This is a genomic window from Streptomyces albospinus (genome assembly GCF_014648695.1).
In the GTDB taxonomy this organism is placed as follows: domain Bacteria; phylum Actinomycetota; class Actinomycetes; order Streptomycetales; family Streptomycetaceae; genus Streptomyces; species Streptomyces albospinus.
In genome coordinates this window covers 61,605-117,995 of record NZ_BMRP01000008.1, presented here as the reverse complement: position 1 = coordinate 117,995, position 56,391 = coordinate 61,605, and the positions used below count along the sequence as shown (strand labels likewise).

Below are 56,391 nucleotides of genomic sequence, written 5' to 3'. Positions count from 1 at the left end.
CGGCGTTGCCGCCGCCCTGTCCGCCGCCACCGTTCTGCCCGGCACCGCCGCCGGTCTGTTCGCCGCCGGTCTGTCCGCCGTTGCCCTGACCGGCACCACCGTTCTGCCCTGCGCTGCCGCTCTGCCCGGCGCCGCCGTCGCTCTGCCCGGCGCCGCTGCCCGCCGAACCGCCCGCCGAAGCGCCTGCCGAACTCCCCGCCGATCCACCCGCGTCGGCGCCCCCGCCGCTGCCCGCGCTGCCGCCGGCCATGCCACCCGCGTAGCCGCCGTCGTACCGCTGGAACACGCCCTGGGACCGCTGGACGGTGACCATGCCCGCGCCCATCCCCGCGGTGGCCTTGGTGAGCCTGGCCATCTTTGCGCCGGTGACCGTTCTGTCGGCGGTCACCACGATCTTGTTGGTCTTCGGGTCGATCGACCACGCGGTGCCGGGCACCGAGGCGGTGTCGCGCAGGGTCTTCGTGCCGGCCTTCAGCGCGGTCAGGCTGTTGTGGACGACCTTGGCCACGGCGCCCTTGGCCGTGACGCTGTCCGCGGCGTCCTGCGACAGCACGTTCACGACGAGGTGGCCGTTCGCACCGTCCAGGTACCAGCCGGCGGTGCGGTCCCCGAGATCCGCCTTGAGCGCCGCCGCCAGCTGGGTGGCGGCGTGGCTGCTGAGCGTCCGCGGCGCCGCCGGCCGGTCCGTACTCGCATGGGCGTTGGGGAGCAGGACCGCCGCGCCCACGATGGCGGCCGTGGCCGCGCCGGCTATGACGCCGGTCCGCTTGTTCACATGTCGGTGGCTCAATTCACTGACCTCCAGGGACGCACAGGGTGGGGGCACACGGGCAGCTGCGGTGCGTCGCGTCGGCACCCGTGCGTTGCCATCCAGTCCTACGCAGCCCCGCCCGCCCCGGGCCCCGGGCACTCAAGCTGTGATGAATTCCGACGTTCACCGCTGCGAAGCCCTACACTCCCCGGCCCGCCCGCCCGGCCGGGCGTGAAGGGCAGCTGTGGCCGCGCTTAAGAAATCCTCGATGGACCGGGCGCCCGCCGTAGGGGAGATTTCTGGCCGGGGACCGGGGGGCCGGATCGCGCCCCCGTGACAGCACAGCACCTCTTCACGTACGGGAGCTCTAACGGTGAAGGCACTGGTCAAGCAGAAGGCGGAGCCGGGCCTCTGGCTCACGGACGTGCCGGAGCCCGCGGTCGGCGCGGGAGATGTGCTGATCAAGGTGCTGCGCACCGGCATCTGCGGCACGGACCTGCACATCCGGTCGTGGGACGGCTGGGCCCAGCAGTCCATCAGCGCCCCGCTGACAATCGGCCACGAATTCGTCGGCGAGGTCGTCGAAACCGGCCGGGACGTGGCCGATATCCGCGCCGGTGATCTGGTCAGCGGCGAGGGCCACCTGGTCTGCGGCAAGTGCCGCAACTGCCTGGCCGGCCGCCGCCACCTGTGCCGGGCCACGGTCGGCCTCGGCGTCGGCCGGGACGGCGCGTTCGCCGAGTACGTGGCGCTGCCGGCGGCCAATGTGTGGGTGCACCGGGTCCCGGTCGACCTCGACATCGCCGCGGTCTTCGACCCCTTCGGCAACGCCGTGCACACCGCACTGTCCTTCCCCCTGGTCGGCGAGGACGTGCTGATCACCGGTGCCGGGCCGATCGGGATCATGGCGGCGGCGGTCGCCCGGCACGCCGGGGCCCGCAAGGTGATGATCACGGACGTCAGCGAGCAGCGCCTCGAACTGGCCCGGAAGGTCGGCGTCAGCCTCGCCCTCGACGTCGGCCGGTCCTCGATCGCGGACGGCCAGCGCCAACTGGGCCTGCGCGAGGGCTTCGACGTCGGCCTGGAGATGTCCGGCCGCCCCGAGGCGCTGCGCGACATGATCGGCAACATGACGCACGGCGGCCGGATCGCCGTACTGGGCCTGCCGTCCCAGGAGTTCCCGGTCGACTGGTCCCGGATCGTCACCTCCATGATCACCATCAAGGGCATCTACGGCCGGGAGATGTTCGAGACCTGGTACGCGATGTCGGTCCTGCTCGAAGGCGGCCTCGACCTCGCGCCGGTGATCACCGGCCGCTATCCGTACCAGGAGTTCGACGCCGCCTTCGCCGACGCGGCCGGCGGCCAGGGCGGCAAGGTCATCCTCGACTGGGCAGCCTGATCCCGGCCCGGTCCCCTCAACGCACCCTTAAGGAAGGCCCCATGTTCGACTCCGTACGCGATGACCTGCGCACCACCCTCGACGAGATCCGCGCCGCCGGCCTGCACAAGCCCGAGCGGGTCATCGGCACCCCGCAGTCCGCCACCGTCGCGGTCACCGCCGGCGGCCGTCCCGGCGAGGTCCTCAACTTCTGCGCCAACAACTACCTGGGCCTGGCCGACCACCCCGAGGTCGTCGCCGCCGCCCACGAAGCGCTCGACCGCTGGGGCTACGGCCTGGCCTCGGTCCGGTTCATCTGCGGTACGCAGGAGGTCCACAAGGAGCTGGAGCAGCGGATCGCCGGATTCCTCGGCCAGGAGGACACCATCCTCTACTCCTCCTGCTTCGACGCCAACGGCGGTGTCTTCGAGACCCTGCTCGGCCCGGAGGACGCGGTCATCTCCGACGCCCTCAACCACGCCTCCATCATCGACGGCATCCGGCTCTCCAAGGCCCGCCGCTTCCGCTACGCCAACCGCGACATGGCCGACCTGGAGCGCCAGTTGAAGGAGGCCGAGGGCGCCCGCCGCACCCTCGTCGTCACCGACGGCGTCTTCTCCATGGACGGCTACCTGGCGCCGCTGCGCGAGATCTGCGACCTGGCCGAGCGCTACGGCGCGATGGTGATGGTCGACGACTCGCACGCGGTGGGCTTCGTGGGTCGCGGCGGGCGCGGCACCCCCGAGCTGCACGGCGTGATGGACCGCGTCGACATCATCACCGGCACCCTCGGCAAGGCGCTCGGCGGCGCCTCCGGCGGCTATGTCGCCGCCCGCGCCGAGATCGTCGCCCTGCTGCGCCAGCGCTCCCGCCCGTACCTCTTCTCCAACTCGCTGGCGCCGGTGATCGCGGCGGCCTCCCTCAAGGTGCTCGACCTGCTGGAATCCGCCGGTGACCTGCGCGAGCGCCTGCACGCCAACACCGCGCTGTTCCGCTCCCGGATGACCGAGGAGGGCTTCGAGATCCTTCCGGGCGAGCACGCCATCGCCCCGGTGATGATCGGCGACGCGGCGGAGGCGGGCCGGATGGCGGAGCTGCTGCTGGAGCGCGGGGTGTACGTCATCGGGTTCTCGTACCCGGTCGTCCCGCAGGGGCAGGCGCGGATCCGCGTCCAGCTGTCCGCCGCGCACTCCACGGACGACGTGCATCGCGCGGTGGACGCCTTCGTGGCCGCCCGCGCCGCGCTGGCGCACTGAAGCCATCCGTCCACGAGGGAGCAACCGGCCGCGTCCTGCGAGACTGGAAGCATGATCGAAGCACGCCGGCTGCACATCCTCCGTGCACTGGCCGACCACCGCACGGTCACCGCCGCGGCAGCCGCGCTCTATCTCACGCCCTCGGCGGTCTCCCAGCAGTTGGCGGCCCTGGAGCAGGAGACCGGCCACCGCCTTGTGGAGCGCGGCGCCCGCGGTGTCCGGCTCACCGCCGCGGGCGACATCCTGCTCGGCCACGCCAACGCCGTCCTGGCCCAGCTGGAGCGCGCCGAGTCGGAGCTCGCCGCCTACGAGGCGGGGGAGGCGGGCACGGTGACGGTGGCGGCGTTCGCGACCGGCATCGGCCTGGTGCTCGCCCCGGCGATCACCGAGCTGGCCCGGTCCGCGCCCGGCATCCGCGTCCGCGTCCAGGATGCCGAGGGCGACGCCAGCCTGCTGATGGTCCTGGACCGGCAGGTCGATGTCGCGGTCGCGGTGGAGTACCGCGGCGCGCCGGGCGAGGACGATCCGCGGCTGACCCGTGTCCCGCTGTACGCGGAGCCGTTCGACGCGGTGCTGTCGCCCGGCCACCCGCTGGCCGGTGCGGAGCGGGTGCCGCTGGCCGATCTGGCCAAGGACCCCTGGATCGGCCCGTACTCCGGCAACCCCTGCCACGACGTGGTCGTCCTGGCCTGCGAGTACGCCGGTTTCGAGCCGCGCCTGGAGCATTCCTCGGACGACTTCCGCGCAGTGGTGGCCCTCGCCTCCGCCGGCGCGGGCGTCGCGCTGGTACCGCGCTCGGCGCTGCGCGGGATGGATCTGACGGAGGCGGTGGTCCGCCCGGTCGACGGCGTCGCCCCCACCCGCCGGGTCTTCGCCGCGGTACGCCGCGGCGCCGAGGACCATCCGCTGCTCCGCCCGGTGCTCACGGCGCTGCGGACGGCGGCGGCAGCCCAGGGCTGACCGGGCGGGGCGGTCAGCCGGCGGCCCGGTGCGGTGTCCGGCCGGTGCGGGTCCAGGTCGCCAGTTGGCGGGCGGTCCAGGTGGTGATGACCCGCTCCGCCGGGACGCCGCACTCCTCGGCGCGGGCGCATCCGTATATCTGCCAGTCCAGCTGGCCGGGCGCGTGCGCGTCGCTGTCGATGGCGAAGAGGGTGCCGGCGTCGACGGCCTGCCGCAGCAGCCGGCGCGGCGGATCGAACCGGTCCGGGCGGCAGTTGATCTCCACGGCCGTGCGGTGCTCGGCGCACGCCGCGAAGACCTCCCCGGCGTCGAACTCCGATTCCGGGCGCGGCTTGCCGGTGATCTGCCGCCCGGTGCAGTGGCCCAGGACGTCCACGAGCGGGTTGCGTACCGCGGCCAGCATCCGGCGGGTCATCGGGCCCTTCGCCATCCGCAGCGTGGAGTGGATCGAGGCGACCACCACATCGAGTGCGTCCAGCAGCTCCGGCTCCTGGTCGAGCGAGCCGTCGTCGAGGATGTCGCATTCGATGCCGGTCAGCAGCCGGAACGGCGCCAGGTGCACGTTCACCGCCGCGACCAGCGCCAGCTGCTGCCGCAGCCGCTCGGCGGTCAGCCCGCGGGCGACGGTCAGCCGGGGGGAGTGGTCGGTCAGCACGCACCAGTCGTGCCCGAGGTCGCGGGCGGCCCCGGCCATCGCCTCCACGGGGCTGCCGCCGTCCGACCAGTCCGAGTGCAGATGGCAGTCCCCGCGCAGCGCCCGCAACAGCCTCTGCCCCCGCTCCCCTTCGACCAGCGGGCCGCCGGCCTCCTCTTCCATCCGCGCCAGGTAGGCGGGCTGCCGCCCGGCGAGGGCCTCTTCGACGGCCCGGGTGGTTTTCGGGCCGAGTCCTTTGAGGCGGCCCAGCGTTCCGTTCTCCGCCCGCTCGCGCAGTTCCTCATCCGCCAGTTCGCCGATGACCGACGCCGCCGTGCGGAACGCCTGCACCCGGTACGTGACCGCTCCCTGCCGCTCCAGCAGGAACGCGATCCGCTCCAGGGCCGCTACGGGATCCACCTCCCCACCGTGCCCCAGCAGGGGACCGGCTGCCACCGCGAGCGGTGCCGCGAACTTCCCCTATCGCAGTTATGCGAATATGTCCGTTCTCTGGATAGTCGATCCGTTTCCACGGTAATGGCGCATGGATAGGGGTGGTCATTCCGGTCATTACCACAGGGGAAGTCGCAGAGAATCATGTCCGGTTAAAGCCTCTGCAACATCCCGTGCGAGTGTTCGAAACACTCGCCGGACTTCCCGCCGGGGTGCCGTGCTGTGAAGTCGTAAAGATTGGTGGCCTTCGGCAAATCTGCACACCGAATGCGCAGTCAGCACACGCCCGATGGTTTTGCGCCCCGGTCCTGACCTGCGGTTCAGCGGGTTGGTGCGGGAATGTCCAGTTCGCTACGGAGCGCAACGACGGGTCGACGGAAAAGAAACCGCAGGGGATGTGAAGAAGCTGCCACCAACCCGTGGACGCATGTACACGTCCGGTAATTCGGTGGGGCGTTCGCGTCCAGATGGGCGGTTGTCCGATTAGCAGCGCAACGGGCCTACATGCTTTGATCCTTCGCACCGCGGGAGTCACGGGGTTTCCCGAATTCGGGACGCCGACTACCGTTGCCGCGGCCGGGTCAACCCCACCGGACGGCCCGTTCGCGTGCTTTTTCTTGATATTGATCCGAAGGGAAACATCATGAACAACGCCCAGGTTCAGACCCAGGAAATCTCCGACGCCGACCTGGACAACGTGTCCGGTGGCCTCGTCGGCGGCGTGCTGAGCACCGCCACCACCACCGTTGACTCCATTGCCCCGGTCTCGGGTCTCGTCGGCACCGCCTCCGGCCTGGTCCAGCAGACCACCGGCCTGGACCTCCAGGGCACCGTGGGTGGCCTGACCGCCGGTCTCTGAGCCTCTGTGCCGCTGAGCGGCACGGCCGGCATCGAACGGTGACAACGGCAGGTCGGCGTCCCCTCCTTGTCGACATGCCGGGCCGAGTGCCCCGGACAGCCCGGTTACGATCGGGTCCCGGGGCACCCGGCTGTTCGCCGCCCCGGACATTCCGCCGACTGCTCGCGCCGGGATGTCCCCTACCAGACCGTGCAGTTGAGGGAAGAGTGACGTGCAGTTCCGCCAGCAGGCCCTTTCCAAGCTGCAGTCGCCCGAGGAACTCGACCTGCCGGTGCGCTTCGCCCGGCCGCAGGGCTGGCTCGTCCTGATCGTCACGGTCCTCGTCATGGTCGCCGCCGCCGTCTGGGCGTTCACCGGCACCGTCTCCTCGACCCTCAGCGCCCCCGGCATCCTCACCCACGGCCAGGGCAGCTACGTGCTCCAGAGCCCCGTCGCCGGCCAGGTGACCGCGGTGCTGGCCGAGGAAGGCAAGCAGGTCGCCGCCAACGCGCCCATCGTGAAGGTCCGTACGGCACAGGGCACCACCACCGTCGTCCGCGCCATCGCCGCCGGACGGCTGACGACCATGGTCGCCACCATCGGCTCGGTCGTCACGACCGGCGCGGACGTCGCCTCCGTCGAGAAGATCGCCGGCGCCGGGGACCCGCTGACCGCGATCCTCTACGTTCCCGCCGAGAGCGCCGCCGCCCTCCCCCTCGGCGCCTCCGTCGACCTCACCGTCCAGTCCGCGCCGACCCAGCAGTACGGCGTGCTGCGCGGCCGGATCGCGGCCATCGGCCGCAACACCCAGACCCGCCAGCGGATTTCCGCCTTCCTCGGCAGCAACCAGCTCGGCGATCAGTTCTCCCAGCACGGCCAGCCGATCGGGGTCCTGGTGAAGCTCGACACCGCGCACACCGCCTCCGGCTACGCCTGGTCCACTTCGGACGGCCCGCCCTTCGCGCTGGACTCGATGACCCAGGCCACCGGCGCCGTCCACCTGGCGGCGCAGCATCCGATCGATTGGCTGCTCCCGTGACCGCCCCGAACGACTCCGCGGCGCCCCCGCAGCACCTGCCGCCGGCCGGCCGCGGCCGGCACCGCCCCGAGGCCGCGCCGGCCGCCCGCCGCCGCAAGGGGCCGGCGCCCGCCGCCAAGGCCAAGAAGTCCGTCCGTACGCCCACCGTGCTCCAGATGGAGGCCGTGGAGTGCGGCGCCGCCTCCCTGGCCATGGTGCTCGCCCACTTCGGGCGCCACGTCCCCCTTGAGGAGCTGCGGATCGCCTGCGGCGTCTCCCGCGACGGCTCGCGTGCCAGCAACCTGCTCAAGGCCGCCCGCAGTTACGGCCTCCAGGCCAAGGGCATGCAGATGGAACCGGCCGCGCTCGCCGAGGTCCAGGCACCGGCCATCCTCTTCTGGGAGTTCAACCACTACGTCGTCTACGACGGCATGGGCCGCCGCCTCGGCCGCCGCGGCGTGCACATCAACGACCCCGACAAGGGCCGCCGCTTCGTGGCCATGGAGGACTTCGACACCAGCTTCACCGGCGTCGCCCTGGTCTTCGAGCCCACCGAGGAGTTCCGCAAGGGGGGCCGCAAGCCCAGCGTGCTCAGCGCCCTGCCCGCCCGGCTGCGCGGCACCACCGGCACCCTGCTGGCCGCGCTGCTCGCCAGCCTGCTGCTGGTCGGCGTCGGCGCCGCGGTACCCGCGCTCAGCCGCACGTACATCGACATCTTCCTGATCGGCAACCAGACCTCGCTGCTGGGACCGCTGTTCGCCGCGATGACCGCGATGGTGGCGCTCACCGCCGTCCTGACCGGCCTGCAACAGGCCAACCTGCTGCGCGGCCGGATCATCTCCTCCACCCTCAGCAGCGCCCGCTTCCTGCGCCACCTCCTCCGCCTGCCGGTCACCTTCTTCGCCCAGCGCTCGCCCGCCGACCTCGTCCAACGGCTCCAGTCCAACGACGCGGTGGCCGAGACCCTCGCCCGGGACCTCGCCGCGGCAGCCGTGGACGGCGTCGTCGTCGTCCTCTACGCGCTGCTGCTGTGGTCGTACGACCCCCAACTCACCGTCATCGGCGTACTGATCGCGCTGCTCAACGTCGTGGCGATGCGGATCGTCGTGCGGCTGCGCGCCACCCACACCCAGAAGCTGCGCGCCGACACCGCCCGGCTGACCAACACCTCGTACACCGGCCTCCAGCTCATAGAGACCATGAAGGCCACCGGCGGCGAGAACGGCTACTTCCGGCGCTGGGCCGGGCAGCACGCCACCACCCTGGAGGAACAGCAGCGGCTCGGCGTCCCCAGCGCCTGGCTGGCCGTCGTCGCCCCCACCCTCGCCACCCTCAACAGCGCCCTGATCCTGTGGATCGGCGGGCTGCGCGCGGTCGAGGGACATATCTCCATCGGCCTGCTGGTCGCCTTCCAGGCCCTGGTGACACGCTTCACCGCGCCGGTCACCCGGCTCAACGGCGTCGCCGGCCGGATCCAGGACTTCGCCGCCGACGTCGCCCGCCTCAAGGACGTCGAGAGCTTCCCCGTCGACACCCTCTACTCCCGCCCGGAACCGGACGCCAGCACCCGCCGCCTCAAAGGCCATGTGACGCTGCAAGACATCACGTTCGGCTACAGCCCGCTCGACAAACCGCTGCTCACCGGCTTCTCCCTGGCCGTCGGCCCCGGCCGCCAGGTCGCCCTGGTCGGCGGCTCCGGCAGCGGCAAGTCCACCGTCTCCCGGCTGATATCCGGCCTCTACTCCCCCTGGGAAGGCACCATCCGCATCGACGGGCAGCGCCTGGAGGACATCTCCCGCAGCGCGCTGGCCGCCTCGGTCTCCTTCGTCGACCAGGACGTCTTCCTCTTCGAGGGCACCGTCCGGGACAACGTCGCCCTCTGGGACCCCTCGATACCGGACGACGCGGTCATCGCCGCCCTCCAGGACGCCGCCCTCTACGACGACGTCATCGCCCGCCGCCCCGACGGCATCCACAGCCGCGTCGAACAGGACGGCCGCAACTTCTCCGGCGGCCAGCGGCAGCGCCTGGAAATCGCCCGCGCACTGGTACGGCGCCCCAGCATCCTGGTCCTCGACGAGGTCACCAGCGCCCTGGACGCCGAGACCGAGGCCGTCATCATGGACAATCTGCGGCGGCGCGGCTGCGCCTGCGTCGTCATCGCCCACCGGCTGAGCACCGTCCGCGACAGCGACGAGATCGTGGTCCTCGACCACGGCGTGGTCGTCGAACGCGGCCGGCACCACGACCTGGTCGCCGCCGGAGGCGCCTACGCCGAGCTGGTCAAGGAGCACTGACGTGGCATCCGTACACCCGTCCCCGGGCGCGGGACCGGGCCAGAGCGACGCGGTGACGCACGCCCTGGGCGGCCTCGGCGCCCCCGTCGACTGCACCGGCCTGCGCAACGTCCCCCTGGAGGGGCCGCACGTCCTGTGGCTGGTCACCGGCGGCTTCCTGGACCTCTTCGCCGTCGACGCCGCCCAGGAGGGCCACTGGCACTTCCTCGGCCGCCTCGAAGCCGGCGCCCTGCTGCTCGGCCCCGTCGAAGGCCCCCAGCACACCCTCTTCGGCCGTCCGTCCCAGGACTGCGGGCTGCGCCGGATCGCGCTGCGCGAACTGCCCCGCCCCGACTACGCCGGCTACGGCGAGCAGGGCGCGTACGCGTACGGCTACGACGACACCTACGGCGGCCAGGCGCCCACCCCGCTGGAGCACGCCTTCGCGCTCGGCACCGCCCGCAGCCTGGGCGTGCTGTTCGAGGCCCCGCTGGACGGCCGGCCCACCGACGAGGCGGTGGCCGACGACGACATCCTCTGGATGCCGGTGCCGCCCGGCAGCGTCCAGTACGGCGCTTCCTACAGCGCGGAGGCCGCCGCCGACCTGCTCGTCGACCCCGCGCTGTGGCAGCGCATGGTCAACCAGCAGTACCGGCTGCTGTCCGCCGTCGACCGCTGGATCGAGCAGCTGGAGCGCGCCCACGAGGACCGCACCGCCGCCGGCATCAAGGCCGGCGAGGCCGTCCGCGAACGCGCCGACCAGGCGCTGCTCGCCTCCATCGGCAAGGACCGTTCGGGACGCTCCGCCGCGGGCCGCGACCGGGCGGGCGACGACGCCACCTTCGCCGTCTGCCGCCAGGTCGCCGCGGCAGCCGGGATCACCCTCACCGAGCCCCCCAAGGGCGCCGCGGTCAACGACCGGATCAGCCCCGTCGAACGCGTCGCGGTGAGCTCCCGGATCCGCACCCGCGGCGTACGCCTCGACGGCCGCTGGTGGCGCACCGACGTCGGCCCCCTGGTCGGCCACCGTGCCAAGTCCGGTGCCCCCGTGGCGCTGCTGTGGCGCCGCGGGCGCTACGAGGCGGTCAACCCCGCCTCCGGCCTGCGGATCCGCGTCGGCAAGGACAACGCCGACGAGTTCGAGCCGCGTGCGGTGATGTTCTACCGGCCGCTGCCGGACCGCCCGATGAGCATGTGGCGGCTGATGCGCTTCAGCCTGCGCGGCACCCGCATGGACATGCGCAACCTGGCGCTCAGCGGACTGGTGACGGTCGGCCTCGGCGCGCTCGTCCCGATCGCCACCGGCAAGGTCCTCGGCGTCTACGTACCGGCCGCCGAGCGCAGCCTGATCGTCCAGGTCGCCCTTGCCGTCATCATCTCCGGCGTCGTGTCCGCCGCCTTCATGCTGCTCCAGAACCTCACCGTGCTCCGCATGGAAGGCCGCATCGAGAGCGCCCTGCAACCCGCGGTCTGGGACCGGCTGCTGCGCCTCCCCACGAAGTTCTTCGCCGAACGCTCCACCGGCGAACTGGCCAGCGCCGCGATGGGCATCAGCGCCATCCGCCGGGTGCTGGCCGGCGTCGGCCCGGTCGCGGTGCAGGCCACCACGGTCGGCGCCATGAACCTCGTCCTGCTGCTCCTCTACAGCGTCCCGCTCGCCCTCGCCGCGATCGCCATGCTGCTGGTGATCGGCGTGGTGTTCCTGGTCATGGGGCTGTGGGAACTGCGGTGGCAGCGCCGGTTGGTGACACTCGGCAACAAGCTCAACAACCAGGCGTTCCAGACCCTGCGCGGCCTGCCCAAGCTGCGGGTCGCGGCGGCCGAGAGCTTCGCGTACGCGGCCTGGGCCCGCGAGTTCGCCCGCTCCCGCGAACTCCAGCAGAAGGCCGGCCGCATCAAGAACCTCACCACCGTCCTCAACGCGGTCTACCTCCCCGTCTGCTCCCTCTTCCTCTTCATGCTGCTCGCCGGCCCGGCCCGCGGCACCATGTCGGCCGGCTCGTTCCTGACGTTCAACACCTCGGTGACCATGCTGCTCACCTCGGTCACCCAGATCACCGGCGCGTTCGTCTCGGCCGCCGCCGCCCTCCCGATGTTCGAGCAGATCAAGCCGGTGCTGGACGAGGCCCCGGAGGTCCGCGGCGGCAGCGCCCAGCCCGGCCTCCTCTCCGGCGGCATCGCGGCGCGCAAGCTCTCCTTCCGCTACACCGAAGACGGTCCCCTGGTCCTCGACGATGTCTCGCTCCAGGTCGAGCCCGGCGAATTCGTCGCCATCGTCGGCCCCAGCGGCTGCGGCAAGTCGACCCTGCTCCGCCTCCTCATCGGCTTCGACAAGCCCTCCTCGGGCAGCGTCCTCTACGACGGCCAGGACCTCTCCGCCCTCGACCAGGCGGCCGTCCGCCGCCAGTGCGGTGTCGTGCTCCAGAACGCCCAGCCGCTCACCGGCTCCCTCCTCGACTGCATCAGCGGCGCCGAGGCGTTCACCCAGGAAGAGGTCTGGGCGGCGGCCGAAATGGCCGGCCTGGCCGAGGACATCAAGCGGATGCCGATGGGCCTGCACACCATGATCTCCGGCGGCGGCGCCATCTCCGGGGGCCAGCGCCAGCGTCTGATGATCGCCCAGGCGCTGGTCCGCCGCCCCCGCATCCTCTTCTTCGACGAGGCCACCAGCGCCCTCGACAACGAAACCCAGCGCATCGTCATCGACAGCACCCGCAAGCTCAGCGCCAGCCGCCTGGTCATCGCCCACCGCCTCTCCACGGTCATGGACGCCGACCGCGTCATCGTCATGGCCGACGGCCGGGTCGTCGAACAGGGCGCCCCGGCGGACCTGCTCGCGGACACGGGCGGACGGCTGCACGATCTGGTCCGGCGCCAGCTGGCATGAGGGGCGGGCCTTCCCGCAATCCCCTGGAATCGCCGCATAAGGTGCACGGCAGTGCCTGCCCGGGACTGCCGGCGGCGGATGGAGGACGAGATGCCCACGGTCAAGCACCTGTTCGATGCGATGCCTCCCGATCGGCGTCGGCGGCTGACCGAACTCGCCCACGAGGTGAGCTTGCCCCGCGCCACCCGCGTCTTCGAGGAGGGCCGCCGGGCCGACCGCTTCTGGATCATCCGCAGCGGCCGGGTCGCCCTGGACCAGCGCGTCCCCGGCCGGCAGGCCGCCGTCGTCGAAACCCTCGGCCGCGATGAACTCCTCGGCTGGTCCTGGCTGTTCCCGCCCTACCTCTGGCACCTCGGAGCGGAGACCGTGAGCGCCGTCGAAGCCGTCGAGTTCGACGCCACCGTCGTCCGCGCCCTGTGCGATTCCGACCCCGTGCTGGGCCGGGCGATGTACCTCTACATCGCCGAGACGGTCGCCGAACGGCTGCACGGCACCCGCGTGCGGCTGCTGGACCTCTACGGACCCCAGAGCGGCGGGACGGAGCAGACGGAGCCGTAGGGGCCGGGAACCGGACGCGTGATCCGTCCGACCACCTGTGCCGGGTCACGAGCGTGACCCCGCGGCCGGCCGACCGGCCGGTGCGTTGCAGGTAGGGGAGACGGCCCATGCGCCCTGGGAAGTTGTGCGGTATCGCGAGGGTGGTCGCGCTGACCGCCACCGCGTGCGGTGGCGGCGGTGCCGGCAGTACGGGAACCGAGAGCGACGCCTCCGGGAGCGGCGGCTCCGGTTTCCCGGTGAAGGTCGCCGACTGCAAGGGCGCCGAGACCACGTTCACCGCCCCGCCGCGCAAGATCGTGACGAGCAATGCCGCCGCCCTGGAGATGCTGCTGCGGCTGGGCGCGGGCGACCGGGGCATCGGGACCGGATTCCCACCCGGCAAGGGCACCTGGAAGGGCGACCTCGGCGCCCGGGCGCAGCGCGTCCCGGTCCTCGGGAAGACCGTCATCCCCAAGGAGAAACTGCTCGGCTCGGGCGCGGACCTCTCCACCGACACGTTCGCCTCGATGAGCATGAGGGGCGGGGCGGGCGACGCGCCGACCGAAGACGAGTTCAAGGCGGCCGGCATCCGGCACGTCTTCCTTCAGGTCGCCAACGCCGTGCTCACCCAGGCCGGCGCACGCAATGTGTTCGGCGACTGCGGACCGCGCCCGAGCCGTGACGCGGTACGGCTCGGACGGCAGCGGCCGGGGCGGCTCCGGGACTCAGCCCGTCCCCGCGGCCCGCCCCGGCGTCGCCGTGAAGTGGCTCGGTCGTCCCTCTCGCACCACCAGGCGACCGCGCGCCTCGGCTTCCGCCCTCCGCAGCAACTCCGCCCGCCCGTCCGGGTGTTCCAGCACACACGCATGCCAGGGCGTCATCCAGACATCCGGCGCTTCGAGCAACCTGATGCCGAACTTGGCCGAGCCGCGCGGCTGCGGATGGATGGACAGCCGGACCGCCCCCGGGTGGTACGCGTCGATCAGCCCGCCCCATGCGCGGCTGCGCCGGATGACGCCGTACGCGCGGGCCCGGCAGTCGCGTTGCAGCGCCGAGCGGGTGCCGGGGTACGACGCGAGATCCGTGTCCTCGAAGAGGAACCGCGTGATGCCCTGGTACAGCCGCCGGGTCGCCTCGTCGCTCCGCGTCTCGGCCCGTAGCGACGCCGTCGTCGGCGCATGGGCTTCCTGGACCCGGGCCCGCTTCTCGTCGTACGACAGATCCCCGTACGCCGCGCGCAGATCGAACACCGTGAGACGAGCCGCCAGACCCTCGTCGTGGATCATCGCGCGCAGCCCGTCCCCGTACGCGTCGATGTCCGCGTCGGGAACGCGGATGAGGTCGCTGAAGACATGCCCGTCCGAGCAGATGACGACCCGCGCACCGGGCGGATGGACGGCCTCGACACGGGCGCACAGCCGGTCGAGGAAGCGCAGCGCGAGGCGTTCGCCCTCGTCGGGGAGGGGGCCGAGCACCTTGGCGGGATTCGGCGACTTGCAGGGGAAGCCCGGCAGGGTGAAGCGGATCGGCTCACCCGCCGCGACCCAGGGCGCGAGCTGCCGCAGCTGGGCGGGAAACGCCTCGGCGACGTCGTCGCGGACAGCTTCCCCCTGGGGGCTGCGGCGGCCGTACGGGGCCTCCAGCGCGCGGCGGTACGGCAGGAGGATGCGGAGGACCGCCTCGCAGGTGGCACGGGTCGCGCGGCCGGCGTCGCCGGCGTGGCGGGTGCCGTGGGCGACGCCGCCGGCAGATGCGGGGTGCGGCTCGGTGAGTGGGGTCAGCATGCGGCGCTGTCCGCCCGGTGCAGGGGGCAGCCCGTGGCGGGCTGCCCGGCGGGGAGGGGCTCCGCTCCGTGGCGGCCCGTCGCGCCGGTACCGTCCTCGCCGCCACCGTACGCGACCGGAAGGTGGTCGACGCCACGCGCCAACACCGCCGGTATCCAGTGGAGTTCGGACTCCGGGACGGCCAGGCGGAGGTCGGGCAGCCGTCTGACGAGGGACCCCAGCGCGATCTGGAGCTCCGCGCGGGCGAGGGCGGCACCGGGGCAGAAGTGGATGCCGTGCCCGAAGGCGAGATGGGGGTTGGGGGAGCGGTCGAAGTCGAGCGTGTCGGCGTCGGTGAAGCGGCGGTCGTCGCGGTTGGCCGCGCAGAGCGAGACGATCACGGAGTCGCCCGCCGGGATCCGGGTCCCGTGCAGCTCGCTGTCCTCGGCGAAGAACCGCCAGGTCGTCAGCTCGAAGGCGGCGTCGTGTCGCAGCAGTTCCTCGACCGCGCGGGGCAGCAGTTCGGGGCGGGCGGCGAGCGCGGCGAGATGGCCGGGGTGGCGCAGCAGAGTGACCAGGGCGGTGGTGATCTGGTTGGTGACCGGTTCCTGCCCCGCGACCAGCAGCTGGAAGATCATCGAGTCCAGCTCCTCCGGCCCGAGTTCGCCGCTGTCGCGGGCCGCGACCAGACGGGACAGCAGGTCCTCGCCGGGTTCGCGTCGCTTGTGGACGACCAGGTCGGCGATGTACTGCTGGAGCCCGCGCAGCCGCGCTTCGTAGGCAGGGCGGCCGGGGTCCTCGGGCCCTACCGGCTGTACGACCTTCCCCCAGTCCCGGTCGAACCGCGCCACGAACTCCCCGGGCAGCCCGATGACTTCGGCCAGCACCCGGAACGGGAAGTGCGCGGCGAAGGCTTCGACGAGATCGGCCCGGCCGGCGTCGGGGAGCCGGTCCAGCAGCGCGTCGGCGATCTCCTGGAAGCGGGGACGCAGCTCCTCGACGCGCTGCGGGGCGAAGGCGTCGGTGATCATCCGGCGCATCGCGGTGTGCCGGGGCGGGTCCTGGTGGAGCAGATGCACTTGGAGCTGGGAGTGCTGAGGCTCCGGCATGATCGAGGCACGGGCCCGCCATGCCGCGTTACCACGTGAGTGGTGCTTCCCCAGGCGGGGATCGGTCAGTGCCTGCTGCGCCGGGTCGTAGCCCGTCACCAGCCAGGCGCACACCCCCTGGGGAACCGCACGCGGTGCACCGGCCCGCGCGCCCGCAACTCGGTGTAGAGGGGATATGGGTCGCGTTTGTAGGCGGCACCGTAGGGGTCTATGGGGCCGGGCGGTTGAGCCGAGCGGTCCGGTGTGGGCATGGGGGTTCTCCTTCGGGGCGGGCTGGGGACAGCGGTTGTCCGGGCACGGCCGTGCCGACGGCCGCGTGGCGCGTTCGACCTGTCGACCTCGCTACCTGTCGATGTCTCGGCCTGTCGACGTCTCGATGTGCCGGTCGGCTGACCCTCTGGTCTCCAGGTCGGTGGAGGTTTCGGTCTCTCGGTCTCTTGGTCTCTCGGCCGTCGGCTTGTGCTCCTCCTCGCACCGGGCCGGGACGGCCCGGCGATGGAGAGGTCGGTTGAAAGGCGGAGCGAGTTCCCGCCGAACCGGGAAATCTCCCCTGATCGAGGAATCGGTGCGGTGGTGGGAGAGGGCCCGGCCGGCTCAGGTGGCCGACGAGGTCCGCGGAGCCCGAACAGCACCGCGATCAAACCCAGTTAGTCGTCCCGCGAAAGCCGTGAGTTCCGCTTCGAGCACAGGACAAACCTCACGTACTCAACACCCGCCAATCGTCCGCGCACCCCCACTCCCACCTGCCACGATGACGCGATGACCACCCCCGCGGCGCCCCCCGCGCCACCCCATCGCGAGCGGCGGACGTCCTCCTCCGCCGCCAGGACATCGGCACGTGCGCAGTCCCTCTCACGGTTCCTGCCCGCCCGGCCGGTCATCGGTTTTCTCGCTCTTCTGGCGCTGTTGTTCGCCCTCTCGTACGCGGCGGGAACCGTCGTCGGCCCCGTGGCGCCGGGCCTGCACCCCGCCGACCGCCCCCGCACCGGCACCACCGAACCCACCGGCGACGGAGGGATGGGAGGCATGCCCGGCATGGGTTCCATGGGAGCCCCGACCCTCGGCCCGGTGAGCGCGGGAGACGTCCGATGACACCTCACCCGCGCCCCCGCCGGACCGCGCCCACCCCACCCCCACTCGCCACCACCGACCCCCGACCAGCCATCAGCGGCGCCGAACTCACCACCTCCACCCTCGCCATCGGCGGTATGACCTGTGCCGCTTGTGTCGGGCGGGTCGAGAAGAAGCTCGGGCGGATGGAGGGCGTGAGCGCGTCGGTGAATCTGGCGACCGGGCGGGCACGGATCAGCCACCCCGCGGCGGTCTCCGTCGGCGAACTCGTCGCCACCGTGGAGGCCGCCGGGTTCACGGCGCAGCTTCCCGAGCCCGCCGCACCGGAGCCCGACGAAACCCACCGGACCCACCAGCGGCCCGCCGAAGACGCCGACGGCCACGGCGACGGCTCACGCGCCGAGCGGCAGCGGCTGCTGCTGACGGCCCTGTTGTCCGTGCCGGTACTGGTGCTGTCGATGGTGCCGGGCTGGCAGTTCCGCAACTGGCAGTGGCTGTGCTTCATGCTCGCCGCACCGGTCGCCGTATGGGGTGCCGCCCCCTTCCACGTCCGTGCACTGCGTGGTCTGCGGCACGGCGCCGCGACCATGGACACCCTGGTCTCCCTCGGCGTCGCCGCGTCGTTCACGTGGTCCAGCTACGCGCTGTTCCTCGGCGGAGCCGGTACGCCCGGTATGACGATGCCGTTCAGCCTGCTGCCCACGGCCGGTGACGGGACCGCGCACCTGTATCTCGAAGCGGCCGTCGGCGTACCGCTGTTCGTCCTGGCCGGGCGCCGGATGGAGGCCAGGGCCCGGCGGGGCACCGGCGCCGCGCTCCGTTCGCTCGCCGAACTCGCCGCGAAGGAGGTGGCCGTACGAGGCGAGGACGGCAGCGAGCGCCGTATCCCTGCCGATCGGCTGCGGGTCGGGGACCGGTTCCTGGTACGGCCGGGGGAGCGGGTCGCCACGGACGGCACCGTCGTCGGCGGCGGCTCGGCGCTGGATCTCTCGATGATCAGCGGTGAGAGCCATCCGGTCGAGGTCGGGCCGGGCTCGCCGGTGGTCGGTGGAGCGGTCAACTCCGGCGGTCTGCTGGAGATCCGGGCGGACGCCGTGGGCGGTGATACCCAACTCGCGAGGATCACCAGGCTCGTTGAGGACGCCCAGACCGGCAAGACCCAGGCGCAGCGCCTCGCCGACGCGGTGGCCGCGGTGTTCGTGCCCGCCGTACTGACCGTCTCGGTCACCGTCCTGGGCTTCTGGCTCGGCGCCGGGGCCGCTCCGCAGGCGGCCGTCACGGCGGCGGTTGCCGTACTCGTCGTCGCCTGCCCGTGCGCACTGGGCCTGGCCACCCCCACCGCGCTGCTGGCCGCCACCGGACGCGGCGCCCAGCTCGGAATCCTGGTCAGTGGGCCGCGCGCCCTGGAACGGCTGCGCCGCATCGACACCGTCGTCCTCGACAAGACCGGCACCCTCACCACGGGGCGGATGACGGTCGGCGCCCTGACGCCGCGTGCGGGCGGCCTCGCTCCGGACGACGCACTGCGGCTCGCCGCCACCGTCGAGCAGGGTTCCGAGCACCCTGTGGCGCGCGCCATCACCGCGTACGCCCACGACCGGACAGCAGCCCGACCCCTCCAACCGGTCGGCTCCGTAGGTGACTTCACCGCCACACCGGGCTTCGGGGTACGCGGTACGACGGACGGGCACGACGTGACGGTCGCCCGGCCGCCGGACGAGCCGGCCGACCTCCCGGCTCCGCTGGCCGACGCGGTACGGGAGGCCGAATCCGCCGGCCGCACCGCGGTCCTCGTCACGGTCGACGGGGTCCCGGAAGCGGTCATCGCCGTCGGCGACACCCTGCGCCCCGACGGATACCGCGCGGTCGACCATCTGCGCCGTCTCGGCCTGCGGCCCGTCCTGGCCACCGGAGACCGCGAAGCAACCGCCCGCGCGGTCGCCGGACAGCTCGCCATCACCGAGATCCACGCCCGGGCCCGCCCCCAGGACAAGGCCGCGCTGGTCACCACCCTCAAGGAGCAGGGCGGCCGGGTCGCCGTGGTCGGCGACGGCGTCAACGACGCGGCGGCCCTTGCGCTCGCCGACCTCGGCATCGCCATGGGCAGCGGCACCGACGCGGCGATCGGCGCCGCGGATGTGACCCTCGTACGCGAGGACCTCCAGGCCGTCGCCGATGCCGTACGCCTCGCCCGCCGTACGCTCGGCACCATCCGCAGCAACCTGCTCTGGGCCTTCGGCTACAACCTCGTCACCGTGCCGCTCGCCGCGGTCGGTCTGCTCAACCCGATGCTCGCGGCAGCCGCCATGTCCGCCAGCTCCCTTCTCGTCGTCGGCAACAGCCTGCGACTGCGCGCCTGGCAGCCCCCGGGTGCCACCCGGTCCCCGCGTCGCGCCAACGCGGCTCGCAGCAATTCCACTTGGGAGACCTCATGAACCGCCCGCGCCTCGCGGCGGTGGCCGTGCCGCTCCTCACCTGCCTGGCGACCCTCGGCACGCTCACGGCCTGGGCCGCGACCGGCAACGCAGGCACGCCCGCCCGGCTGACCGCCGCCGAGGGGCGCGTGCTGATCCCCTCCGGCAACGACGCCACCGCCGCGTTCTTCACGATCCGCAACACCGGCGCCGCGGACGACGTCCTGACCTCGGTCACCGGCCCGGCGGGTCACCGGACCATGCTCAGCCGCGACGTCCCCGCCGGCCGCAACGCCCGCACCATGGCGATGGTCCCCTCGGCCACCGTCCCGTCCGGCGGCACGCTGACCATGACGCCCGCGACCCTCGACGTCATGATCAGCCCGCCGCCCGCGCTCACCCCCGGCGACCGCCTCACCTTCACCTTCCACTTCCGCGACAGCCCCCCGCTGACCGTCCGGGCCCGCGCGGTACGCCCGGGTGAGGAGTAGAGGAGCAGGCGTAGGACGAGCGGGAGGCGCAGGAGGCGCTTCCATCGCCTGGGGTTCATGGACGGGCCACCGCCCGCCCATGAACCCCATTGCGATGCCGGGAAACGGTCCGTCAGGCCACGGCGGCGGCGAGGTCGCGCGGCTGCCGGTCAGCCGGCACCGGTCTCCCGAGCGCCAGGCTCCCCGAGGAGGACGCCCGAAGCGCGCCCCCGCCGTCTGCGCCCTGCCGTTCGGTCCCCGCCTCGGCGTCCGCCAGCAGCGCAATCAGCGTCTCCCGGGCGCGGGCCACCCTGGACCGCACCGTCCCCACCGGGCAGCCCATCACCCCGGCAGCCGCCGCGTACGGAAGCCCCAGCAGCTGCGTCAGCACAAACGCCTCCCGCCGCTGCGGTGTCAGCGCCGCGAGCAGTTCGGCCAGCGCGATGCCCTCGTCGAACCCCGGAACACCGCGCGGCTGCACCCGCTCCGCCGCGGTCTGCCAGTCGTCGGTCGCCGCCATCCGCGGCCGTACCGCATGGGAGCGGATGCGATCCGCCACCACCCGCCGGGCGATCGTCAGCAGCCAGGTCCGCGCCGACGACCGGCCCTCGAACCGCGGCAGACTGCGCAACGCCCGTACGTAGGTGTCCTGCACCAGGTCGTCGGCCGCCTGCGCCTCTCCGCTGAGATGCGTCACATAACGCCGCACATCGAGCTGCGTAGCCTTCACGAACTGCTCGACGGCCCGCTCGTCGCCGGTGCGGGCGGCCAGCGCCCAGCCCGTCACCGTCTCGTCGTCCCGCACACCGTTCCGTGCTCCGTCACGCACAGCGGGACCGCCCCTCGCCGCGCATTTTCGCTTGATGGAGGATGGGCGCATGCTCTGCTCGCGCATCCGTACGGCACTCTCCGCCCGCCTCGACGGCGAGGAATTGCCCCCGGGGATCACCGCCCGCCGCCTCGACGACCATCTCGCGGACTGCCGGGACTGCCGCGCATGGGACGCCCAGGCGCGAGCGCTGACGGCGGCCGTCGATCGCGCCGCCGCGTGTGCGGAAGGGGCTGCTGTCCGCACGCGTACCGGCGATGCGGCGCGGCCCTCGCAGGTCTCTGACGGGGATGCGCCGCCTTCCGGCGAAGCGGCAGCCCCCGGCGACGGCAAGACCATCCCCCTCGGGGACACCGCGATCATCGAGGCGCTGCTCGCCCGTTGGCGGTCGGTGCCCACACCGGAAGCGGCGCCCACCATCCCGGTGGATACGACCGGCGGACGGACAGGCTGAGCCCGCGGCGCGGGACCGGCACCCGCCCTCGGGCACCCGCGGGCCGGGAAGGGAAACGGACGCGGGCGGCGGAGCCACCGGCATCCGGACAGGGTTCATCATCTGGAGTCCTCTGGAGTCCTTCGCGTGATCCGGTCGGCGCGCGTACGGCGCGGACGACCGGTGAAGTCGAAGCCGGGACATCAGGGCACGAGGGCACGAGGCGACAGCCTCCGACGGCGACGGCCCTCGGGGCAGCGGCCCTTCAGGAGGTGCCGCCGCCAGGGAGCGACAGCCTCTGTGGAGCGGCTGTCGTCCGCCCCTGTGTGCCTCCGAGCCGGTCCGGCCAGGAGATTCGTCCGTGCTGTCAGACGACAGCCGGCTCACGCGGTGGGCCCCGCAAGGACATCGCATGGGCGAGCAGCAACTGGCGTACCGCACACCGCGGCTGCTGCCGGGCGGGGCGCGGCGCGGGCCCGGCATCGGGCAGTACGACCCGCAACACCAGCACCAAGGGCGCGAACAGCCAGGCCGACACGGTCCGTACGAGCCGGAACGCCGCCCGCTCACCGCCCCACAGCCACCAGGCGCTGAGCAGGGCGACCAGCAGGTGCGCGGCGAGCATGCCGCCGGCGCCGCCGTGCATGCCCGGATGCCCCGACGGCATGCCGGCCATCCCCGGCATCGCACCCATGGCGCCCATCGACCCCATGGAATCCGCCGAGCCCATGGGACCCATCGACCCCATCTGCTCCATCTGCGACGCCATGCGTGCCGCGTCGATGTCGGCGACCGACAGTCCCTGTCCGCCGCAGAGCCAGGTGTTCGCCCACTCCCGTGCCAGCGAGGCCCGTTGTCCGTCGGCGCCGGCGGCAACTGCCTGACCCAGCGAGAACGCACTGTGCAGGCCCGCCTGGGTGGCCACGGTCAGCACCCCGACCAGTACCGGCCCGCGTTCCCGGCCGGCGAGGCACCAGGCCCCGGCCGCCGTCGTCAGACCGGACGCGAGCAGCATCCAGCCGGGCACCGCGGTATCCGACATCACCACGTGCCCCAGTGCAGCGAGGACCACACAGACCGCCGCGAACACCGCGGCGCGCAGCCCCCTCAAAACCTGCCCCGCATCCATGACAGCCCCATCGTCGCACCCCGCCCCGCAGGCGAACGAGGAGGGGCGCACCGGCATCGTCGCCGGACGCTGTAGTAAGGGTCCCGGGGAAGGCGTACGTCTGCCTGCGCGTACCTCTGCCCACCTCCGCATATCCACGGGTGCGGGGCCAGGCCGCCGCGGGCCGGCCGGCCCATGAGCTACCCGCCGCCGTGCGACGCCCCTTCCCTCCGCACCCCCGTCGCCAGCCCGGCGACCGCCACCGCACCCGCGAGCGCCAGCATGCCCACGGCCGGCGAAGCGGACGCCGCGACGGCGCCGACGAGCAGGGGCCCACCGGCGTCCCCTGCTTCCCGGCCGAGTTCCGCGGCCCCCATCGTCCGGCCCATCCGGCCGGCCGGTGCGGTCGCGGCGAGCGCGGCGAAGCCCAGGGGGGTGGCCATGCCGACGCCGGTCCCGATACCCACCGCACTCGCCACCAGCCCGGGGACGCCGGGCAGCGCGGCAGCGGCCAGACCGACCGCGGTCAGTCCGAGCCCCAGAGCCGATCCGCCGCGGAGGCCGAGCCGTCCGCGGTCGTGGGCCCGGCCCGCCAGGGGCTGTACGAGAGCGGCGCAGCAGGCGAGCAGGGAGACCACGGCTCCGGTGACGACGGAGGAGAGCCCTGCCGTGCGGCCGTGTACCGGCAGGAAGCCGACCCCGGCACTCAGCGCGGCGGTGGTCGCGGCCAGGGCCAGGGTCGGGCGCAGGAAGTCGCGGTCGGTGAGCCGGCGTACCAGGTCGAGCAGGGTCTGGCGCTGCCGGGGCGCCGGCGGCACCGCCGGTACCGACACCGCCACCCAGACCGCACCGGCCGCGGCAACCGCGGCAAGTACCGTGAACAGGGCGGGGAATCCGCCCCACCACGTGATCGCGCCGCCCAGCAGCGGTCCGAGGACGTAACCGACGGATTTCCAGGCGCCGTACGAGCCGAAGGCGTGTCCCGTCCTGCCCGCACCGATCCGGGCGACCATGGCCGAGGCGGCAGGTGAGAACGCGGAGGCGGCTGCTCCTTGGGCCAACCGGGCACCGGCCAGTGCGCCGGTGTTCGTCGCGCCGAAGACGGCCGCGGTTGCCGAGGCCACGGCGAAGGCGACGAGGCCGCCGAGCACCACCGGGCGCGGGCCGATCCGGTCGGCGAGGGTGCCGAAGACCGGCTTGAGGATGATCTCCGCGCCGTCGTACACGGCGAGCAGCGCCCCGAGCGTGAACAGCGGCAGGACGTGACCGGAGTGTCTGGCGCCCAGGCTCGCGGCGATCCCGTGCGCCCCGAAGGCCGTGGTGAATCCCGCCGCGTAGAGGGGACCGAGGCGCCGCCACCGTGCGGAGCGGTTCCGGTCGCCTTCCGCGCACTCGTCTGCGTCCATGGCCCCGTCCTCGCCCGCGTTCGGCCCCGGATGCCCCGTCGGCTCCATCCTCCCCCTGCCGTGACGTGAACGCACGTACTCCTCCCGGGACATCGCCGGCTGCGGAGGTCGCCGTACAGCGGAGCTGCCCGCGGTGGAGGTGGTGGCGGTGCGCCGGCCGTCCCCTGCGCCCTCCGGCCGACGCCCGCTGCGTCCTCCCGCTACCGTCCTTCGACATGACCGCATCAGATCCGTCCCACGCGCTCGAACCGTCCGACGTACGCAGCACCCGCACCGCCTATGACACCGTCGCCGTCGACTACGAGCGGCTGCTGCGCTCCGCGCTCGCCGCCATGCCGATGGACCGCGCGATGCTCGGCGCCTTCGCCGAACTCGTGCAGGCCGACGGCGGCGGCCCGGTCGTGGACCTCGGTTGCGGGCCCGGCCGGATCACCGGACATCTGCACTCGCTCGGCCTGGACGTCTCCGGTGTCGATCTGTCGCCCGAGATGGTCGCGGTGGCCCGCAGGACGCACCCGGAGCTGCGGTTCGACGAGGGGTCGATGGCCGAACTCGGCCTTGCGGACGGCGGGTTCGCCGGGGTCGTCGCCTGGTACTCGATCATCCACACCCCGCCGGAGCGCCTGCCGGTGCTGTTCGCCGAGTTCGCGCGCGTGCTCGCCCCGGGCGGACATCTGCTGCTCGCCTTCAAGATCGGCGATGAGCTGCACCACCTGGACCACGCGTACGGCCATGAACTCTCGCTCGACGTCTACTGGCTGTCGCCCGACCGGATAGCCGAACTGCTGAACCAGGCCGGGTTTGCCGTGAACACCCGGGTGGTGCGCGAGCCAGAGGGACATGAGAAGGGCCCGCAGGCGTATCTCCTGGCCCGCAAGGCGGGGGACCGCCCGGCCGGTACAACGGGGGAGTAGCCGAGGGAGGTGACGGCGGCGATCCGGCGGGCGCCCGGCGCCGCCGTCCCGTCCGGCAGCGCGCCTGAGCTGGAGACCACCGGGGCCTGCGCGCCCCGCCCGTGCGACGCGACGGCGGGTACGGGCACCCGAGGTGCTGACCGGGCCGCCCGTCAGAAGTCCCCGGCCAGGCCCTCCCAGCGGTCGGCCAGGGACGTCAGCAGGTGCATCAGGTCGGCGCGCTGCGCGGGGTCGTACGGCTCCAGCAGCCGTTCGTCGAGCCGGCGCGCCCGCTCGTGGGCGGCGCCGAGAGTCCGCTTGCCCCCTCGGTGAGGTGCAGCAGCTTGCGGCGCCCGTCCGCGGCGTCGGCACGACGGACTATCAGGCCCCGGCTCTCCAACCGCCGGGCCACATCCGCCATCGTGGAGGTGTCCAGCGCCACGGCCGACGCCATGGACCGCTGATCCCGCCCCGGTGCCGCGTCCACGGCCGTCAGCACCGCGAACTGCGGCCCGGTGAGCGTCGGATCGACCGCGCGCACCCACACCGCGAGATACGCCTGGTAGAGGCGGCGCACCTGATAGCCGGGGGCGGCCGTCAGGGCGTGCGGAATCGCGGAATCCGGTGCGGTGGACGCCGGTCCGGCCGGCACGGACTCGGCGGATGCGGGCGCGGTGGGCGTGGTCTCGTCAGCCATGGGGTCACTCAATCACGGTGAGCCGAGCGGCCCACCGCGGACCGGCATCGCCATGCTCACATCACTCTCATTCACGCCAGCATCCCGCACCGCGTCACCGGCCGCGCCATACCGGCGAAGCGGCGGCGCCGCGCACACCGCCCGCGCTCAACCGACCATCGGGCGCAGCGCAGTCCGCAGTGCCGCCGGCGCCGCCGGGAGGTTGTCCCGGAAGATCAGGTGGCCCGCGTCCGGCACCGCGGCGAACGCGGCGGACGGCGGCAGCGCCCGCGCCCGTGCCGCCCCCGCCGCCGTGACCACCGGGCTGTCCGCGCCGTACAGCAGGGCCGTTGGGCCGGGGACCGAGGGCCACCGGTCGAAGAAGTCCTCCGTTTCGAAACCGCGATGGGTGGCGGTGATCGCTCGCAGCTGGACAGCCGGCGGGCCGGCAACTCCTGCTCCCGGTGCGGCCAGCGGCCACGACCGGGCCACCTCATCGGCGCCCGTACCGCGCTCGGCCTGCGACAACTGCCCGAGGAACACGTCCAGGGAGGTCGGGTACGGGCCGCGGCCGGGTCCGCTGATCGGCGGGTCGGCCAGGACGCTGCCGCCGATCGCCACCTTGCCGCGCGCCGCGACCGCCGCCGTGATCCGCGCGCCCATCGAATGCCCGAAAAGCAACGGCCGGTCCGGCGCGAGTGCCGCGATGACGGCCTCGGTGTCCTCGGCATCACCTCCGCCTCCGCGTCCCCGTTGCCGTGGGTGTCCGCGCCGCGCGCCTGTACCCGCAGCCGCCGCCCGGCGTCGGCCTCCAGGAACCGCACGGTGCCGGTGAAGCCGGTCGCCGACGGCTCGCCCTGGGCGTCGTACGTCACCTGCTCGTACAGTTCCCCCGCGATGCCCTGGGCGATCCCGCCCCGGCGCCGGCCCTCCACCACCTGCGGATCGACGGCCACCCCGCAGTCCTCCACGCAGAGGTACCGCAGGATCTCCACCTGCCCGGTGCCTTCGTGCAGTTCGACCACCACGCCATGGGTGGCGTGGGAGAACGTCCCGTCGTTGCAGACGTCGAAGCATGCCGTCGCGCCGAGCCCCGGTTCGATGTCCTTGGGCAGCAGATGCGCCCGCAGATACGCCAGGTCGGCCGGCTCCTCGTCGCCGACCGCGGTCGCCGGATCGTCCCTGCGGTACACCCGGCCGCGGCCGACCGCGGTCTCCTCCCACGGGATGTCCCGCGGGCCGCCGCGATCGTGCGCAGCCTGTCGCCGAGCTTTCCGGCGGCCGGCCGTACGGCGCTGCCGCCGACCGCGGTCGATCGGCCGGCGAAGGTGCCCCAGCCGTAGGCGATGCGGTCCGTGTCGCCCTGATGGGGCCTCACCTTGGCGATGTCCGGCCCGAGTTCATCCGCCACGATCTGCGCCATCGTCGTCTCGTGGCTCTGCCCGTGGCTCATCGTCCCCGTCGTGACGGTGACCGCGCCGCTGGTGTCCATCCGGACCTCGGAGAGGTCGAAACCCGGCACCACCGCCATCCTGCGCTGCGCGAACGCGGCCGAGCCGTATCCGGTGCGCTCGCTGAAGCAGGAGTAGCCGATGCCGAGATGCCGCCCCTCGGCGCGGGCCGCGCGCCGCCGCTCGTACCAGCCCTCCCCGCGGGGCGCCCGCTCGCACTGGTCCAGCGACTCCCGGTACGAGCGAGGCCGGCCACGTTCGGGCCGCCCGCCGCACGCACGGTGGGGCGCGACCCGCCGGCCGCGCCCCGCCGTCTCCGCACGCCCGCCCTACGGCCGCGGCCCGATCACCCGCCCCTCCCCGTCCTGGACCGTGATCGCCATCGCCGGACACACATCGGCCGCGTCCAGCGCGCGCTCGTCCTCCGCGATGTCCGTACGCACCGGACGGGAATGCGCGCCGTCCAGCACGAACAGCTCCGGCGCGACCCCGGCGCAGGCGCCCGAGGCGATGCACAGCTGCGGATCGATCTCCGCCTTCCAGGCCACCGTGCTCACCACCCCACCGGCATGACGCGCGGCCCGCGCACCAGCATCTCGGTCTTCCACACCACATCGCCGGCCAGACGGAGCTCCGGGAAGCGGGTGACCAGTGCCAGGATCGCCTCCTGGAGCTCCAGCCGGGCCAGCGGCGCCCCCAGGCAGTGGTGGACGCCGTGGCCGAAGCCGAGGTGCTGGTTGCCGGCCCGCGAGATGTCCAGCGTCCCCGGTGCGCCGAACCGCAGCGCGTCGCGGTTGGCGGCGCCCACCGCGACCAGGACGGGCGAACCGGCGCGCACCAGCGTGCCGCCGACATCGATGTCTTCCTTGGCGTAGCGCGGCTGGCTCGCCCCGCTGCCGAGCGGTACGAAGCGCAGTAACTCCTCCACGGCGGTCCCGATCAGCTCCGGACGCTCCCGTAGCAGCGCGAGCTGGCCGGGGTGGTCCAGCAGTGCCAGGACGAAGTTGGGAATCTGCGTCGCGGTGGTCTCGTGCCCGGCGACCAGGATCCCCACGCACAGATCGACCAGTTCGAGCTCCGACAGCCGGTCGTCGACATCCCGCGCGTCGATCAGCGCCGTCATCAGATCGTCCTGCGGCGCCCGCCGGTGCTCCTCGATCAACTGCCGCATATACGCCCGGAGTTCTTCCTGGTTCGCGTCGAACTCCTCCGCGGTCAGCGAGCTGGTCGACAGCGCCGCATCGCTCCACTTCCGGAACCGCGGCCGGTCCTCCGTCGGCACCCCCAGCAACCGGCAGATCACCGCCACCGGAATGGGCAGCGCATAGCGGTCGACCAGATCCGCCGGCGGCCCGGCCGCTTCCAGCTCGTCGAGCAGTTCCCGGGTCAGCTCCTTGACCTGCGGCCGGAGCTTCTCGACCTGACGGACCGTGAACGCCTTCGCCACCAAGGAGCGCAGCCGGGTGTGATCGGGCGGATCCATGCCCAGGATGCCGCTGTCCCGGCGCCCCTCGGACTGCCGCGGTTCATCGTGCAGGGCTCCCTCGGCCCGGCTGAACCGCTGGTCGCCGAGGACGAGGCGGGCCTCGGCGTACCGCGTGACGAGCCAGGCCGGCTCGCCGTATGTCATCTGGACCTTCAGGAGCCCGGGGCGGTTGCGCGCCCGCTCGTACTCCGCCGAAAGGTCAAGGCCCTCAGGGGTGTTGAAGGGGTAGGTGAGGGGTGCTGTATCGGCTGTGGTCACGGTGACCTCCCTTGTGTAAGCACCTGCTTACATCACGGTAGGGCGGTCTCCCGCAGCGGTCAACGATCATTTGTGGCCGACCTGGTGACGGGCCGTGGGATGTTGATCTCCGTGGTCCAGCACGGATCATGGCGGGGCCATGTCGGACGATGGCGGCCCGAGGCGGGCCGGCGGAAAGGGGAGTGGCGCGTGGCGATCGGGGAGGCGATGGCGGAGTACCCGCACGGCGGCACCGGGGGTGAGCACCGCAGGGACGCACAGGCCACCCGGAGGCTGCTGCTCGACGCCGCGTCGGACCTGTTCGCGGAACGGGGCTACGAGCGCGCGACGGTACGCGACATCGCGTCCCGGGCGGGAGTCAACCAGGCCCTGCTGTTCCGCTACTTCGGCTCGAAAAAGGCCCTCTTCGGCGAGGTCATGGCGCGCGGCGGCCACGAACAGCTGCGCACCACCCCGGCGGAGCGGCTGTTCGAGGTCGCGCTCCGCGGCATGCTCGGCGAGGGCCGCGGCCCCGGCGCCGACCGCTCGCTGGAGGTCTGCCTGCGCTCGATCGGCGGCAGCGACGAAATTTCCGAAGCGCTCAAGGGGCTCGGCGACGAGTACGCGGATGTGCTGGCCACCCTCTCGAAGGCCGACAACGGCGATCTGCGCGGCGATCTGGCACTGTCCTGGCTGCTGGGCATCGGCCTGATGCGGGTGGTGGTCGGCAAGGAGCCGCTGGCCGGCGCCGACCCGGACACGGTCTGCCGACTGGTGGTGGGCGCACTGGGCACCTTGCTGGAGGGGCTGCCTGCGGACGACGCGGGGGAGGGGCCGGGGGGTAGCGGCGGCTGACGGCGTGCCAGATCCCGTCGCTGGAACGGCCGCGGGTCCCGTCGGCTTCTGTCCCAATCCCTGCTGCGTTCCGGTGATCCTCTGGCGGGTCAACGACGCCGATGTCCCAAATTCCCCCTTATTGTCGCGCATGCGGAGAATGCTCTTTCTTCTGCACAACAGCCGAGAAAAGGTGGAAGAATGCTTGGTTCGATTCCTCGTGGGCTCGCGGTGGCCGGCCTGACCGCGGCTGCCTTGGCGGTGCCGATGACCGGCGCCGCGACCGCGGCCCCCCACGGCAACGGACACACCGTCATGTGCCACACGCACAGCCGTTGCCACCACACCCAAGGCCGTCACCACGGCCATGGCGGCAGCAACGAACGCCGGCGCGATCACGTCCGCCATGACGACGACGACTTCGGCCGCCGTGGCGAGCACCGCCGCTACGACGACGATGACAACGGCCGTGGCGGCGATGAGCGCCGTGGCGGCGACGACCGCCGTGCCGGTGACGACCGCCGTGGCGGCGACGACGAGCGCCGCGGTGGCGACGACGAGCGCCGCAGCGGGGACCGCGGCCGGCAAGAGGACGCGGCGGCCAGCCTCGAAGGCAACGGCCTCGGCAGGGACGGCCTCCTCGGCCTCGGTGTCCTCGGGCTCCTCTAGCCGTCCCGTCGCGTCGTCGCGTCTGTGGGCTCGGGTCGACGACCCGGGCCCACAGGCATGACCGGAGCACCCGCCCCGTCACCCGTCGGCACCCGGGTCTCCGGCGTCGCGCCGCCCCGGCCCTCCGGCCCGGACGACCCGGCCGCGGCGGATGCGCCTGCTGCCCCGGCACCCCGCTCCGCACCCGTCGCCGGCTTCAGGCTGCCGAGAATGGCCAACCCCTGGCCGACGATCCCCGAGACGATGTCGTTCACCCCTTCCGTCCCGTTCAGCACGGTCAGCCGGGACCCGGAGATCCCCTTCGCCGCCGCCTCGGCCAGCGCCGGCAGATTCTCGACCGTGCGGTTCGCGGCGATCAGCTCCTGGTTGCCGTCCCGCAGCGAAGCCGCCAGCGCACTGTTCGCATCCGCCCGCGCCCGCGCGACCTCCCGTTCCGTGTACGCACGGGCATCCGCCTCGAACCGCACCCGGTCCCGCTGCGCCTCGGCGAGCGTGCGCAGCCGGTACGCCTCCGCGTCCGCCGGCCGCCGCACCTCGGCCTCCAGCCGCCGGGCGGCCAGCGCCGCCTGCCGCTCGGCCAGCGCCGTCTGCTCCTCGATGACCTCCTGGGAGGCCCTGGCCTGGGCCAGGGGCCCGGCCTGCGCCGCCCGCGCCTGGTACTGCTCGGTCTCCGCCAGGAACCCGGCCCGCTTGATCGCGGTGTCCCGCTCGTACTCCGCCTTCAGCGCCGCCGCCTGCTGCTCCCGCTCGGTCGCCTCCTGATCCGCCTTGGCCTGGGCGATCCGCGCGGCGCTGGCCACCGCCGCGGCGTGCGGCGCGGCGAGATTGGTGATGTAGCCGGTGGTATCGCCGATCTCCTGGATTTGCAGCGCATCGACGACGATGCCGAGCTTCTCCATCTCCGAGTGGCTGCCCTCCTTCACCTCCTGCGCGACCCGGTCCCGCTCCCGGATGATCTGCTCGACGGTCAGCCCGCCGACGATCGAGCGCAGGTGGCCGGCGAAGATCCGCCCCACCAGCTCCTCCATGCTCCGCTGCTCGTCCAGGAACCGCCGAGCGGCATTGGCGATGGACGCCTGGTCGTCACCGACCTTGAACACGGCCACCGCCCGTACGGCGAGCCGAATCCCCTGCTGTGTGACGCAGTCCTCGGAGATCTCCGACTCCCGCAACGACAGCGACAGCACACTGGCCTTCTGCTTGACGGGCATCACCCAGCAGCCATGGCCGGTGACGATACGGAATTGCGCGTCCCCGGCCCGGCGCTTCGAACCGGAGATCAGCAGCGCCTCATTCGGCGCCGGTACATGCCAGAACAACATCGCAAGGCTCCTGGTCTCGTGAGACTGGCCTCGGCCGGGGCTGGTGCGCGGGGCGGCGGGGAAGGCTGTGCACAGGGCGGTCAGGCGGCGGGCAGCGGCACGACGATCACCGACCGCGCCGAGGTCCGGTCCGTCACGATCACCTGCGTGTGCCGGGCGATGGGCCGGCCGCCGGACCAGGCCGCGAATGCTTCGCTCCCGCCCCGAACGGGCAGCAGCACCTCGCCCGGTCCGTCGCTCGGGATCGAGACGGTCACCCGCCCGATCACCCCGATCGGATTGAAGTCCACCTCATCCGCCGCGCTCACCCGAGCTCTCCGTTCTCGCCCGAAACCGTGACCATGACGCGAACCCGTCCCCGGCGCGGCAACCGGCCGTTTCCACACTTCAACGGTACTCCGGCCGGGCCCCGCGCAGCCCGGCCGTACGGCGTTCCGGCCGCTCGCGGTGGCCCTCCAGGAACGGGAACGATCACGGACGCCGGGCCTCCCCCGCCGCGCGCCGCGCCGGCCTCCGCGCTCGCCGCCCGCCGCTCACCAGGAGCGATCGGCGGCACCGCACCCCGGCGGACGCGCCCGCCGACGCACCGTCAGTGGTGGACGACCGGCCGCAACGGGCCGCGCGGTGCCGCCAGTTCGACGGAGAGGGAGGGGCCGGGCACCGGTCGGCGGGACGGCAGCACATCGGGCGCCCGGTGCGGACGCAGCGCCGCCAGCGCGGTTTCCGTCTCCTCCATCAGCGCCCGGTAGGAGACCAGCCGCTGCCACTCCGGGTCGGCGACCCCGGGCACCGTGGCGGACCGTTCCGTCCAGATCTTGACCAGGCCCGCGTAGACGGGCGTCTGTCTTTGGACTTCCGCGTTGATCCGCACTTCCGCGTTGATCCGCGGCGGTACGGGGCCCGGAGCCGGGAGCGGAGGGTGGTTCACGATGGGGCTGGGAACGAAGGCGGTCTGACCATGACCGGCGACAGTGACGGACGAGGGAGCACTCATGGCCGTAAAAACGATTCGCTCCATCAGATGGTCACTGCATACACCGTGGAGCACCCTCGCAAGCTTCCCCGCATAACACCCCAAAGCTTCGCCCCCTTTGCAGGGAATATCACCTCTTACAGTGATCTCTCGTCGATAACCGGGCCAACATCGGCTAAAAAACGTTGTCGCTGACATGGAACCGAGGGAGTTGTGGGAGCGCCACGCGGTACTCGCCCAGGCGTTTTGCAGCAGCGATGACGAGGTCCGCCGGACGCAGGGACTCCTCGACGAGGCCGAGGCACGCCGGTCGCGGACCCTGGCCGCCTTTGCGGTGACCGTGGGCAGCGACGAGGTGGTGGCCGATCTGCTCGGACTCGACGCCCGCGAAGTACGCCTGGCCCGCCGCACGGTCGGCAAGGACGACGCCCGCGCCGTGGCCAAGAGCCTGCTGGAGGAGTCCGCCCGCGAACGCCGGCCGGCCCGCCAGCCCAACGCCCCGGAACCGGACCCGGCACAGCCCTCCGCCGCGAGCGCCGCCGCATCCGCCCCCAGCTCCGCCGCCGCGACCGCCAGCAGAGTCAGAGCGGGAGTCGGAGCCGCAACCGCCGGCAGGGGCTACCCGGGCACGTTCGCCGGAAGTCCACCCGCCCCACCGGTCACCCCCGCCGACGCCGCCGCGTACGTCCCGCCCCGCCCCACCCAGCAGCCGCACACCGTACCGCCCACGTACACCCCGGCCAGCGAACCGGCCTGGTCGCCCGCCCTGGACGCGGTCCTCGTCAACAGCCGCCACAACGGCGTGGACCTCAGCGCGCTCGCCACCGAACTCGGCCTGGACGTCACCATCCTGGCCGCCCGCGCCCATCAACTCGCCTCCGAGCCACGTCTGCACCGCCCACCGTCCTCGGACCGCATCGGCCGCCACCGCCGGATGACCGACATCCCGCCCGCTCCACAGCCCGACACCACCACGCTGCCCCGCCACGAGAACCCACCGCTCCCGCCGTACGAGCCACAGACTCCCTGGACGCCGCAGCAACACACCGCCGCCTGGGCACCGCACGATCCCCACGCGGCGTGGGCACCCCAGCCGGCGCCGGTGCCCTCGCCCCCTACATGGGATCCCAGTGCCGTCACCGTCACCCAGCACGACTGGGACGGCATCCTCAGCCAGTGGGAGGCCGCCAGCACACCGCATACCTTCATCCCGGGACAACCGGGCTCCTGACCGCGGTGCGGGCGCGGTGCCCCGCCCCACCGCCGTCGGCCCGCGTCCGGCCATCGCCTACAGTGGTCCCGAGCCGTGACTGGCGCTTGGGTGGAGTACCACCGGGGAGCGGCTCGGCCTCCCTGGTCGGTGCCGTGCGCCTGGGCGATTCCGTACGACGCTCCGGAGCAGCCCATGCCGCAGACCACCTCTTCCACCGCCCGCCTGATGGACGGCAGCGCACTCGCCCGCCAGATGGTCGAGCAGGCCGCCGAGCGCGCCGCGGCCCTCACCCGGCAGACCGGTCAGGCCCCGTGTCTGGCCACCGTGCTGGTGGGCGAAGATCCCGCCTCCGTGACCTATGTGCGGATGAAGCGCGCCCGCTGCGAGAAGGCCGGCATCCGGTCCCGGCACATCGCGCTGCCGGCCGCCACCACGACCGCCCAGCTGATCGCCACGATCGGCGAGCTGTCGGACGACCCCGGCGTCCACGGGATCCTGCTCCAGCACCCGGCCGGTCCGCACATCGACGAGCGCGCCGCCTTCGAGGCGATCGCCCCCGCCAAGGACGTCGACGGCGTGACGTTCCATTCCTTCGCCGCGATGAGCTTCGGCCTGGACGGCTTCGCGTCCTGCACCCCCGGCGGCATCATGCGTCTCCTGGACCACTACGACGTCGACCTGACCGGCAAGCACGCCGTCGTCGTCGGCCGCAGTGCGATCCTCGGCAAGCCCGTGGGAATGCTGCTGCTCGGCCGCAACGCCACGGTCACCTACTGCCACTCCCGCACCAACGACCTCGCCGCCATCACGCGCGAGGCCGATGTGCTGATCGCTGCGGTGGGCCGCCCCCGCTTCATCCACGGTGACCACATCAAGCCGGGCGCGGTCGTCATCGACGCCGGCTACAACCCCGGCAACGTCGGCGACGTCGACTTCGACTCGGCCGTCACCCGCGCGAGCCTGCTCACGCCGGTCCCCGGCGGCGTCGGCCCGATGACCATCGCCACCCTCCTCACCCAGACCGTCGACGCGGCATCCCGGCAACTGGGGGCGACGGCCGTCTGACAGGGCGCGGGCGACGGGAGTCGGGAAAGCGTCCGGCGTCCCGGCGCCGTTCGCTCCGGCGGATGCCGCCGCGACCTCAACGTGCCATGAAACGCTCCACCTCACGCGACGTCTGCCGCAGGGCGACCAGCCACGGCTCGTCGAGGTCGGCCGCTTCCCGGCCGGCCCTCGGTGCCCGCCCTCGCCGCGAGGGCCGGCACCGTGGCGAGGAAGCCGTCCGAGAGCGCGATCATGACGCCATGGGTCGTTCTGCGGCGCCGCGCCAGCAGCGCTTCGACGAAGGCCGCGACGTCGGCGGGGTCGATGCGGTATTCGTCGGACCGCATCGGGCCGATCCCGGAGGGCATCGCCAACTCCGCCTCGAAGACGGACACTTGGCCGACAGCTGAAGTACTCCGCGCCCGGCTACGGGGGCGGCGGGCGGCTCATCGGTGCAACCGGCCTTCGGTCAGGACACCTTGACCGTCACCCGCCAGGGAACGACCACATGCGGGCAGACATGTCCGTGGCCGGCGCGGCAGGTGCGCTGCGCGCTGATCCTGGCCGTTCCGCGACGGCCGGCGCGGAATCGGCCGGTGGCGTCGCCGGTCGGTGCCGTACCGCCGTCGGTCTGCCGCAGGACCGCGACGTCGCCGGACCTCGGCGCGCCCCAGGAGAACGTGACGCCCCGGTTGCGGTGGCCGGTGAGCCGGACGGTGACCGTTTCCCCCGGTCGCACGGTGACGGAGTGGCCGTTGTCGGCGTTGGTCAGCACTCTGCCCCTGCCGATGGGGGCGGGCGCTCGGTGCTGTTGCCGTGCGGCGGTGGTGCCGGTGGCCGCGGGAACCGCCGCGGCGGCCGCTCCCGCAGTGAGCGAGGTCCCTGCGCCGAGCGCCAGTCCCGCGGCGCAGGAGGCGGCCAGATATCCCACTGTCTTCATAGCTCTCCCAATGTCCCTGCCATGCCTGTCACTTGAGCGGGGTCATGCTCCCATCACGGGGCGAAGCTCCGATATCAGTGAAAAGAGTGAAAAGAGAGGGAATCGGGAGGCGTGGGGTGATGGTGAAGGACATCGCCGGTGGCGAGCCGAGGGGCCGCCCGCGTGCGGTGGGCGGCCTTGTCCCTGCGGCATCTGCCCTGGCCGGAGAGCCGTTCACCCGGATCCGGCAACTGGGCACCGAAGGTCATGACCCGGACGACGAGGGCATGTTGTGGCAAGTGGGGCCCGCAGCGCCTCCGCGCGCGGGCTGAGGGCACTGGTCATCGGCAGGCTGGATACGATGCGCTGCCGCTGCCGGCCCATGTCGAAGTCTCCCGGGGGTTTGTTTTCACGTGTTCGGAATCGTCAGGCCCTGTGCCCACCGCCTTTCCCAAGGGCTCAAGGCGGAGTGGATGGCCCATCTGTGCGGCCTCTGCCTCGCACTGCGCGGTGATCACGGGCAGTTCGCCCGCGTCGTCACGAACTACGACGGATTGATCGTCTCTGTGCTGACGGATGCTCAGTCCGGGCGGGAGGACCTCCGGCGCCGTACCGCCGGGCCCTGCCCTCTGCGCGGAATGCGGACCGCCTCGGTGGCGAAGGGGGAGGGTGCGCGGCTGGCGGCGTCGGTCTCCCTCGTCCTCGCCTCGGCGAAGATACGTGACCATGTCGCCGACGGGAACGGCCTGCTGCGCCGCCGTCCGATGGCCGCCGCGGCGCGCCGGGTGGCCGCCGGCTGGGACCGGGCCGGGGCACGCACCGGCGCCACGCTCGGTTTCGACACCGCCGTTCTCGTGGACGCGGTCGACCGGCAGGTGGGCATCGAGGAGCTGGCGGGGCCGGGCACACCGCTGACGGTCATCACCGAGCCGACCGAGACGGCGACCGCCGCGGCCTTCGCGCACACCGCGGTGCTGGCGGGCCGGCCGGGCAACGCCGCACCGCTGGCCGAGGCCGGGCGGCTCTTCGGGCGGCTGGCGCACCTCCTCGACGCCGTGGAGGACCGCACGTCCGACGCCGCCGAGGGCGCCTGGAACCCGATCACCGCCACCGGCGCCGGCCTCGCGGAGGCCCGCCGGCTGTGCGACGACGCGGTGCACGGCATCCGACTGGCGCTGCGCGACGTGGAGTTCACCGACTCCAAGCTGGTGCACGTCCTGCTGGTGCACGAGCTGCGCCGGTCGGTGGACCGTGCCTTCGGTACGGCCGGCTGCTCCCACCAGGGGTACGGGGCGCCGGGCCCGTACGACGGTCAGGGCGGCAACCCGAACCCGTACGGCAACCCGAACCCCTACGGGAACCCCGGGAACCCCTACGGGAACCCGAACCCCTATGAGAACCCGTACGGGAGCGGGTACGGCGACGGGAACGGGTACGGCCAGCAGCCCCAGTACGGCGGCGGTGGTGCGGTGCCGCCCGGCGGCCAGGGCGGCGGCTACGGCGGTGGGCCGGGCGGCGGGGGCGGCGGGATGCCGCACCTTCCGCAGGAGCCGAAGCAGCCCCGCGGCTTCTGGGAGGGCTGTGCGCTCGCCATCGGGCTGTGCTGCACCTGCAAGGTCTGCTGTGCCTCGGAATTCGAGGGTCCGTGGTCGCGCAGGACGCGTGAGGGTTGTTGCCACGCCTGTGACTGCTGTGACACCTGCTGCGGCAGCAGCAATTGCAGCAGTTGCAGCTGCTGCTGTGAGTGCGGCAATGGCGGCTGTGACTGCTGCGACTGTTGCAGCTGCTGCGATTGCTGACCGGCAGCTTTCCCGGCCCGGACTCGCATCTGGCAGATCTCTGCTGTCCGTGAAGAAGGCCCTCGTCTGTCGGTGAAGAGGGCCGTCGTCTCCGCCTGGTCTCCAGGAGATGGTGCGTGCCCCGCGGCCTTCGGGATCTGAGCTGCCGTACACGCGATGCGGAACAGCCGCCCGTACGCTGGGCGGCTGCTCCCTCGTGGTGCGTGTCCGCTCGCGGAGCGGGGCCGCGGACGGGCTCACGGTGCGGTGGCGCTACCGCGCGTCCCAGGTGACGGGGAGCCGCTGGACGCCGTGGAGGGTCAAGTCGCTGCGCAGCGGGACCTCCTCGGGCGGGACGGCGAGCCGCAGCGTCGGGAACCGGGTGAAGAGAGCCGGGAAGGCGACGCGCATCTCCACGCGGGCGAGTTGCTGCCCCAGGCACTGGTGGATGCCGTGGCCGAAGGCCAGATGACCGGTGGCCTTGCGGTGCACGTCGAGGGTGTCCGGGTCGGGGAAGCGGTGCGGGTCGCGGTTGGCGGCCTGGACCGAGAGGGTGACCGACTCGCCGGCCCTGATCAACCGACCGTCCACCTCGACGTCCTCCAGCGCTGCCCGTACGCCGGTGTGGGCGATGGTGAGATAGCGCATCAGCTCCTCGACCGCCTGGTCGGCGAGGCCCGGGTCGGCGCGCAGGGCTTCGGCCTGCTCCGGGTTGGTCAGTAGCGCGAAGGTGCCGAGCCCGATCATGTTCGAGGTGGTGTCGAGACCGGCCCCCAGGAGGAAGCCGCCGATGCCGGCGAGCTCGTCATCGGTGAGATCGGTGGTGGTCAGATCGCTGAGCAGGTCATCGGTGGGCTTGGCGCGCTTCGCCACGACCAACTCGCGGACGAACTCCTGGAGTGCGGCCAATGCGGCGTACTGGTCGTCCACGGACAGATCCGTGGTGGTCGCCGCCCTGGCGTGGTGCTGGAAGGCATCGCGGTCGGCGTAGGGCACGCCCAGCAGTTCGCAGATCATCAGCGCCGGGACGGGGTGCGCATACGCCTCGACGAGGTCCACGGAGTCCGCCGTTGCGCGGAGGCGCTCCATGGCGTCCAGATGCTCGGCGGAGATCTCCTCGACGCGGGTGGTGAGTTCACGCATCCGCCGGACCGTGAACTTGCCCATGAGCAGCCGCCGGTAGCGGGTGTGCTCGGGCGGGTCGATCCCGGTGAGGTCGCCGACCGGTGCCGGGGGCAGGGTGACGCCTTCCGCTCCCGGGAAGGGGATGTGCATCAGCTCGTAACGCGAGCTGAAGCGGGTGTCGGCGGATATCGCGCGGGCGACGGAGTAGCCGGTGGCCAGCCAGCCAAGGTGCCCGTCCGGGTAGCGCATGCGGCGGAGCGGCTGCTCCTCGCGCAGCCGAGCCAGTTCGCCGGGCGGATCGAAGGGGCATCCGGTGGGGCGGGTGATCGGCAACTCGGCGAGCGGGGCTGCTTCGGTGTGCGGTGCGGCGTTCTGGGAGGTTGTCTCGGGCGAGTGTTCCGACGGTTCGTGGTTCATGGTGTCCTCTGGTGCGGAGTGCCGGTCGTGGAGTGCGCAGTGCAGGAGTGCGGGTGCCGGCGTGCAGTGATGCAGGTGTGCACGGGGTGGGAAGGAACGCATGGGCGCGGGGCGCGGGGCGCGGAGGCGCGCGGGCCCGGGCGCAGGGCGGCGACGTGCCGTGAACGGTGTGGTGCCGGGGGTTCGGTGCCGGGGCGGGAGCTGAGTGGCCCTTGTGCGGGCGCCGTTCAGCGCTTGGCCGTGCGGCGGAAGTTCGTCAGCGCCCAGACGTAGCCGACCAGGGCGAGGCCGGCGCACCAGGCGACGGCTGCCGTCGCGCTGCTGCCGACCGGGGTGTCCATCAGCAGTCCGCGCAGCGTCTCGTTGATCGGGGTGAACGGCTGGTACTCGGCGAACCAGCGCAGCCCGGTCGGCATGGACTCCGGCGGGACGACGGCGCTGCCGAGGAAGGGCAGGAAGGTCAGCGGCATCGGAGCGTTGCTCGCCGACTCGACGGTCTTCGCGGCCAGTCCCATGGCAGCCGCCAGCCAGGTGAGGGCGAAGGCGAGCAGGGTGAGCAGACCGAGGGCGGCGGCCCACTGGAGGGGCGTGCCGTGCGGACGGAAGCCCACCGCCAGCGCTACGCCGGTGACCAGGGCGACGCTGATCAGGGTCTGGACGACGCTGCCGACCACATGGCCCGTCAGCACGGAGCTTCGGGCGATCGCCATGGTGCGGAAGCGGTTGACGATGCCCTCGGTCATATCCATGGACACGGACACGGCGGTCGAGATCGCGCCGGAGGTCACGGTCATCAGGATGATGCCGGGGGCGACGTAATCGACGTACGCGCCATGGTCGTTCGCCCCGCCCGGCATCCCGATGCCGTGGCCGAGCGCCCCGCCGAAGACGTAGACGAACAGCAGCAGCATCAGGATCGGCATCGCGACGAGGGAGACCGTCATGGACGGATAGCGCTGCGCGTGCTTGAGGTTGCGCCGCAGCATCGTCATGGAATCGCGCAGCGCGTACGAGGGTGTGCTCATCGTGCCTTCTCCGTCCGCGAGTTGAGTGAGTCGTGGGAGTGCGGTGCGGTCCGCGGGTGCGCCTGCTGCGCGGTGCGGTCGGATCGCCGGGACCGGTCGGTGAGGGTGAGGAAGACATCGTCGAGATCGGGGGTGTGCACCGTGAGTGCCTCGGCCTCGATCGACGCGGAATCCAGGACGTCGAGGACGGCCCGCAGCGTGGGAATGCTGCCGTCGCCGGGGATCTGGAGGGTGAGCGCCTCGCGGTCGGGCGCGGCGGAGCCGAAGAGGGCGGCAGCCGACTCCAGGCCGTCGGGATCGGCGAACCGGAGGCGGATATGGCCGCCGGGGATGCGGCGCTTCAGCTCTTCCGCGGTGCCTTCGGCGACCAGCTTCCCGTGGTCCAGGACGGCGATACGGTCGGCGAGTTGGTCGGCCTCGTCCAGATACTGGGTGGTGAGGAAGATCGTGACGCCGTCGTCGGCGACCAGGCCGCGGATGATCTCCCACATGGTGCGGCGGCTGCGCGGGTCGAGTCCGGTGGTCGGTTCGTCGAGGAAGATGATGCGCGGGTTGCCGACCAGGGTCATCGCGAGGTCGAGCTTGCGCCGCATACCGCCCGAGAAGGTGGCGACGGGCTTGGCCGCCGCCTCGGTCAGGTCGAAGCGGTCGAGGAGTGCGGCGGCGCGCTGCCGGCCCTCGCGGCGGGGGAGATGGTGCAGGTCCGCCATGAGGAGCAGGTTCTCCCTGGCGGTCAGAAGGTTGTCCAGCGCGGCGAACTGGCCGGTGACGCCGATCGCGGAGCGTACGGCGCCGGGCGAGCGGGTCAGGTCGTGGCCCGCTACCTGCGCCTGGCCGGCGGTCGCCGGGATCAGGGTGGTGAGGATCTGCACGGTGGTGGTCTTGCCGGCGCCGTTCGGCCCCAGCAAAGCGAAGATCGTGCCTTCGGGGATGCTCAGGTCGATCCCGTCGAGCACCACCTTGTCGCCGTAGGACTTGTGCAATCCCAGGGTTCGGATCGCCGGGGAGCGGGTGGTTGCGGAGGGAGGCGCGGCCGAGGAAGCCGCAGCGGTGTCTGCGTCCATGGCGCCAGCATGGCACATGAATGGCACCACTATCAACGCCGCGATGGCGGTATGTGGCGCCGCGTGGTGTCAGGTGTGGTGTCGGTTGTGGCATCGATGGCGTGCCGCGCCTGCCCGGCACCCTTGTGACCTGCGGTTTCCTTGTGTGTCACGTCCTGGTGCCACGTGGGCGTCCGCCGCGCCTGATGGTGCAGGGCGCGTTCGGGTGCGCGGTGGCCCGCCGGGTGGGATCGCCCCGCGGGCGGGCCGTCGGCTCGTGCACCGGATGTGGGGACGGCGCATGCGCGCAGTGCGCAGCGCACCGGGCGGGTGCCGGCCCTGCGCCGTGGGGGGTCGACCGCCGCCCGCCCTCGGCCGGTCGGCCACCGGGCGGCCGGCGGTGCGGCGGGGTTCGCTCAGCCTTCGGGATAGAAGACGAACAGGGTGCAGCCCGTGGTCGTCTGCGGGATGTGCCAGGAACCTGCGGGCGCGTGGATGAACGACCCGGCCGGATAGTCCCGGTCGCCGTCGTTGAAGACTCCCGAGGCGACATAGACCTCTTCGGGCCCCGGTTCGTGGACGTCGATGCCCTCCCAGCAGGTGTGCGGGTCCATCTCCAGTACCTGGGCCTTTGCGCCGTCGCTCCCGCTCCACAGCGGGCGGACGCGGATGCCGGGGAAGATCTCCCGTACCGGGGCGTCCTGCACGGCGGACCACGCATAGCCGGGCATCTGCTCCGCCGTCCGTTCCACCGTCCGTCCCGTGCTCCGTTCCGTTGTCGGCCGCTGGGTGTGCTGCTTCGTGTGCTGGTTCGTCATGAGAGCCAGCCTGGCGGGCCGGTGTCGACCCGCCGAGTGTCAGAAAAGACATCCTGAGGTACTTTCCTGCCATGCATCATGTGGTCGCACTCGTCCACCCACCGCAATCGACCTTCGAACTCGGCTGTGCGGCCGAGGTGTTCGGGATCGCACGGCGGGGAATCCCGACCCGGTACGGCTTCGGGGTGTGCACGGAACACCCGGGTCCGGTACGGACGCTCGCCGGGTACGACATGCTCGTGACCGACGGACTGGACGCCCTCGACCGGGCGGACACCGTCGTCGTCCCCGGGTGGCTGCCCACGGAGCAGCCGCCCTCGCCCGCGGTCCTCAAGGCGCTGCGCCGCGCACACGACCGCGGAGCGCGGGTGATCAGCATCTGCTCCGGCGCCTTCGCGCTGGCCCACGCCGGGCTGCTGGACGGGCGGCGGGCGACCACGCACTGGGCGCGGGCGGGCCAACTGGCCGGCCGGTTCCCGGCTGTTCGCGTGGACCCGGACGTGCTCTACGTGGACCACGGTGACGTCGCCACCAGCGCGGGCTCCGGCGCGGGCATCGACCTCTGCCTGCATCTCGTCCGCGCGGACCAGGGCGCCGGGTACGCCGCGCAGGTGGCCCGCAACATGGTGATGCCGCCGCACCGGGAGGGCGGGCAGCTCCAGTATTCGGCGCCGCCGCACCCCGCCCAGATCGACGGTACGCTCGCGCCCCTGCTGGAGTGGACGACCGGACGACTCGGCGAACCGCTCACCGTCGAGGAACTGGCCGCGCACGCGGGCATATCGGCCCGCACCCTCGCCCGCCGGTTCGCCGATCAGCTCGGCGCCAGTCCGGGGCAGTGGCTGCTCGCGCAGCGCATCGCCGCCTCCCGCGAGCTGCTGGAATCCACCGACCTCCCCCTGGAGGCCGTCGCACGTCGCGTCGGCCTCTCCTCTGCCACCAATCTCCGCAGGCGCTTTCTGCGCGCCCTGGGTACGACGCCGGGCGCCTACCGGCGCGCATTCCGGGCCGAACCGTGACGGTGGCAGAGGGGGCAGGGGCAGGGGGAGGCCGGTCCTCGGTCGGTGCGACCGGTCCTCAAGCGGGCAGATCCGCCAGCCACTTGGTCAGCAGCCGACTGACCTCGTCGCGGCGCTCCTGCTGGATCCAGTGGCCGCAGCCTTCGAGGAGGTGCGAGGCGACGAGGCCGGGCATGGTGGTGGGGAAGGCGGTGATCGCGTCGGCCAGCCAGCCGAGGGCAGCGCCGCCATCTGGTGGCGCCACGAGTACCACGACTCCGGGAACCCGTGCACCAGCAGGACCAGCGGCCCGCTGCCCTGCTCCACGAGGTGGGTCCGGCCCGCGGGGGAGGGGACCAGACGATGGGTGCGGCCGGCGGCCTGGGGGGCGGACTGGGACATGCATCCTCCTGGCTGGGGTCGAGTGCCCGTCGACGGCGGGGTGAGCGGCGATCGGGCCGCGCCCCCGACGGCGACAACCGTGCGGTGGTGGGCAGTTGAGTTCCGTTGCGGGCGGGGCGGTTCCGGTCGGCGGGACATGAGGAGGCGTAGGACGGTCGGGCGTGCCCTCCCGTCCTACGCCGGACCGGCGCCCATTCCTCAATCGCCGGTCAGCACCATCCGGAACCTCGCCGCCCCCGCCAGCATCCTCCCGTACGCCTCGTTGGCGTGTTCCAGCGGCATGGTCTCGATCATCGGGCGGATGCCGTGCAGAACGCTGAACTCCATGGTGTCCTGGACGTCTTGTGCGGTACCCGACGGGTGGCCGCGGACGACCCGGGCGCGCATGAGGAGCTGGGCCGGGTTGATCTCTATGGGTTCGGCAGCCGCGCCGATGACCACCAACTCGCCGCGGTGGGCCAGCCCTTCCACGGTCGCCGAGATGGCGCTGGAGTTGGCGGCCGTCGCCAGCACGACCTTGGCGCCGCCGAGGGACTGCAACGCGTCCGCGACGCCGGTCTTCGCGGCGCTGTCGATGTAGTGGTGCGCGCCCAGTTGCTTGGCGACGTCGCCCTTGTCGGCGCCGCGGGCGATGGCCACGACCTCGAAGCCCATCGCGACCGCGTACCGCACGCCCAGGTGGCCCAGGCCGCCGATGCCGAGGACGGCGACCAGGTCGCCCGGCCGCCCCGAACTGCGCCGCAGCCCGTTGTACGTGGTGACCCCGGCGCACGCCATCGGCCCGGCATCGGGCGCCGACAGCCGGTCGGGGATCCGGGCCAGGGCGTCGGTCGGCACGACCACCATCTCCGCGAAACCGCCGTCGTACGCCCAGCCCGGCACCTTCAACTGCGTGCACACGATGAAGTCGCCCTGCCTGCACGGCGTGCAGTGCCGGCAGCTGCCGCCGAACCATCCGACCGCGACCCGGTCGCCCACCCGCCAGCTGCTGTGCGTACCCTCGCCGACCGCGTCGATACGCCCGGCGATCTCGTGCCCGGGGACCAGTGGGAACTGGACACCGGGCACCGCGGCCTGCACGAACATGGCATCGCTGTGGCAGACGCCGCAGGCGTCCACGGCAATCCGTACGTGACCGGGGCCCGGTTCCGGTACCTCACGCTCGACGATCTCGAACGGAGCGCCCACCGCGCCGACCTGCGCCACTCGGTAACTGCTCATCTGGATCTCTCCCCGGATCTGGTTCCGCCGCTCCGGATTCCCTCCACCAGAACAGCAGCTCCGGCCGGATCCCGCGCGTCGAGCAGGGGCGCGCCGTGATCGCCCGGTGACCGCCGTGCGCCGCGTGACCGGATCAGCAGGACGTGAGGGGCGGGTGCGCACAGTCGGTGAGTCGGTGATTCCGTACCGTGATCGGCTCGCGAGGTGCCGGCCGATCCGCCCGAGGGGCCGGCGGAACGCCTCTCGTGGTGCAAGGCGGAGGAATCCGGAGGGATGGCCTGATGTCGTCGCGGGTGCACCCGCGGCCTGCCGGTGTCCGTTGCCCGCACAGTGAAAGCCGCTACCCTGGCCGCCGCGCGTGGACCGGCCAGGCCGGGCGGGAGGGCCGGCCTGGCCGGCTGCCGCTGCAAGGTTCGGCACGTACCCGGAAGAGGACACGCTCACCATGCCACTCAAGCGACCCCACCAGCACCGCGACGCCAGCCCCCATCTCACCGTGAACCCGGTCTTCAGCCGGGAGCCGATCAAGGTTCCCCGGTTCGAGCTGCCGGGAGAGGGGATGGATCCGGACACCGCGTATCAGATCGTCCATGACGAGCTGATGCTGGACGGGAACGCCCGGCTGAACCTGGCCACCTTCGTCAGCACCTGGGCCGAGCCGCAGGCGCAGCAGCTGATGGCCGAGTGCGCCGAGAAGAACATGATCGACAAGGACGAGTACCCGCAGACCGCCGAGATCGAGGCGCGCTGTGTGCACATGCTCGCCGACCTCTGGAACGCCCCCGACTCGCATGCGGCGGTGGGCTGTTCGACCACGGGATCGAGTGAGGCGGCCATGCTCGCCGGGCTGGCGCTCAAGCGCCGCTGGCAGCACCGGCGGCGCGCCGAGGGCAAGTCCACCGAGCGCCCCAACATGGTGATGGGCATCAACGTCCAGATCTGCTGGGAGAAGTTCGCCGACTACTTCGAGGTCGAGCCGCGGTACGTCCCGATGGAGGGCAACCGCTTCATCCTCTCCGCGGAAGAGGCCGTCAAGCTCTGCGACGAGAACACCATCGGTGTCGTCGCGGTGCTCGGCTCGACCTTCGACGGTGCCTACGAGCCGGTCGCCGAGATCGCCGCGGCGCTCGACGGCCTCCAGGAGCGCACCGGCATCGACGTGCCCGTCCACGTGGACGGCGCCTCCGGCGCGATGATCGCCCCGTTCCTCGACCCCGACCTGGCCTGGGACTTCCGGCTGCCGCGCGTCGCCTCCATCAACACCTCCGGCCACAAGTACGGGCTGGTCATGCCCGGTGTGGGCTGGGCCCTGTGGCGGGACGCGGCGGCGCTGCCCAAGGACCTGGTCTTCCACGTCAACTACCTGGGCGGCGACATGCCGACCTTCGCGCTGAACTTCTCCCGCCCCGGCGCCCAGGTGATCGCCCAGTACTACAACTTCCTGCGGCTGGGCTTCGACGGCTACCAGGTCGTCCAGCAGACCTGCCGGGACGTCGCCACCCGGCTGGCCGCCGAGATCGCCAAGATCGGGCCGTTCACCCTCATCACCGACGGCAGCGAACTCCCCGTCTTCGCCTTCCGGGTCAGCGACGACATCACCAACTTCACCGTCTTCGACGTCTCCGCCGCACTGCGCGAGCGGGGCTGGCTGGTGCCGGCGTACACCTTCCCCGCCAACCGCACCGACCTGGCGGCGCTCCGCGTCGTGATCCGCAACGGCTTCGGCCACGACCTCGGCGACCTGTTCCTGGAGGACCTGCGCCGCATCCTGCCGCGCCTCCAGGCGCAGCAGCAGCCGCACCGCGACGCGGACGACGCCGGATCCTTCGCGCACGGCGCCGAGACCAAGACGGCCGGCCGCCCGGCCATCCCGGAGCAGGTGGCGCGCGGAGCACACGGATAGCGCCGGCCGATCCGTACCACGGGTGCCCCGTCCGCCCACGCGCGACGGGGCCCCGCTTCGTGGGCGGTCACCCGCCTCCGCTGCCTGAGTGCCGGTGGCCGCCGTGCGCCGCCGCACCAGGAGGACGGCCACCGCGCCCGCGATGACCGCCCGCGCCGTCGATCGCACCGACGGCAGGCGGGCACCGCTCGCGGCGAGCGTGATCGTTCTCGCGGCGGGTGCACAGGAGATGCACAGCGAGCGCACCGCGTGTGCGTGCCGGCGTCTGCCCGGGTGCCGCCTCCCGTGGCAGCGGGCGGCAGCCGAAGAGCCCGGCAGGAATGGACCGAACAGCCCTGGTCGGCCCGCGCCGTCCTGGTCAGGCTGGGAAGTGCCGTTCCCCCTGCCGGGAAGGAGCTGACCGCCATGGCAACGCTCGCTGCGGAGTACCGGCCGGTGCGCATCGAGGCGGAGCTGGACGAACCGCTGTCGCGCTGGCTCTGGGCGGTGAAATGGCTGCTGCTCGTGCCGCACCACATCGCGCTGACCGTGCTGGCGGTCCCGTTCCTGGCCGCGAGCGCGCTCGCGTTCGTCTCCATGCTCTTCACCGGGCGCTATCCGCGCCCGCTGTTCCGCTTCACCACGGGGGTGCTGCGGTGGGTCTGGCGGGTGTCCTTCTACTCCTACGGGGCACTGGCCACGGACCGCTATCCGCCCTTCAGCCTGGGTGAGGTTCCGGATTACCCGACCCGTCTGTACATCGACGGTCCGCCCCGGATGCCGCGCGGCTGGCGGCTGGTGGCGTCGTGGCTGCGCGCCCTCCCCGAGTACCTCCTGGTCGTGCTGGTCGCCCTCGTCTTCCGGCTGGTGTGGTCGCTCGGCGGGCTGTCGGCGTTCCTGTTGATGGTCGCCGTGGTGACCCTGGTGTTCACCTCTCCCGCCGGCATGCTGGTGTGGACCGGCCGCTATCCCCGGCGCCAGTTCCGCGGGTTGATGACCCTCTATCGCTGGCTGGCGCACGTCCTCGCACACTTCTTCTTCCTCACGGACGCGCTGCCGCCGCTGCGGCCGGAGAAGTCCGGCAGGCGGTTGCCGTTCCACCGGCACCACCGCGCCTCCACGGGCCCGCGCGGAGGGCTGGGATCCTCCGCCGCGCGGTGACTTGACGCCTCGCGTCCCGGCGTACGCACGCGTCCTGGCGTGTGACGGCGGCGGGCCGGGCGGAGCGGCCGGCGGGTGGGTGAGCGCGCCCGCGTCAGCGCGTGTCGATGCGCGCGGCCACGCAGGGGTCCTCGTTGCGGTAGCCGAGGCGGGTGTAGAGCCGCTCGGCGGGGGCGTTGTCGGCGAGCTGCCACAGGGTGCGGAAGCCGTGGCGGCGGATCGCGTAGCGGGTCAGCCAGGAGGTCGGTGCCGCGCCCAGCCCCCGGCCGCGCTGCGCGGCGTCCGTCGCGACCGAGGCCATCAGCGGGGCGCCGCTGCCGCGCAGGCTGCTCAGCGCGCCGCAGGCCGCCAGCCGCCCGTCCGCGTCGCGGATCCCGGCCCAGAGGCTGACGGCCGAGGAGCCGGGACCGGTCGAGTGGGCCGGGCTGTGTTCGGTGAGGAAGGCGAGCAGTTCGTCGTGGTGCGCCTCGTCGAGGACCACCACCCGCTGCTCGGCCGGGTGGACGGGGGGTTCGCGGAGCGTCCAGCGGAAGACCCAGGCCACCGCGTCGGTCACCGGAAGGTGCCGGACGAGCAGCGTGTCGGTCCCCCGGGGACCGGTGAACTCCGTGACGCGGCCGGGCAGTTGGTGCGCGGCGCGCAGTACGAGTCCGGCGGCGGCGGTTGCGTCGCCGACGCTCCACACATGGCCGCGCGGCGCGTCGAGCCAGGCGGCGGCACCGTCGCCGGACCAGCTGATCCGGTGGGCCGGCCGCTGCCGCGCGGCGCCGAAGCGCAGCAGGGCGGAGCTGGCCTGGGGTTCCAGGCCCTGGTCGAAGAGGTCCGCGGTCCGGGGGACAGGAGTCGTTGCCTGCATCGCTCTCTGGGGAAGGACGTGAGGGGACGGGGACAATCCGGGCGTGCGCAGGGCGCGGCCGGGGCCGTTGTACGGGGGTATGAGGTAAGAGGGAGCCCGACGGGTCCTGCGCGCGCGGGCGCGCCCGGCCGGCCGGGCGGCCCACCTGTGGCATACCGCCCCCGGCCCGGGGCGAATCCGCGGCTCGGGCCGAGCGGGCGCCCCTGCGATCAGGGGCGCCTCGGGGGCGAATGGTGACAAGCGGCGCACCATCCGTGACCGGACCGCGGGCGCGGCCTCGCCTCGGTCACCCCGGTGCGATCCACGCCGTCTGCACCAACTGGCTTCCCCGCTTCCGGTTGATGAACCGGGCCCGGCCCGGCGGGAGCCGCAGCGCCCGGTGGGTGCCGATCAGCGGTCCCTCCGCACCGTCGCCGGAGAGGAGCAGGCCCTGCGCCCCCAGCTCGTGGACGCGCTGGATCACCGGCTCGAAGACCGCACGGCCGGCCCCCGAGGTGCTGCGGGCGATGATCAGGCGGAGGCCCAGATCGCGGGCGAACGGCAGATACTCCAGCAGTGGCTGCATGGGGTTGCCGCCGCCGGTCGCCACCAGGTCGTAGTCATCGACGAGGACGAACGCGTCCGGCGCGTCGTACCAGCTGCGGGTGCGCAACTGCTCGGGCGTGACGTCCGGGCCGGGCATCCGCCCGCTCAGTGAACCGGCGAGTCCGGCGATGGCCTCGTTCAACTGCGCGGGAGTACCGCAGTAGTGGGCGACATGGCTGTCGGGGATGTCGCCGAGCAGCGACCTGCGGTAGTCGGAGACCACCATGAGTGCCTTCTCCGGCGGATAGCGGTCGGCGATCTGACGGGCCAGCAGACGCAGCAGCGACGACTTGCCGGACTCGCTCTCTCCGTAGACGACAAGCAGCGGATCGGTTTCGAGGTCGAGGTACACGGGCGACAGGTTCGCCTCGTCGATACCGAACGGGATACCGGACCGGCTGCCCTGCGGTTGGCGGACCGGCGACGGCAGTTCACCGGCCGGGAGCAGTGTCGGCAGCATCCGCACCTGCGGCGCCTCGGGGCCGGACCAGTGCTCGCGCACGGCGGACACCAGCTCGGTCAGCGCGTCGCCGAGCGTGCCGGGATCGGGGACGCCGTCCATCCGGGGCAGCGGGGCGAGGAAGTGGTGCTTGTCCGGCGAGAGCCCGCGACCGGGCTGGCCCTGCGGCACGTTCGCGGCCAGCCTGCGGTCGATCTCCGAGTCGTACGGGTCGCCCAGGCGCAGTTCGATCCGGTTGAGCAGCTGGTCGCGCAGCGCGGTCCGGACCTCGACGTGCCGGGCGGCGCCGAGGAGGAGGTGGACGCCGAAGCCCAGTCCGCGGATGGCGATGTCCGCCACGATGACGGCCAGCTCCTCGTGCTCCTGCTGGAACGCGGTCCAGCCGTCGACCACGAGGAAGACATCGCCCCACGCCTCGTCGGGGAAGTGCCCGGCGGCCCGGCGCCGCCGGTAGGTGGCGATGGAGTCGATGGAGTGGGCGCGGAAGAACTCCTCCCGGCGGTCGAGGACCCCGACGACCTCCGCGACCGTACGGCGCACCTTGTCGGTGTCCAGCCGGGACGCGACACCCCCGACATGCGGCAGGCCCGCCAGGTCGAGCATGCCGCCACCGCCGAAGTCCAGGCAGTAGAACTGCACTTCGCGCGGGGTGTGGGTGAGTGCGAACGCGGCGATCACGCTGCGCAGGGCGGTCGACTTGCCCGACCGGGGGCCGCCCACGAACAGCCCGTGCCCGGCCGCGCCGGAGAAGTCGAGGAACAGGATGTCGCGGCGCTGCTCGTACGGCTTGTCCACCAGCGCGAAGGGCACCACCAGCGGGCCGGGCGAGGGGAACTGGGACGCGTGCAGGCCCCGCTCCGGGGTGACGGTGAGCGGCGGCAGCAGCTGGTCCACCGTCGCCGGTACGTCCAGCGGCGGCAGCCACACCTGGTGGGCCACGGGGCCGCGGCCCACCAGCCGCTGGACGAGGACGTCCAGCACGGAGTCGGCGAGAGCGTCCGCGAGGCCGTCGTCCTCGGTCTCGTCGTTGGGAGGCCGGTAGGCGTCGGAGACGTAGGCGGCCTTGAACTGGACCATGGTGTCGCTGTCGTAGCGCAGGATGGCGGAGCCCGGGGTGGTCGGCAGGTAGTACGCGTCCGGCACGCCGATCGCCGTCCTGGATTCCGCCGTGGAGAAGGTCCGCAGGCCGATCCGGTACGACAGATGGGTCTCCAGCCCGCGGAGCCGGCCCTCGTCCAGGCGCTGCGAGGCGAGCAGCATGTGCACGCCCAGCGAGCGGCCGATCCGGCCGATCCGGCTGAACATGTCGATGAAGTCGGGCTTGGCGGCGAGCAGTTCGCTGAACTCGTCGACCACGATGACCAGGGAGGGCAGCGGGTCCAGCGCCGCGCCGGCGGCCCGCGCCCTCTCGTAGGCGGTGACGTTCGCGAAGTTGCCGGCGGCCCGCAACAGTTCCTGGCGGCGCTGGAGTTCACCGGTGATCGCGTCGCCCATGCGGTCGATCAGGGCGGTGTCGTCGGCGAGGTTGGTGATGACCGCCGCCACATGCGGCAGCTCCGACATCCCGGCGAACGTCGCGCCGCCCTTGAAGTCCGCGAGGATGAAGTTGAGGTTCTCCGAGGAGTGCGTCACGGCGAGCGCCAGCACGAGGGTGCGCAGCAGCTCGGACTTGCCGGAGCCGGTCGCACCGACACACAGGCCGTGCGGGCCCATGCCCTCCTGCGCGGCTTCCTTGAGGTCGAGCATGACCGGCTGCCCGTCCTGGTCGACGCCGATCGGCACCCGCAGCCGCTCCAGGGGCGAGCGGGGCCGCCAGTGCCGGGCGGTGTCGAACGCTCCGGCGTCCGCGATCCGCAGCAGGTCGGTGAACCGGAGCTTCTCCGGGGCCGGGGGCACGTCCGGTGCGATGTCGTCGGTCACCGAGTGCGACCAGCCGCTGCGCGCCTGCCGGCCCAACTCGGCCGCGGCCGAGGCCAGATCGTCGACCGCGGCCACGCCGTCCGTACGGGGCAGCGCGATATGCACATACCGCTTCTCGGCCCGGTCGGTGCACAGCGCCACCCCAGGGGTGGCGGGTGTCAGCCGGGCCGCCAGCTCCGGATGGACGAGCGACTCGTCGGGGGAGCTGAGCGCCAGCTCGAAACGGGTCAGCATCACGTCGAGCAGCGGCTTGGGCAGGGCGGACCAGTGCGAGGTGGTCACCATGAGGTGCACCCCGTGGCGCAGGCTCGTCGCCCCGATGCCGCGGAGCGCCACCGCCAGTTCCTGGAAGTTGCCGGCGAACTCCGACCAGCCGTCGACCACGAGGAAGACGTCCCCCACGGGCTGGTCGGCGAGCTCCCCGCGCGCCCGCGCCCCGCGGTACGCCTCGATGGAGTCGATCTCCGGCAGCCGCTCGAAGTCGTTCTCCCGCCGGGTGTTGAGCCCCACGGCGTGCGCCACCATGCGGTGCACGCTGTCGGGATGCTGGCGATGGGCGACGCCGCGTACGTGCGGCAGATGCGTCAGGCGCCGCAGCCCGCCGCCGCCGAAGTCGATGCAGTGGAACTCGACCTCGCGCGGGGTGTGGGTCAGCGCGAGCGACGTCACCAGGGTCTGGAGCAGCAGCGTCTTGCCGCTGCGGGGCCCGCCGGCCACGGCGACATGGCCGGCACCGCCGCCGAGGTCCACACAGTGCGTCCGGACGCGGCGTCCCTCGGCCCGGTGCGACCGGCCTATCGGTGTGATCAGACGCCCGCTCTCCCGCCAGTCCGCGGCCGACAGCCCGCGCTCCTCGGTGACCACCAGCGGCGGCAGCAGCTGGTCCATGGTGGCCACGGGGGCGGGGCCGTCGGCTTCCGTGAGGCCCGGGAACGGCCGGTGCGCGTGCGGGGACGCCTTCGACAGCCGCAACCGGCTGCCGCCCTGGATGTCGCTGCCGAAGAACGTCGGTTTCTGCTCGTGCGTACGGGCCACCGCATCGGCCACGTACTGGTAGAGCTCCTGCGCCGTGACCCAGCCGTCCTCGTCGAGGTCGGCCCGACCGGTCGTCAGGCCCTCGACCACCGCGCGGGTGAAGACCGAACTCCATTCGGCCGCGCCGCCACCAGGGGTCTCGTCCTCGACCGCCTCCTGAACGGAGTTGGAGGCGGTGATCACGTAACTGCCGCGGTGGTCCACGAACTGCCGGGGAATGTCCTCGGCCTCCGCAGCGCCCTTCGACAGCCCGAAGGCGCCGGAGAAGCAGCAGTCCAGCAGCGCGATCTTCTGCCGCGCCCGGCTGTACTCCATCGACTCCTTGATGAACTCCGCCGAGACCGAACTCGCCCGGATCATGTCGCGACTGCTCTTGACGGTCGCGAAGTGCAGCCGGCCCCGGTTGTCCTTCAGCCCGTGGCACGACAGGTAGACCAGGGCGAGATCGACCCCGCGGTCCAGGAAGAGCCGCTCGACGGCCTCCTCGATGACCGCCTTCGACTCGTCGATCAGGACCTGCACGGAGTCGAACTGGCCGATGTCCGGGTCTTCGAGGAGCGCCGCGAGCTTGCGGGCATCGTGCACGGGCGAGCGCAGCTTGGGCAGCGACTCGTCCAGATAGCGCTCGGTGGCGATGAGCAGGGCGCGGCGGTCACCCATGGGCCGCGGGCCCCGCCGGCCCTTCCGGACTCGGCGCCGCCTGCCGCGGAGCGCCGTCCGCCGCGGGATCCGTACCGGTCTCGATGCCCGTCGCGGGAGCGGGCTCACCGGCCAGCGCCCGGACCCAGGCCTCCACCGCCGCGTCCTGGGTCTTCTTCGACGCCGCCTCGATCTCCAGCCGGTGCTCCCCGCTGACCAGGACGGCTTTACGGGCTCCGCTGCGCCTGATCCAGTCGCGTACGACGACGGTCACCGATCGCAGTACGGCGGCCGAGAAGCCACCGCTGAGCACCAGCGTCGTCAGCGACTGCACCAGCCCGCTCTTCGCCCCCGTCCCTCCGGGGGCCGACCCCCGCGCGACATCGGGCAGTTCGAGCCGCAGCAACTCCGCATGGAGCTGCTGCGTCAGTTCGTCCAGCTCCTGAGCATCGGCGTCCTCGTCGTGCACAACGACGGTGACGTCCCCCGTGATCGTCATGGGCCACCTTTCGCGTCACCACAGGATTCTAGGGGCAGCGGCAGCTCCCTGTGAGGTGTGGTGTGTGCCAACGGGGCGGCTGCGCCGATGAGTTCGGGGGAGCGGTGGCCGCCCGCCGTACGGCGAACCCGACGCTCAGGCCGAGCGCATCCCCTCCAGGTCGGGGAAGTGCACCTCTTGCGCGTCGTCCACGGTGATGAGGCGGGTCAGGCCCTCGCGGCAGGCCTTGGCGTGTTCGGCGGAGCGGGGCAGCATGATGTCCTCGTAGGTGCGGACGGCGCCGTCGAGGGTCGGTTCGGCGATGAGGGCCTGGGCGAGCTCGGCGCCGTCGAGCATGGCGAGGTTGGCGCCGACGCCGAGCGGAGGCATCAGATGGGCGGCGTCGCCGAGCAGCGTGATGCCGGGGACGTGGTCCCAGGTATGCGGTACGGGCAGGGCGTGCAGGGGGCGGTGGACGAAATCGCCGTCGTTGTCGGCGAGGAGCGCGAGCAGGCTCTCGTCCCAGCCGTCGTAGAGGTCGAGCAGATGGGCGCGTACCGCCGCGTCGTCGGTGAGGTCGAGGCCGGTGTGCCAGTCCTGCGGGGCGCGGAAGGCGCTGTAGACGCGGATGTGGCCGTTGCTGTTGCGCTGTGCCGTCAGGGTCTTGCGGCTGCCCTTCGCCGCCATGGTGCCGTGCCCGACGAGTCGGGCGATGTCGGGGTGTCGGGTGTCGCAGTCGTCGAAGGAGGACTCGACGAAGGTGACGCCGGTGTACTGGGGGCGGGCGTCGGAGAGGGCCGCACGGACCCGTGACCAGGCGCCGTCGGCGCCGATGACCAGGTCGAAGTCCTCGGTGGAGCCGTCGGTGAAGTGGACGCGGCAGGTGCCGTCGCCGAGCGGGGTGACGGCGTCGACGCCGGTGTCCCACCGGACGGTGTCCGGGGCGAGGGAGTCCAGGAGGAGGCCGCGGAGCTGGCCGCGGTCGATCTCGGGCCGGTCGGCCGCACCCTCGGGGAGGAAGCGGCGCACCACGGTGGCGGTGCGGTCGAGCATGCGGATCTCCTGGCCCTCGGGCCGGGCCAGGGCGCTGAACGGGCCGAACAGGCCTGCGGCGTGCAGCGCTTGCTGGCCGGTGTCGGCGTGGATGTCGAGCGTGCCGCCCTGCGATCGGGCCTCTGGTGAGGTCTCGCGCTCGTAGACGGTGACGGCGCGGCCGTGGCGTTGCAGGACGCGGGCGCAGACGAGGCCGCCGAGGCCGCCGCCGGCGATCGCGATACGGGGGGTGGGGCGGTCGGAGAGGGCGTGTGGGGAGTGCTGTGCCGACGGGCGTGCGGACATGGCTGATCGCTCCTTTGCGGAGGAACACGGATGGGAGGGCGGAAAGGACAGTGCGGCGGTGCCGGTGGACTGTCGCGCCTCACCCAGAAAAGCACAGCGGATAAATAAGTGCAACGTATAAACTTTCGTATCCGGTCAACCGTCGGGGTGGAGTGGACGGCATGACCGAGACGATGGGGCGTCGCGAACGCAAGAAGGCCCGGACGCGCCAGGCGCTGGCGGATGCCGCGCTGCGGCTTTTCCTGGAGCGCGGCTACGACAACGTCGGCGTCCGGGAGATCACGGAAGCGGCGGATCTGTCGGTGACCACGCTGTTCAAGCACTTCCCCAGCAAGGAAGCCCTGGTCTTCGATGCGGACCACGGCCTCGGGGCCGCCCTCGTCGCGGCGGTACGCGACCGGGCTCCGGGCCGGTCCGTCTTCCACGCCCTGCGCGACCATCTGGTGCGCATGCGGCTGAACTTCCGCGGCGACGATCCGGAATTCCGTGCCTTCCGGCAGATGGTGGACTCGACCCCCGCCCTCCAGGAGTACATGCACCGCATGTGGCTCCGGCACGAGACCGCCCTGGCCGCCGCCATCGTCGAGGCGACGGGAGCGCCCGAGGGGGACCTCAAGTCCGCGGCGCTGGCCCGCTTCGCCCTGGAGAGCCGGAATCTGGTCGGCATGCACGAGGACCCCGAGCGCGCCTTGCGCGAGATCTTCGACCTGCTGGAACGCGGCTGGGGCCGGGGCCCGTCCGACGGGTCAGGGTCGGAAAGAGCCCAGGGTCAGCTCAACCAGCCGTCGTGATCCGGCAGTTTGAAGCCCTTCTCGAAATGGCCGCCCTGGAGATCCGTATCACGGTTGCCGATGTCGGCGGTCAGCGTGAACCCCTTCTTCTCGTAACCGCTCCGGCAGTTGCGCTTCACCTCCGCCTTTCCCGCTGAACTGCCGTCCGGCCGGAGGCAGAGGCCGTCGACGGGATATCCGGCCTGCTTCAGCTCGGCCACCGTGTCGCCATGGGCGCTCTGGTGCCGGTACGAGGCGAACAGCACGGCGGCGTGGTGCTGTTCCGCGTACCGTGCGATGGCGAGTATCGCCTCGACGGGCCGTCCGCGGTCGAAGTGCGTCGCCAGGGCGGTCAGCAACAGCGCCCACCTCGCCCTGTCGGACCCCGACCCGGCACCTACGGGGTCCGCTGGGACTGGGACCAGCGCCTGCCCTTTCGGGCCCCTACGGGATACCCCCTACGGCGCGTACGGGGCAGCCCCTACCGGTCCCTGAGGCGGCCCCGGGCCGGGTCTCGTTCGTGGGGGCGACGCAGGAGCGGCGAACGGACCGGATCCTGGGAGCAGCCGTCCGGGAAGGGCGGTGCCACCGTCTCGACCGCCGTTGCGGCGGCCCGTGTCGCCAAGGAGAAGACCAGCATGAACGCCCGGAGCCCGCGCCCTACCGCGCTGTCCGAGGAAGAGCTCCGCCATCCGCGCAGCCAGGCCGCGTTCCGCAGGACGAAGTGGCTCGCCGGCAGCTACCTCGGCATCAGCGTGCTCACCCTCGTCGCCATCGTCGCGCTGCGCAACGACACCGCGATGGTGAACGACGCCGTGTGGGTGCGCGGCACCATCGTCGTCGCCAGCGCCTTATTGACGTATGCGTTCGCCGTCCGGGTGGCCCGCGGCTCTCGTGGGGCGTACCGCAGGCTGCGGATCGTCTCCGCCGTCATGATCGTGGCCATTGCGGCCATCATCGCGCTGCCGGGCACCTTCCCGATATGGCTGAAGGCCGAACAGGGCGTCTGCGGGCTCGCGCTGATCGGTGTTGCCGTGCTCGTCAACGGGAAGCAGCTGCGGTCGCTGTTCGCCGCCCGGCGGCTCGGCTAGGCCGGCTGTGCGGGGGCGCCCGGCCACAAACGCGGCCG

At 72.4% G+C, this 56,391-nt stretch carries 47 protein-coding genes, 5 pseudogenes and 1 riboswitch (1 of these 53 cut by a window edge); of the genes and pseudogenes, 23 read left to right on the top strand and 29 right to left on the bottom strand.

Features of this window, described 5'->3' with window-relative positions; all coding sequences use genetic code 11:
* On the bottom strand, window positions 1-805 hold the 5' portion of the coding sequence (locus IEZ17_RS13670) for a S1 family peptidase (protein ID WP_444544823.1). 842 nt of this gene lie to the left of the window's left edge; only the first 805 of its 1,647 coding nucleotides appear in the window; its start codon is at window positions 803-805; its stop codon lies beyond the left edge, outside the window.
* Between the two features lie 319 nt (window positions 806-1,124).
* Here IEZ17_RS13670 and tdh point away from each other — a divergent pair, with 319 nt between their 5' ends.
* The 3 genes from tdh to IEZ17_RS13655 are packed head-to-tail and all read left to right on the top strand — an operon-like array spanning window position 1,125 to window position 4,348.
* Complete coding sequence (tdh, locus tag IEZ17_RS13665; RefSeq protein WP_189299832.1) at window positions 1,125-2,153, top strand: L-threonine 3-dehydrogenase; 1,029 nt, start codon at window positions 1,125-1,127, stop codon at window positions 2,151-2,153.
* Window positions 2,154-2,194: 41 nt separating this feature from the next.
* Complete coding sequence (locus IEZ17_RS13660; RefSeq protein WP_189299831.1) at window positions 2,195-3,388, top strand: glycine C-acetyltransferase; 1,194 nt, start codon at window positions 2,195-2,197, stop codon at window positions 3,386-3,388.
* 51 nt (window positions 3,389-3,439) lie between these two features.
* A complete protein-coding gene (locus IEZ17_RS13655) occupies window positions 3,440-4,348 on the top strand; it encodes a LysR family transcriptional regulator (protein WP_189299830.1) in 909 nt (302 codons plus the stop codon).
* Window positions 4,349-4,361: 13 nt separating this feature from the next.
* Here the strand turns inward: IEZ17_RS13655 and IEZ17_RS13650 are convergent, their stop codons facing one another.
* Window positions 4,362-5,402, bottom strand: a complete 1,041-nt coding sequence (locus tag IEZ17_RS13650; protein ID WP_189299828.1) for a PHP domain-containing protein — start codon at window positions 5,400-5,402, stop codon at window positions 4,362-4,364.
* A gap of 676 nt (window positions 5,403-6,078) precedes the next feature.
* Between IEZ17_RS13650 and IEZ17_RS13645 the strand changes: the two genes are divergently transcribed.
* The 5 genes from IEZ17_RS13645 (at window position 6,079) to IEZ17_RS13625 (ending at window position 13,012) form a co-directional block, all read left to right on the top strand.
* On the top strand, window positions 6,079-6,294 hold the full coding sequence (locus IEZ17_RS13645) for a type A2 lantipeptide (RefSeq protein WP_189299826.1): 216 nt from the start codon (window positions 6,079-6,081) through the stop codon (window positions 6,292-6,294).
* Between the two features lie 211 nt (window positions 6,295-6,505).
* Complete coding sequence (locus IEZ17_RS13640; protein WP_189299824.1) at window positions 6,506-7,312, top strand: HlyD family efflux transporter periplasmic adaptor subunit; 807 nt, start codon at window positions 6,506-6,508, stop codon at window positions 7,310-7,312.
* On the top strand, window positions 7,309-9,588 hold the full coding sequence (locus tag IEZ17_RS13635; protein ID WP_189299822.1) for an NHLP family bacteriocin export ABC transporter peptidase/permease/ATPase subunit: 2,280 nt from the start codon (window positions 7,309-7,311) through the stop codon (window positions 9,586-9,588). Before IEZ17_RS13640 ends, IEZ17_RS13635 begins: the two co-directional genes overlap by 4 nt.
* Window position 9,589: 1 nt before the next feature.
* Window positions 9,590-12,454 carry an NHLP bacteriocin export ABC transporter permease/ATPase subunit gene (locus IEZ17_RS13630; RefSeq protein ID WP_189299820.1) on the top strand — a complete coding sequence of 955 codons (2,865 nt, stop codon included), beginning with the start codon at window positions 9,590-9,592 and terminating at the stop codon, window positions 12,452-12,454.
* A 90-nt stretch (window positions 12,455-12,544) separates the two neighbouring features.
* A complete protein-coding gene (locus IEZ17_RS13625; protein WP_189300089.1) occupies window positions 12,545-13,012 on the top strand; it encodes a cyclic nucleotide-binding domain-containing protein in 468 nt (155 codons plus the stop codon).
* 704 nt (window positions 13,013-13,716) lie between these two features.
* Here the strand turns inward: IEZ17_RS13625 and IEZ17_RS13620 are convergent.
* The gene (locus IEZ17_RS13620; RefSeq protein ID WP_189299818.1) at window positions 13,717-14,775 is read right to left on the bottom strand and encodes an L-tyrosine/L-tryptophan isonitrile synthase family protein; all 1,059 of its coding nucleotides are present in this window, start codon (window positions 14,773-14,775) and stop codon (window positions 13,717-13,719) included.
* Window positions 14,769-16,114, bottom strand: a pseudogene (locus IEZ17_RS13615) (cytochrome P450 family protein). Before IEZ17_RS13615 ends, IEZ17_RS13620 begins: the two are co-directional and overlap by 7 nt.
* 508 nt (window positions 16,115-16,622) lie before the next feature.
* Here IEZ17_RS13615 and IEZ17_RS13610 point away from each other — a divergent pair.
* Genes IEZ17_RS13610 through IEZ17_RS13600 form a run of 3 tightly spaced genes read left to right on the top strand, consistent with a single transcriptional unit; the run spans window position 16,623 to window position 19,839 of the window.
* Entirely contained in the window at window positions 16,623-16,955 is a 333-nt protein-coding gene (locus IEZ17_RS13610) for a hypothetical protein (protein ID WP_189299816.1), read from the top strand.
* On the top strand, window positions 16,952-19,369 hold the full coding sequence (locus IEZ17_RS13605; RefSeq protein WP_189299814.1) for a heavy metal translocating P-type ATPase: 2,418 nt from the start codon (window positions 16,952-16,954) through the stop codon (window positions 19,367-19,369). Before IEZ17_RS13610 ends, IEZ17_RS13605 begins: the two co-directional genes overlap by 4 nt.
* Window positions 19,366-19,839: a copper chaperone PCu(A)C gene (locus IEZ17_RS13600; protein ID WP_189299813.1), complete on the top strand. Its 474-nt coding sequence runs from the start codon at window positions 19,366-19,368 to the stop codon at window positions 19,837-19,839. Before IEZ17_RS13605 ends, IEZ17_RS13600 begins: the two co-directional genes overlap by 4 nt.
* Window positions 19,840-19,951: 112 nt before the next feature.
* On the opposite strand, the gene IEZ17_RS13595 is transcribed toward IEZ17_RS13600, so the two are convergent.
* Entirely contained in the window at window positions 19,952-20,623 is a 672-nt protein-coding gene (locus tag IEZ17_RS13595; protein WP_189299812.1) for a sigma-70 family RNA polymerase sigma factor, read from the bottom strand.
* 73 nt (window positions 20,624-20,696) lie between these two features.
* On the opposite strand from IEZ17_RS13595, the gene IEZ17_RS42310 reads away from it, so the two are divergent.
* Window positions 20,697-21,101, top strand: coding sequence for a zf-HC2 domain-containing protein (locus IEZ17_RS42310; protein ID WP_229852240.1), 405 nt, complete (start codon window positions 20,697-20,699; stop codon window positions 21,099-21,101).
* A 346-nt stretch (window positions 21,102-21,447) separates the two neighbouring features.
* On the opposite strand, the gene IEZ17_RS13585 is transcribed toward IEZ17_RS42310, so the two are convergent.
* Window positions 21,448-22,209, bottom strand: coding sequence for a PE-PGRS family protein (locus tag IEZ17_RS13585; RefSeq protein WP_189299810.1), 762 nt, complete (start codon window positions 22,207-22,209; stop codon window positions 21,448-21,450).
* Between the two features lie 179 nt (window positions 22,210-22,388).
* Window positions 22,389-23,594 carry an MFS transporter gene (locus IEZ17_RS13580; RefSeq protein ID WP_189299808.1) on the bottom strand — a complete coding sequence of 402 codons (1,206 nt, stop codon included), beginning with the start codon at window positions 23,592-23,594 and terminating at the stop codon, window positions 22,389-22,391.
* Between the two features lie 215 nt (window positions 23,595-23,809).
* Here IEZ17_RS13580 and IEZ17_RS13575 point away from each other — a divergent pair, with 215 nt between their 5' ends.
* Entirely contained in the window at window positions 23,810-24,508 is a 699-nt protein-coding gene (locus IEZ17_RS13575) for a class I SAM-dependent DNA methyltransferase (protein WP_189299806.1), read from the top strand.
* Window positions 24,509-24,660: 152 nt separating this feature from the next.
* Here IEZ17_RS13575 and IEZ17_RS13570 read toward each other — a convergent pair.
* The 5 genes and pseudogenes from IEZ17_RS13570 to IEZ17_RS13550 all read right to left on the bottom strand — a co-directional run bounded on the left by IEZ17_RS13570 (window position 24,661) and on the right by IEZ17_RS13550 (window position 28,358).
* A pseudogene (locus IEZ17_RS13570) lies at window positions 24,661-25,184 on the bottom strand (MarR family winged helix-turn-helix transcriptional regulator).
* Window positions 25,185-25,331: 147 nt separating this feature from the next.
* A pseudogene (locus IEZ17_RS13565) lies at window positions 25,332-25,874 on the bottom strand (alpha/beta fold hydrolase); the annotation flags it as partial.
* A 122-nt stretch (window positions 25,875-25,996) separates the two neighbouring features.
* Window positions 25,997-26,862: pseudogene (locus IEZ17_RS44440) on the bottom strand (molybdopterin cofactor-binding domain-containing protein); the annotation flags it as partial.
* Window positions 26,863-26,943: 81 nt separating this feature from the next.
* Entirely contained in the window at window positions 26,944-27,174 is a 231-nt protein-coding gene (locus IEZ17_RS13555; protein WP_373299806.1) for a ferredoxin, read from the bottom strand.
* Window positions 27,168-28,358, bottom strand: coding sequence for a cytochrome P450 (locus IEZ17_RS13550; protein WP_189299804.1), 1,191 nt, complete (start codon window positions 28,356-28,358; stop codon window positions 27,168-27,170). Before IEZ17_RS13550 ends, IEZ17_RS13555 begins: the two co-directional genes overlap by 7 nt.
* Before the next feature lie 207 nt (window positions 28,359-28,565).
* Here IEZ17_RS13550 and IEZ17_RS13545 point away from each other — a divergent pair, with 207 nt between their 5' ends.
* Together IEZ17_RS13545 and IEZ17_RS13540 are read left to right on the top strand one after the other, a co-directional pair.
* Window positions 28,566-29,192, top strand: a complete 627-nt coding sequence (locus IEZ17_RS13545; RefSeq protein ID WP_189300085.1) for a TetR/AcrR family transcriptional regulator — start codon at window positions 28,566-28,568, stop codon at window positions 29,190-29,192.
* 180 nt (window positions 29,193-29,372) lie between these two features.
* A complete protein-coding gene (locus IEZ17_RS13540) occupies window positions 29,373-29,840 on the top strand; it encodes a hypothetical protein (RefSeq protein WP_189299802.1) in 468 nt (155 codons plus the stop codon).
* Here the strand turns inward: IEZ17_RS13540 and IEZ17_RS13535 are convergent.
* From IEZ17_RS13535 to IEZ17_RS13525, 3 genes are all read right to left on the bottom strand, one after another.
* Complete coding sequence (locus IEZ17_RS13535; protein ID WP_229852237.1) at window positions 29,837-31,162, bottom strand: SPFH domain-containing protein; 1,326 nt, start codon at window positions 31,160-31,162, stop codon at window positions 29,837-29,839. The two genes, IEZ17_RS13540 and IEZ17_RS13535, sit on opposite strands and share 4 nt — an antisense overlap.
* Window positions 31,163-31,242: 80 nt before the next feature.
* Window positions 31,243-31,470 carry an NfeD C-terminal domain-containing protein gene (locus IEZ17_RS13530; protein WP_229852236.1) on the bottom strand — a complete coding sequence of 76 codons (228 nt, stop codon included), beginning with the start codon at window positions 31,468-31,470 and terminating at the stop codon, window positions 31,243-31,245.
* Window positions 31,471-31,751: 281 nt separating this feature from the next.
* The gene (locus IEZ17_RS13525; protein ID WP_229852235.1) at window positions 31,752-32,090 is read right to left on the bottom strand and encodes a hypothetical protein; all 339 of its coding nucleotides are present in this window, start codon (window positions 32,088-32,090) and stop codon (window positions 31,752-31,754) included.
* 241 nt (window positions 32,091-32,331) lie between these two features.
* Here IEZ17_RS13525 and IEZ17_RS13520 point away from each other — a divergent pair, with 241 nt between their 5' ends.
* Window positions 32,332-33,366, top strand: coding sequence for a hypothetical protein (locus IEZ17_RS13520; protein ID WP_189299799.1), 1,035 nt, complete (start codon window positions 32,332-32,334; stop codon window positions 33,364-33,366).
* A 65-nt stretch (window positions 33,367-33,431) separates the two neighbouring features.
* Window positions 33,432-33,519: riboswitch (ZMP/ZTP riboswitch) on the top strand.
* A gap of 21 nt (window positions 33,520-33,540) precedes the next feature.
* Window positions 33,541-34,413 (top strand): bifunctional 5,10-methylenetetrahydrofolate dehydrogenase/5,10-methenyltetrahydrofolate cyclohydrolase, encoded by an 873-nt coding sequence (locus IEZ17_RS13515; protein WP_189299797.1) that lies wholly within the window; start codon window positions 33,541-33,543, stop codon window positions 34,411-34,413.
* Window positions 34,414-34,514: 101 nt separating this feature from the next.
* Here the strand turns inward: IEZ17_RS13515 and IEZ17_RS13510 are convergent, their stop codons facing one another.
* Together IEZ17_RS13510 and IEZ17_RS13505 are read right to left on the bottom strand one after the other, a co-directional pair.
* Window positions 34,515-34,787 (bottom strand): DUF6086 family protein, encoded by a 273-nt coding sequence (locus tag IEZ17_RS13510; RefSeq protein ID WP_189299795.1) that lies wholly within the window; start codon window positions 34,785-34,787, stop codon window positions 34,515-34,517.
* 74 nt (window positions 34,788-34,861) lie between these two features.
* A complete protein-coding gene (locus tag IEZ17_RS13505; RefSeq protein ID WP_189299794.1) occupies window positions 34,862-35,332 on the bottom strand; it encodes a hypothetical protein in 471 nt (156 codons plus the stop codon).
* A 392-nt stretch (window positions 35,333-35,724) separates the two neighbouring features.
* Here IEZ17_RS13505 and IEZ17_RS13500 point away from each other — a divergent pair, with 392 nt between their 5' ends.
* Window positions 35,725-37,110 carry a DUF5685 family protein gene (locus IEZ17_RS13500; protein WP_189299792.1) on the top strand — a complete coding sequence of 462 codons (1,386 nt, stop codon included), beginning with the start codon at window positions 35,725-35,727 and terminating at the stop codon, window positions 37,108-37,110.
* A 252-nt stretch (window positions 37,111-37,362) separates the two neighbouring features.
* Here IEZ17_RS13500 and IEZ17_RS13495 read toward each other — a convergent pair whose 3' ends face one another.
* From IEZ17_RS13495 to IEZ17_RS13480, 4 genes are all read right to left on the bottom strand, one after another.
* Window positions 37,363-38,631 (bottom strand): cytochrome P450, encoded by a 1,269-nt coding sequence (locus IEZ17_RS13495; protein ID WP_189299790.1) that lies wholly within the window; start codon window positions 38,629-38,631, stop codon window positions 37,363-37,365.
* A 227-nt stretch (window positions 38,632-38,858) separates the two neighbouring features.
* Entirely contained in the window at window positions 38,859-39,656 is a 798-nt protein-coding gene (locus tag IEZ17_RS13490) for an ABC transporter permease (RefSeq protein ID WP_189299789.1), read from the bottom strand.
* On the bottom strand, window positions 39,653-40,720 hold the full coding sequence (locus IEZ17_RS13485) for an ATP-binding cassette domain-containing protein (RefSeq protein ID WP_189299788.1): 1,068 nt from the start codon (window positions 40,718-40,720) through the stop codon (window positions 39,653-39,655). The genes IEZ17_RS13490 and IEZ17_RS13485 overlap by 4 nt, the downstream gene beginning before the upstream one ends.
* A gap of 395 nt (window positions 40,721-41,115) precedes the next feature.
* Entirely contained in the window at window positions 41,116-41,430 is a 315-nt protein-coding gene (locus tag IEZ17_RS13480; protein WP_189300077.1) for a cupin domain-containing protein, read from the bottom strand.
* A gap of 158 nt (window positions 41,431-41,588) precedes the next feature.
* Here IEZ17_RS13480 and IEZ17_RS13475 point away from each other — a divergent pair, with 158 nt between their 5' ends.
* Window positions 41,589-42,536, top strand: a complete 948-nt coding sequence (locus tag IEZ17_RS13475; RefSeq protein WP_189299787.1) for a helix-turn-helix domain-containing protein — start codon at window positions 41,589-41,591, stop codon at window positions 42,534-42,536.
* A 58-nt stretch (window positions 42,537-42,594) separates the two neighbouring features.
* Here IEZ17_RS13475 and IEZ17_RS13470 read toward each other — a convergent pair whose 3' ends face one another.
* From IEZ17_RS13470 to IEZ17_RS13460, 3 genes and pseudogenes are all read right to left on the bottom strand, one after another.
* The gene (locus IEZ17_RS13470; protein WP_229852265.1) at window positions 42,595-42,780 is read right to left on the bottom strand and encodes a hypothetical protein; all 186 of its coding nucleotides are present in this window, start codon (window positions 42,778-42,780) and stop codon (window positions 42,595-42,597) included.
* Window positions 42,741-42,917: pseudogene (locus tag IEZ17_RS13465) on the bottom strand (alpha/beta fold hydrolase); the annotation flags it as partial. The pseudogene IEZ17_RS13465 and the gene IEZ17_RS13470, both read right to left, overlap by 40 nt.
* A gap of 198 nt (window positions 42,918-43,115) precedes the next feature.
* Window positions 43,116-44,138: an alcohol dehydrogenase gene (locus tag IEZ17_RS13460; protein WP_189299786.1), complete on the bottom strand. Its 1,023-nt coding sequence runs from the start codon at window positions 44,136-44,138 to the stop codon at window positions 43,116-43,118.
* 445 nt (window positions 44,139-44,583) lie between these two features.
* On the opposite strand from IEZ17_RS13460, the gene gad reads away from it, so the two are divergent.
* Both gad and IEZ17_RS13450 read left to right on the top strand, forming a co-directional pair.
* The gene (gene gad, locus IEZ17_RS13455; protein ID WP_189299785.1) at window positions 44,584-46,041 is read left to right on the top strand and encodes a glutamate decarboxylase; all 1,458 of its coding nucleotides are present in this window, start codon (window positions 44,584-44,586) and stop codon (window positions 46,039-46,041) included.
* 405 nt (window positions 46,042-46,446) lie between these two features.
* Window positions 46,447-47,181: a DUF4389 domain-containing protein gene (locus tag IEZ17_RS13450; RefSeq protein WP_189299784.1), complete on the top strand. Its 735-nt coding sequence runs from the start codon at window positions 46,447-46,449 to the stop codon at window positions 47,179-47,181.
* Between the two features lie 94 nt (window positions 47,182-47,275).
* On the opposite strand, the gene IEZ17_RS13445 is transcribed toward IEZ17_RS13450, so the two are convergent.
* The 4 genes from IEZ17_RS13445 to IEZ17_RS13430 all read right to left on the bottom strand — a co-directional run bounded on the left by IEZ17_RS13445 (window position 47,276) and on the right by IEZ17_RS13430 (window position 54,492).
* On the bottom strand, window positions 47,276-48,037 hold the full coding sequence (locus IEZ17_RS13445) for a GNAT family N-acetyltransferase (RefSeq protein WP_189299783.1): 762 nt from the start codon (window positions 48,035-48,037) through the stop codon (window positions 47,276-47,278).
* Between the two features lie 286 nt (window positions 48,038-48,323).
* Window positions 48,324-52,697: a type VII secretion protein EccCb gene (gene eccCb / locus IEZ17_RS13440; protein ID WP_189299782.1), complete on the bottom strand. Its 4,374-nt coding sequence runs from the start codon at window positions 52,695-52,697 to the stop codon at window positions 48,324-48,326.
* Entirely contained in the window at window positions 52,690-53,175 is a 486-nt protein-coding gene (locus tag IEZ17_RS13435) for a hypothetical protein (protein ID WP_189299781.1), read from the bottom strand. Before IEZ17_RS13435 ends, eccCb begins: the two co-directional genes overlap by 8 nt.
* Before the next feature lie 135 nt (window positions 53,176-53,310).
* The gene (locus tag IEZ17_RS13430) at window positions 53,311-54,492 is read right to left on the bottom strand and encodes an FAD-dependent oxidoreductase (protein ID WP_189299780.1); all 1,182 of its coding nucleotides are present in this window, start codon (window positions 54,490-54,492) and stop codon (window positions 53,311-53,313) included.
* Between the two features lie 161 nt (window positions 54,493-54,653).
* Here IEZ17_RS13430 and IEZ17_RS13425 point away from each other — a divergent pair, with 161 nt between their 5' ends.
* Window positions 54,654-55,283 carry a TetR/AcrR family transcriptional regulator gene (locus IEZ17_RS13425; RefSeq protein ID WP_229852234.1) on the top strand — a complete coding sequence of 210 codons (630 nt, stop codon included), beginning with the start codon at window positions 54,654-54,656 and terminating at the stop codon, window positions 55,281-55,283.
* On the opposite strand, the gene IEZ17_RS13420 is transcribed toward IEZ17_RS13425, so the two are convergent.
* Window positions 55,262-55,621, bottom strand: a complete 360-nt coding sequence (locus tag IEZ17_RS13420; RefSeq protein WP_229852233.1) for an HAD family acid phosphatase — start codon at window positions 55,619-55,621, stop codon at window positions 55,262-55,264. The two genes, IEZ17_RS13425 and IEZ17_RS13420, sit on opposite strands and share 22 nt — an antisense overlap.
* A 279-nt stretch (window positions 55,622-55,900) precedes the next feature.
* Here IEZ17_RS13420 and IEZ17_RS13415 point away from each other — a divergent pair, with 279 nt between their 5' ends.
* On the top strand, window positions 55,901-56,353 hold the full coding sequence (locus tag IEZ17_RS13415; protein WP_189299779.1) for a hypothetical protein: 453 nt from the start codon (window positions 55,901-55,903) through the stop codon (window positions 56,351-56,353).
* Window positions 56,354-56,391 lie beyond the last annotated feature (38 nt).

Bases quoted from the DNA above. Each gene is read 5' to 3' on its own strand.
- IEZ17_RS13660 (WP_189299831.1), top strand. From the start codon at position 2,195: ATGTTCGACTCCGTACGCGATGACCTGCGCACCACCCTCGACGAGATC.
- IEZ17_RS13655 (WP_189299830.1), top strand. From the start codon at position 3,440: ATGATCGAAGCACGCCGGCTGCACATCCTCCGTGCACTGGCCGACCAC.
- IEZ17_RS13645 (WP_189299826.1), top strand. From the start codon at position 6,079: ATGAACAACGCCCAGGTTCAGACCCAGGAAATCTCCGACGCCGACCTG.
- IEZ17_RS13625 (WP_189300089.1), top strand. From the start codon at position 12,545: ATGCCCACGGTCAAGCACCTGTTCGATGCGATGCCTCCCGATCGGCGT.
- IEZ17_RS13620 (WP_189299818.1), bottom strand. From the start codon at position 14,775: ATGCTGACCCCACTCACCGAGCCGCACCCCGCATCTGCCGGCGGCGTC.
- IEZ17_RS13610 (WP_189299816.1), top strand. From the start codon at position 16,623: ATGACCACCCCCGCGGCGCCCCCCGCGCCACCCCATCGCGAGCGGCGG.
- IEZ17_RS13605 (WP_189299814.1), top strand. From the start codon at position 16,952: ATGACACCTCACCCGCGCCCCCGCCGGACCGCGCCCACCCCACCCCCA.
- IEZ17_RS13600 (WP_189299813.1), top strand. From the start codon at position 19,366: ATGAACCGCCCGCGCCTCGCGGCGGTGGCCGTGCCGCTCCTCACCTGC.
- IEZ17_RS42310 (WP_229852240.1), top strand. From the start codon at position 20,697: ATGCTCTGCTCGCGCATCCGTACGGCACTCTCCGCCCGCCTCGACGGC.
- IEZ17_RS13585 (WP_189299810.1), bottom strand. From the start codon at position 22,209: ATGGATGCGGGGCAGGTTTTGAGGGGGCTGCGCGCCGCGGTGTTCGCG.
- IEZ17_RS13580 (WP_189299808.1), bottom strand. From the start codon at position 23,594: ATGGACGCAGACGAGTGCGCGGAAGGCGACCGGAACCGCTCCGCACGG.
- IEZ17_RS13575 (WP_189299806.1), top strand. From the start codon at position 23,810: ATGACCGCATCAGATCCGTCCCACGCGCTCGAACCGTCCGACGTACGC.
- IEZ17_RS13545 (WP_189300085.1), top strand. From the start codon at position 28,566: ATGGCGGAGTACCCGCACGGCGGCACCGGGGGTGAGCACCGCAGGGAC.
- IEZ17_RS13540 (WP_189299802.1), top strand. From the start codon at position 29,373: ATGCTTGGTTCGATTCCTCGTGGGCTCGCGGTGGCCGGCCTGACCGCG.
- IEZ17_RS13535 (WP_229852237.1), bottom strand. From the start codon at position 31,162: ATGTTGTTCTGGCATGTACCGGCGCCGAATGAGGCGCTGCTGATCTCC.
- IEZ17_RS13520 (WP_189299799.1), top strand. From the start codon at position 32,332: ATGGAACCGAGGGAGTTGTGGGAGCGCCACGCGGTACTCGCCCAGGCG.
- IEZ17_RS13515 (WP_189299797.1), top strand. From the start codon at position 33,541: ATGCCGCAGACCACCTCTTCCACCGCCCGCCTGATGGACGGCAGCGCA.
- IEZ17_RS13505 (WP_189299794.1), bottom strand. From the start codon at position 35,332: ATGAAGACAGTGGGATATCTGGCCGCCTCCTGCGCCGCGGGACTGGCG.
- IEZ17_RS13495 (WP_189299790.1), bottom strand. From the start codon at position 38,631: ATGAACCACGAACCGTCGGAACACTCGCCCGAGACAACCTCCCAGAAC.
- IEZ17_RS13490 (WP_189299789.1), bottom strand. From the start codon at position 39,656: ATGAGCACACCCTCGTACGCGCTGCGCGATTCCATGACGATGCTGCGG.
- IEZ17_RS13485 (WP_189299788.1), bottom strand. From the start codon at position 40,720: ATGGACGCAGACACCGCTGCGGCTTCCTCGGCCGCGCCTCCCTCCGCA.
- IEZ17_RS13480 (WP_189300077.1), bottom strand. From the start codon at position 41,430: ATGCCCGGCTATGCGTGGTCCGCCGTGCAGGACGCCCCGGTACGGGAG.
- IEZ17_RS13475 (WP_189299787.1), top strand. From the start codon at position 41,589: ATGCATCATGTGGTCGCACTCGTCCACCCACCGCAATCGACCTTCGAA.
- IEZ17_RS13460 (WP_189299786.1), bottom strand. From the start codon at position 44,138: ATGAGCAGTTACCGAGTGGCGCAGGTCGGCGCGGTGGGCGCTCCGTTC.
- gad (WP_189299785.1), top strand. From the start codon at position 44,584: ATGCCACTCAAGCGACCCCACCAGCACCGCGACGCCAGCCCCCATCTC.
- IEZ17_RS13450 (WP_189299784.1), top strand. From the start codon at position 46,447: ATGGCAACGCTCGCTGCGGAGTACCGGCCGGTGCGCATCGAGGCGGAG.
- IEZ17_RS13445 (WP_189299783.1), bottom strand. From the start codon at position 48,037: ATGCAGGCAACGACTCCTGTCCCCCGGACCGCGGACCTCTTCGACCAG.
- eccCb (WP_189299782.1), bottom strand. From the start codon at position 52,697: ATGGGTGACCGCCGCGCCCTGCTCATCGCCACCGAGCGCTATCTGGAC.
- IEZ17_RS13435 (WP_189299781.1), bottom strand. From the start codon at position 53,175: ATGACGATCACGGGGGACGTCACCGTCGTTGTGCACGACGAGGACGCC.
- IEZ17_RS13430 (WP_189299780.1), bottom strand. From the start codon at position 54,492: ATGTCCGCACGCCCGTCGGCACAGCACTCCCCACACGCCCTCTCCGAC.
- IEZ17_RS13425 (WP_229852234.1), top strand. From the start codon at position 54,654: ATGACCGAGACGATGGGGCGTCGCGAACGCAAGAAGGCCCGGACGCGC.
- IEZ17_RS13415 (WP_189299779.1), top strand. From the start codon at position 55,901: ATGAACGCCCGGAGCCCGCGCCCTACCGCGCTGTCCGAGGAAGAGCTC.